Source organism: Ectobacillus funiculus (assembly GCF_004138295.1).
In the GTDB taxonomy this organism is placed as follows: Bacteria; Bacillota; Bacilli; order Bacillales; family Bacillaceae_G; genus Ectobacillus; species Ectobacillus funiculus.
In genome coordinates this window covers 519,043-576,713 of the sequence record NZ_SCFM01000004.1, presented here as the reverse complement: position 1 = coordinate 576,713, position 57,671 = coordinate 519,043, and the positions used below count along the sequence as shown (strand labels likewise).

The 57,671-nt window shown below is 41.6% G+C and carries 58 protein-coding genes and 1 pseudogene (1 of these 59 running past the window's edge); 23 read left to right on the top strand and 36 right to left on the bottom strand.

What is annotated here, in order from left to right:
• The 11 genes from EP737_RS04250 to EP737_RS04200 form a co-directional block, all read right to left on the bottom strand.
• Nucleotides 1–857: the 5' portion of an MDR family MFS transporter gene (locus EP737_RS04250; protein ID WP_129726637.1), read on the bottom strand. 697 nt of this gene lie to the left of the window's left edge; only the first 857 of its 1,554 coding nucleotides appear in the window; its start codon is at nt 855–857; the stop codon falls past the left edge of the window.
• Nucleotides 858–1,439: 582 nt separating this feature from the next.
• Nucleotides 1,440–2,456, bottom strand: coding sequence for a coiled-coil domain-containing protein (locus EP737_RS04245; RefSeq protein WP_129726636.1), 1,017 nt, complete (start codon nt 2,454–2,456; stop codon nt 1,440–1,442).
• Nucleotides 2,457–2,740: 284 nt separating this feature from the next.
• The gene (gene aceA / locus EP737_RS04240; protein ID WP_129726635.1) at nt 2,741–4,018 is read right to left on the bottom strand and encodes an isocitrate lyase; all 1,278 of its coding nucleotides are present in this window, start codon (nt 4,016–4,018) and stop codon (nt 2,741–2,743) included.
• A 56-nt stretch (nt 4,019–4,074) separates the two neighbouring features.
• The gene (aceB, locus tag EP737_RS04235; protein ID WP_129726634.1) at nt 4,075–5,664 is read right to left on the bottom strand and encodes a malate synthase A; all 1,590 of its coding nucleotides are present in this window, start codon (nt 5,662–5,664) and stop codon (nt 4,075–4,077) included.
• 421 nt (nt 5,665–6,085) lie between these two features.
• Nucleotides 6,086–7,342 carry a M48 family metallopeptidase gene (locus tag EP737_RS04230; RefSeq protein ID WP_129726633.1) on the bottom strand — a complete coding sequence of 419 codons (1,257 nt, stop codon included), beginning with the start codon at nt 7,340–7,342 and terminating at the stop codon, nt 6,086–6,088.
• Between the two features lie 466 nt (nt 7,343–7,808).
• Nucleotides 7,809–8,006 carry a hypothetical protein gene (locus EP737_RS04225; RefSeq protein WP_129726632.1) on the bottom strand — a complete coding sequence of 66 codons (198 nt, stop codon included), beginning with the start codon at nt 8,004–8,006 and terminating at the stop codon, nt 7,809–7,811.
• A 455-nt stretch (nt 8,007–8,461) separates the two neighbouring features.
• Nucleotides 8,462–9,436 (bottom strand): ABC transporter permease, encoded by a 975-nt coding sequence (locus tag EP737_RS04220; protein WP_129726631.1) that lies wholly within the window; start codon nt 9,434–9,436, stop codon nt 8,462–8,464.
• On the bottom strand, nt 9,433–10,980 hold the full coding sequence (locus EP737_RS04215) for a sugar ABC transporter ATP-binding protein (protein ID WP_342772881.1): 1,548 nt from the start codon (nt 10,978–10,980) through the stop codon (nt 9,433–9,435). Before EP737_RS04215 ends, EP737_RS04220 begins: the two co-directional genes overlap by 4 nt.
• A 63-nt stretch (nt 10,981–11,043) precedes the next feature.
• On the bottom strand, nt 11,044–12,012 hold the full coding sequence (locus tag EP737_RS04210; RefSeq protein WP_129726630.1) for an ABC transporter substrate-binding protein: 969 nt from the start codon (nt 12,010–12,012) through the stop codon (nt 11,044–11,046).
• A 427-nt stretch (nt 12,013–12,439) separates the two neighbouring features.
• Nucleotides 12,440–13,210, bottom strand: coding sequence for a DeoR/GlpR family DNA-binding transcription regulator (locus EP737_RS04205; RefSeq protein ID WP_129726629.1), 771 nt, complete (start codon nt 13,208–13,210; stop codon nt 12,440–12,442).
• Nucleotides 13,211–13,244: 34 nt separating this feature from the next.
• Nucleotides 13,245–13,979: an MBL fold metallo-hydrolase gene (locus EP737_RS04200; RefSeq protein ID WP_129726628.1), complete on the bottom strand. Its 735-nt coding sequence runs from the start codon at nt 13,977–13,979 to the stop codon at nt 13,245–13,247.
• Between the two features lie 180 nt (nt 13,980–14,159).
• Between EP737_RS04200 and yhfH (EP737_RS04195) the strand changes: the two genes are divergently transcribed.
• Complete coding sequence (gene yhfH, locus EP737_RS04195; RefSeq protein ID WP_129726627.1) at nt 14,160–14,291, top strand: protein YhfH; 132 nt, start codon at nt 14,160–14,162, stop codon at nt 14,289–14,291.
• Between the two features lie 120 nt (nt 14,292–14,411).
• On the top strand, nt 14,412–14,546 hold the full coding sequence (yhfH, locus tag EP737_RS04190) for a protein YhfH (RefSeq protein ID WP_129726626.1): 135 nt from the start codon (nt 14,412–14,414) through the stop codon (nt 14,544–14,546).
• A 20-nt stretch (nt 14,547–14,566) separates the two neighbouring features.
• Here yhfH (EP737_RS04190) and EP737_RS04185 read toward each other — a convergent pair whose 3' ends face one another.
• Nucleotides 14,567–15,583 carry a LacI family DNA-binding transcriptional regulator gene (locus EP737_RS04185; protein WP_129726625.1) on the bottom strand — a complete coding sequence of 339 codons (1,017 nt, stop codon included), beginning with the start codon at nt 15,581–15,583 and terminating at the stop codon, nt 14,567–14,569.
• 294 nt (nt 15,584–15,877) lie between these two features.
• Here EP737_RS04185 and EP737_RS04180 point away from each other — a divergent pair, with 294 nt between their 5' ends.
• The 10 genes from EP737_RS04180 (at nt 15,878) to EP737_RS04140 (ending at nt 21,741) form a co-directional block, all read left to right on the top strand.
• Nucleotides 15,878–16,582, top strand: coding sequence for a polysaccharide deacetylase family protein (locus EP737_RS04180; RefSeq protein WP_205650876.1), 705 nt, complete (start codon nt 15,878–15,880; stop codon nt 16,580–16,582).
• A gap of 145 nt (nt 16,583–16,727) precedes the next feature.
• Entirely contained in the window at nt 16,728–16,958 is a 231-nt protein-coding gene (locus tag EP737_RS25950; RefSeq protein WP_205650875.1) for a hypothetical protein, read from the top strand.
• A gap of 3 nt (nt 16,959–16,961) precedes the next feature.
• Nucleotides 16,962–17,465, top strand: a complete 504-nt coding sequence (locus EP737_RS04175; protein WP_129726624.1) for an HXXEE domain-containing protein — start codon at nt 16,962–16,964, stop codon at nt 17,463–17,465.
• A gap of 307 nt (nt 17,466–17,772) precedes the next feature.
• Nucleotides 17,773–17,976: a DUF1657 domain-containing protein gene (locus EP737_RS04170; RefSeq protein WP_129726623.1), complete on the top strand. Its 204-nt coding sequence runs from the start codon at nt 17,773–17,775 to the stop codon at nt 17,974–17,976.
• Nucleotides 17,977–18,098: 122 nt separating this feature from the next.
• Nucleotides 18,099–18,560: a YhcN/YlaJ family sporulation lipoprotein gene (locus EP737_RS04165; protein ID WP_165350693.1), complete on the top strand. Its 462-nt coding sequence runs from the start codon at nt 18,099–18,101 to the stop codon at nt 18,558–18,560.
• Between the two features lie 232 nt (nt 18,561–18,792).
• Nucleotides 18,793–19,269 (top strand): stage V sporulation protein AC, encoded by a 477-nt coding sequence (gene spoVAC / locus EP737_RS04160; RefSeq protein ID WP_129726621.1) that lies wholly within the window; start codon nt 18,793–18,795, stop codon nt 19,267–19,269.
• The gene (spoVAD, locus tag EP737_RS04155; RefSeq protein WP_129726620.1) at nt 19,270–20,283 is read left to right on the top strand and encodes a stage V sporulation protein AD; all 1,014 of its coding nucleotides are present in this window, start codon (nt 19,270–19,272) and stop codon (nt 20,281–20,283) included.
• 1 nt (nt 20,284) lies between these two features.
• Nucleotides 20,285–20,635 carry a stage V sporulation protein AE gene (spoVAE, locus tag EP737_RS04150; protein ID WP_129726619.1) on the top strand — a complete coding sequence of 117 codons (351 nt, stop codon included), beginning with the start codon at nt 20,285–20,287 and terminating at the stop codon, nt 20,633–20,635.
• An 11-nt stretch (nt 20,636–20,646) separates the two neighbouring features.
• The gene (locus tag EP737_RS04145; protein WP_129726618.1) at nt 20,647–20,853 is read left to right on the top strand and encodes a DUF1657 domain-containing protein; all 207 of its coding nucleotides are present in this window, start codon (nt 20,647–20,649) and stop codon (nt 20,851–20,853) included.
• Nucleotides 20,854–20,871: 18 nt separating this feature from the next.
• Nucleotides 20,872–21,741, top strand: coding sequence for a DUF421 domain-containing protein (locus EP737_RS04140; protein WP_129726617.1), 870 nt, complete (start codon nt 20,872–20,874; stop codon nt 21,739–21,741).
• 124 nt (nt 21,742–21,865) lie between these two features.
• Here EP737_RS04140 and EP737_RS04135 read toward each other — a convergent pair whose 3' ends face one another.
• From EP737_RS04135 to EP737_RS04085, 11 genes and pseudogenes are all read right to left on the bottom strand, one after another.
• A complete protein-coding gene (locus tag EP737_RS04135) occupies nt 21,866–24,280 on the bottom strand; it encodes a YhgE/Pip domain-containing protein (RefSeq protein WP_129726616.1) in 2,415 nt (804 codons plus the stop codon).
• A gap of 203 nt (nt 24,281–24,483) precedes the next feature.
• The gene (locus EP737_RS04130; protein ID WP_129726615.1) at nt 24,484–25,056 is read right to left on the bottom strand and encodes a TetR/AcrR family transcriptional regulator; all 573 of its coding nucleotides are present in this window, start codon (nt 25,054–25,056) and stop codon (nt 24,484–24,486) included.
• 331 nt (nt 25,057–25,387) lie between these two features.
• Nucleotides 25,388–25,792 carry a GtrA family protein gene (locus EP737_RS04125; protein WP_129726614.1) on the bottom strand — a complete coding sequence of 135 codons (405 nt, stop codon included), beginning with the start codon at nt 25,790–25,792 and terminating at the stop codon, nt 25,388–25,390.
• A pseudogene (locus EP737_RS04120) lies at nt 25,785–25,982 on the bottom strand (hypothetical protein); the annotation flags it as partial. The pseudogene EP737_RS04120 and the gene EP737_RS04125, both read right to left, overlap by 8 nt.
• Nucleotides 25,983–26,017: 35 nt before the next feature.
• Nucleotides 26,018–27,433 (bottom strand): protoporphyrinogen oxidase, encoded by a 1,416-nt coding sequence (hemY, locus tag EP737_RS04115; RefSeq protein ID WP_129726613.1) that lies wholly within the window; start codon nt 27,431–27,433, stop codon nt 26,018–26,020.
• 20 nt (nt 27,434–27,453) lie between these two features.
• Nucleotides 27,454–28,392, bottom strand: a complete 939-nt coding sequence (gene hemH, locus EP737_RS04110) for a ferrochelatase (RefSeq protein WP_129726612.1) — start codon at nt 28,390–28,392, stop codon at nt 27,454–27,456.
• A gap of 84 nt (nt 28,393–28,476) precedes the next feature.
• Nucleotides 28,477–29,520 carry a uroporphyrinogen decarboxylase gene (gene hemE, locus EP737_RS04105; protein WP_129726611.1) on the bottom strand — a complete coding sequence of 348 codons (1,044 nt, stop codon included), beginning with the start codon at nt 29,518–29,520 and terminating at the stop codon, nt 28,477–28,479.
• A 166-nt stretch (nt 29,521–29,686) separates the two neighbouring features.
• A complete protein-coding gene (locus tag EP737_RS04100) occupies nt 29,687–31,804 on the bottom strand; it encodes a transglycosylase domain-containing protein (RefSeq protein ID WP_129726610.1) in 2,118 nt (705 codons plus the stop codon).
• Between the two features lie 280 nt (nt 31,805–32,084).
• The gene (locus EP737_RS04095; RefSeq protein ID WP_129726609.1) at nt 32,085–32,801 is read right to left on the bottom strand and encodes an EcsC family protein; all 717 of its coding nucleotides are present in this window, start codon (nt 32,799–32,801) and stop codon (nt 32,085–32,087) included.
• A gap of 18 nt (nt 32,802–32,819) precedes the next feature.
• Nucleotides 32,820–34,037, bottom strand: a complete 1,218-nt coding sequence (locus EP737_RS04090) for an ABC transporter permease (RefSeq protein WP_129726608.1) — start codon at nt 34,035–34,037, stop codon at nt 32,820–32,822.
• The gene (locus EP737_RS04085) at nt 34,024–34,773 is read right to left on the bottom strand and encodes an ABC transporter ATP-binding protein (RefSeq protein ID WP_129726607.1); all 750 of its coding nucleotides are present in this window, start codon (nt 34,771–34,773) and stop codon (nt 34,024–34,026) included. Before EP737_RS04085 ends, EP737_RS04090 begins: the two co-directional genes overlap by 14 nt.
• A gap of 917 nt (nt 34,774–35,690) precedes the next feature.
• On the opposite strand from EP737_RS04085, the gene EP737_RS04080 reads away from it, so the two are divergent.
• On the top strand, nt 35,691–36,125 hold the full coding sequence (locus EP737_RS04080) for an HIT family protein (RefSeq protein WP_129726606.1): 435 nt from the start codon (nt 35,691–35,693) through the stop codon (nt 36,123–36,125).
• A gap of 5 nt (nt 36,126–36,130) precedes the next feature.
• Here EP737_RS04080 and yhzF read toward each other — a convergent pair whose 3' ends face one another.
• Nucleotides 36,131–36,274, bottom strand: a complete 144-nt coding sequence (gene yhzF, locus EP737_RS27015; RefSeq protein WP_484068187.1) for a membrane protein YhzF — start codon at nt 36,272–36,274, stop codon at nt 36,131–36,133.
• A 128-nt stretch (nt 36,275–36,402) separates the two neighbouring features.
• Here yhzF and EP737_RS04075 point away from each other — a divergent pair, with 128 nt between their 5' ends.
• Both EP737_RS04075 and EP737_RS04070 read left to right on the top strand, forming a co-directional pair.
• Nucleotides 36,403–36,765, top strand: a complete 363-nt coding sequence (locus EP737_RS04075) for a YtxH domain-containing protein (RefSeq protein WP_129726605.1) — start codon at nt 36,403–36,405, stop codon at nt 36,763–36,765.
• 180 nt (nt 36,766–36,945) lie between these two features.
• A complete protein-coding gene (locus EP737_RS04070) occupies nt 36,946–37,509 on the top strand; it encodes an HTH-type transcriptional regulator Hpr (RefSeq protein WP_129726604.1) in 564 nt (187 codons plus the stop codon).
• A gap of 55 nt (nt 37,510–37,564) precedes the next feature.
• On the opposite strand, the gene EP737_RS26820 is transcribed toward EP737_RS04070, so the two are convergent.
• The gene (locus EP737_RS26820) at nt 37,565–37,753 is read right to left on the bottom strand and encodes a DUF1878 family protein (RefSeq protein WP_129726603.1); all 189 of its coding nucleotides are present in this window, start codon (nt 37,751–37,753) and stop codon (nt 37,565–37,567) included.
• A 246-nt stretch (nt 37,754–37,999) separates the two neighbouring features.
• On the opposite strand from EP737_RS26820, the gene EP737_RS04060 reads away from it, so the two are divergent.
• The gene (locus EP737_RS04060; protein WP_129726602.1) at nt 38,000–38,212 is read left to right on the top strand and encodes a hypothetical protein; all 213 of its coding nucleotides are present in this window, start codon (nt 38,000–38,002) and stop codon (nt 38,210–38,212) included.
• Nucleotides 38,213–38,524: 312 nt separating this feature from the next.
• Here the strand turns inward: EP737_RS04060 and EP737_RS04055 are convergent, their stop codons facing one another.
• Both EP737_RS04055 and EP737_RS04050 read right to left on the bottom strand, forming a co-directional pair.
• On the bottom strand, nt 38,525–38,623 hold the full coding sequence (locus tag EP737_RS04055; RefSeq protein ID WP_129726601.1) for a YjcZ family sporulation protein: 99 nt from the start codon (nt 38,621–38,623) through the stop codon (nt 38,525–38,527).
• 95 nt (nt 38,624–38,718) lie between these two features.
• Nucleotides 38,719–38,805, bottom strand: coding sequence for a YjcZ family sporulation protein (locus EP737_RS04050; RefSeq protein WP_129726711.1), 87 nt, complete (start codon nt 38,803–38,805; stop codon nt 38,719–38,721).
• A 207-nt stretch (nt 38,806–39,012) separates the two neighbouring features.
• Here EP737_RS04050 and prsA point away from each other — a divergent pair, with 207 nt between their 5' ends.
• On the top strand, nt 39,013–39,858 hold the full coding sequence (gene prsA / locus EP737_RS04045; protein WP_129726600.1) for a peptidylprolyl isomerase PrsA: 846 nt from the start codon (nt 39,013–39,015) through the stop codon (nt 39,856–39,858).
• A 250-nt stretch (nt 39,859–40,108) separates the two neighbouring features.
• On the opposite strand, the gene EP737_RS04040 is transcribed toward prsA, so the two are convergent.
• The 4 genes from EP737_RS04040 to EP737_RS04025 all read right to left on the bottom strand — a co-directional run bounded on the left by EP737_RS04040 (nt 40,109) and on the right by EP737_RS04025 (nt 45,788).
• Nucleotides 40,109–40,309: a sporulation YhaL family protein gene (locus tag EP737_RS04040; protein WP_129726710.1), complete on the bottom strand. Its 201-nt coding sequence runs from the start codon at nt 40,307–40,309 to the stop codon at nt 40,109–40,111.
• Between the two features lie 70 nt (nt 40,310–40,379).
• Nucleotides 40,380–41,324, bottom strand: coding sequence for a 3'-5' exoribonuclease YhaM (gene yhaM, locus EP737_RS04035; protein WP_129726599.1), 945 nt, complete (start codon nt 41,322–41,324; stop codon nt 40,380–40,382).
• Between the two features lie 304 nt (nt 41,325–41,628).
• The gene (locus EP737_RS04030; protein WP_129726598.1) at nt 41,629–44,568 is read right to left on the bottom strand and encodes an ATP-binding protein; all 2,940 of its coding nucleotides are present in this window, start codon (nt 44,566–44,568) and stop codon (nt 41,629–41,631) included.
• Nucleotides 44,565–45,788 carry a metallophosphoesterase family protein gene (locus tag EP737_RS04025; RefSeq protein WP_129726597.1) on the bottom strand — a complete coding sequence of 408 codons (1,224 nt, stop codon included), beginning with the start codon at nt 45,786–45,788 and terminating at the stop codon, nt 44,565–44,567. Before EP737_RS04025 ends, EP737_RS04030 begins: the two co-directional genes overlap by 4 nt.
• A gap of 216 nt (nt 45,789–46,004) precedes the next feature.
• On the opposite strand from EP737_RS04025, the gene EP737_RS04020 reads away from it, so the two are divergent.
• Nucleotides 46,005–46,187, top strand: coding sequence for a YhzD family protein (locus EP737_RS04020; protein ID WP_129726596.1), 183 nt, complete (start codon nt 46,005–46,007; stop codon nt 46,185–46,187).
• Nucleotides 46,188–46,314: 127 nt separating this feature from the next.
• Here the strand turns inward: EP737_RS04020 and EP737_RS04015 are convergent, their stop codons facing one another.
• From EP737_RS04015 to EP737_RS04000, 4 genes are all read right to left on the bottom strand, one after another.
• Nucleotides 46,315–46,866: a GNAT family N-acetyltransferase gene (locus EP737_RS04015; protein ID WP_129726595.1), complete on the bottom strand. Its 552-nt coding sequence runs from the start codon at nt 46,864–46,866 to the stop codon at nt 46,315–46,317.
• A gap of 109 nt (nt 46,867–46,975) precedes the next feature.
• Nucleotides 46,976–47,764: an enoyl-CoA hydratase gene (locus EP737_RS04010; RefSeq protein ID WP_129726594.1), complete on the bottom strand. Its 789-nt coding sequence runs from the start codon at nt 47,762–47,764 to the stop codon at nt 46,976–46,978.
• Between the two features lie 350 nt (nt 47,765–48,114).
• A complete protein-coding gene (locus tag EP737_RS04005) occupies nt 48,115–49,623 on the bottom strand; it encodes a coproporphyrinogen III oxidase (protein WP_129726593.1) in 1,509 nt (502 codons plus the stop codon).
• Nucleotides 49,624–49,986: 363 nt separating this feature from the next.
• Entirely contained in the window at nt 49,987–50,859 is an 873-nt protein-coding gene (locus EP737_RS04000) for a Cof-type HAD-IIB family hydrolase (protein WP_129726592.1), read from the bottom strand.
• A gap of 290 nt (nt 50,860–51,149) precedes the next feature.
• Between EP737_RS04000 and EP737_RS03995 the strand changes: the two genes are divergently transcribed.
• A complete protein-coding gene (locus EP737_RS03995; RefSeq protein WP_129726591.1) occupies nt 51,150–51,764 on the top strand; it encodes a DNA-3-methyladenine glycosylase in 615 nt (204 codons plus the stop codon).
• Nucleotides 51,765–51,852: 88 nt separating this feature from the next.
• Here the strand turns inward: EP737_RS03995 and EP737_RS03990 are convergent, their stop codons facing one another.
• Nucleotides 51,853–52,203: a YlbF/YmcA family competence regulator gene (locus EP737_RS03990; RefSeq protein ID WP_129726590.1), complete on the bottom strand. Its 351-nt coding sequence runs from the start codon at nt 52,201–52,203 to the stop codon at nt 51,853–51,855.
• A 352-nt stretch (nt 52,204–52,555) separates the two neighbouring features.
• On the opposite strand from EP737_RS03990, the gene EP737_RS03985 reads away from it, so the two are divergent.
• From EP737_RS03985 to EP737_RS03970, 4 genes are read left to right on the top strand one after another with little or no spacing between them, the layout of a single operon-like run.
• A complete protein-coding gene (locus EP737_RS03985; RefSeq protein WP_129726589.1) occupies nt 52,556–53,929 on the top strand; it encodes a YheC/YheD family endospore coat-associated protein in 1,374 nt (457 codons plus the stop codon).
• Nucleotides 53,929–55,008 (top strand): YheC/YheD family endospore coat-associated protein, encoded by a 1,080-nt coding sequence (locus EP737_RS03980; RefSeq protein ID WP_129726588.1) that lies wholly within the window; start codon nt 53,929–53,931, stop codon nt 55,006–55,008. Before EP737_RS03985 ends, EP737_RS03980 begins: the two co-directional genes overlap by 1 nt.
• Nucleotides 55,005–56,369: a YheC/YheD family endospore coat-associated protein gene (locus EP737_RS03975; protein WP_129726587.1), complete on the top strand. Its 1,365-nt coding sequence runs from the start codon at nt 55,005–55,007 to the stop codon at nt 56,367–56,369. The genes EP737_RS03980 and EP737_RS03975 overlap by 4 nt, the downstream gene beginning before the upstream one ends.
• Nucleotides 56,366–57,529 carry a YheC/YheD family endospore coat-associated protein gene (locus tag EP737_RS03970; RefSeq protein ID WP_129726586.1) on the top strand — a complete coding sequence of 388 codons (1,164 nt, stop codon included), beginning with the start codon at nt 56,366–56,368 and terminating at the stop codon, nt 57,527–57,529. Before EP737_RS03975 ends, EP737_RS03970 begins: the two co-directional genes overlap by 4 nt.
• The last annotated feature ends 142 nt before the right edge of the window (nt 57,530–57,671 follow it).

The window sequence follows — 57,671 nt, the reverse complement described above, 5'->3', positions numbered from 1 at the left end:
GGGATATACACAGAAGCCGTAATGAAAGCCATACCGCTCAACAATCCTAAAAGATTGCTTGTAGCAAATAAGCGAACCTTAAACATTGGAAATGAGATAATCGGATCTGTTACTTTTCGTTCAATGAAAATGAAGGCAACAAACAACACGGTAAAAACAGCGAACAAGCCTAGAATGAAAGCTGAATCCCAATCATACTCATTGCCGCCCAATTCTAATGCAAACATCAAGCTGATTACGGCTCCAACTAGTGTGAAGGCACCCCACCAGTCAATTTTTTGTTTGGTGTGAACAGGTGATTCCTTATAGAAGAAAACGATAAATACTAAAGCCAATAAACCTAAAGGAATGTTCACATAAAACACCCAGCGCCAGTCCAGATAGTCTGTGATATAGGCACCTAATAGCGGACCAAAGATACTGGATAAACCAAATACAGCTCCAAATAATCCTCCTAGCTTTCCGCGTTGTTCAACTGGTACAGTATCAAACATAATTGTAAAGGCGATTGGGATAAGTGCTCCGCCGCCGATTCCCTGGATTGCACGATAGATACTAAGCTGGACAATGCTGTCCGCCATTCCGCACAAAATAGATCCTGACAAAAAGACAATTAATCCAAAAATAAAAAACCTTTTACGTCCGAACATATCCGACAGTTTGCCGAATATCGGCATCCCCGCCATTTCAGCAACCATATACGCAGAGGTAACCCATACGAACTTATCGAGCCCGCCAAGTTCACCTACAATTGTTCCCATTGCGGTAGCGACAATGGTATTATCCATAGACGCCATTAAAATTGCTAACAAGAGACCCGCCAGCACAGCTTTTAAATTGCTTTGTTTTATCCTCATATTTATGAATTCCTTTCTTAATTTAGAGAAAATCAGTAGCAATGCAAAAAATATAAACCTTTATTCATTTGGATATTTCGAACTTAAAGCCCCCCCTTGTAAGCAAAAAAGCATACTTGCCTTCACACTTTATGTATTGCGTACAAAAAAAGAACAAAAGAGTTCCTGATTGAGATTATGAGGTACAGTATGTTTATAGACTCGCTTGGGAAAACCGCACGTCTTCACTCTCCTCCTTTGGTTCATTCTGGTAATCTCATTCTACTAAAAGAACATATGTTTGTCCACTGATAATTCTCTACTCATAAAGCAAACTCGCCGATTGGTGAGCCCTGCTCTTAGGCGAAGCCAGAGGCATCGTTTCCCTTATACTGTATTCCTAAAGTTTCTCGCTACGTCGAATTGTCTTCCAGCTAGAAATTTCTTAAAGTGTAAAAAAGCTAGGTGACATTCATCATAGAAAAATGACCATCCTGATTCAGATGTGAAATAAATCAGGATGGTCATTTTTTGTCTGCTTATATCATTTTCTTAATTTGGCGGTCATGAGGCACTCTCTTCAAATGCACTTTTTACTTTCCTCTACTGCTTTAAAGAGGTAATTTCCTTTTTTAACTTTGCAAATTGCGCTTCATATCCATTTTGGGCTTCAAGCGCTTTTTTGTTTAGTTTCTCAATTTCTTTCTCATGCTTGTTTTTTACTTTAGCTGCATCTACTGTTTGTTTCTCGATGATACGGTTTAACTCTAAAACCGTATCATTCATTTCTTCTCTTTTCTTAACTTCTTTGGATAGCTCCTCTTGATGTTCAGTTAACAGCTTTTGTTGCAGCTCTAATATTTCACTTTGTTTTTCTAAATCTTTTTGTTCAGAAATTTGTATTATTTCATTTGTGTGGGTTTCAACAGCAAGGGATAACTGCTGTTCTAAATCTCCTATTTTTTGCAATTCTTGCTGTGCAGCATGTAATTGATTCTGCAAATCTGCTATCTTTTGTAGGGATTCCTGATTTTCTTTCGTTGCTGCCTCTACTTTAAGGTGCAGCTCCTCTTTATCAGCTGCTAGCTTTTCCTTATCAGAATGAAGTGTCTCAATTGTTGCATTTAATTTTTCGATAGAAGTTTTTTGCGTTTGTGTTAATTTTTCTAAACGTGCTTCAGCCTTTTTTAATTCAAGAATTTGCTTTACTTGGGATTTTGTAAGCTCTTCTTCAGAATTTAGCTTAGCTGACAGCTCCTCTATCTTTCCTTGTAATTCCTTTTTATTCTGTTCAAAACCAAATGGATTTTGTTCTAGCCTTTCTCTCGATGTTGTAATAACGGAAGTGAAAATATCATGCAGTCGAAAAGCCAATTTGTTTGCTCTTTGGATTTGAGTTCCAAAAGTTTCAACGCTTTCTAATGAAGTAGCAAAATAGCGGGCTGTTAATGTTTTCATCGCTTCATTAAAGTGAGCAACACTCTCTAATTCTACCATTCTATTACCCTTCGCTTTTTCTTCATCAGCTATGCGTGTCGATTTGTTATGTAGTTCCTCTTTCTTTTTCAGTCCCTTTTCTCCTGCTGCTTCAACTGGGAACACTTTTGTTTTATCAGTCATGATTTTTCCCCCTTGAAATTACCAATTCATATCTATCTTTATTGTATTCCTTTTTTGCTAAGAAAACAAACCCATCGTACAACAAATCACTTAAATTACCATATGCAATTTAAGATTCTAGCGCAGAAAATCTAGTAAACTTGGGCATATTGATATTATTAAGCTAGAAAATGAAAAGGCTTTAATAGGAATTGAGGCAGATTAAATATATTCTTCCAGATTCCCTCTCCTTTCACTCACAAAAAGGGTGCCCTCATTTCGGGACACCCCTCCTCACCAGTTTCTTATTTCGTAAACTGCTCTTCCTCTGTAGATCCCTTCAACGCTGTTGTTGAAGATGTTCCTCCAGTAATAACCTGAGCTACTTGATCAAAGTAGCCTGTTCCGACCTCGCGCTGGTGACGGGTTGCGCTGTAGCCATGCTCTTCAGCAGCAAATTCAGCCTGCTGTAGCTCGGAATATGCTGCCATGCCGCGCTCTTTGTAGCCGCGCGCCAGCTCAAACATACCGTAGTTTAGAGAATGGAAACCAGCTAATGTTACGAATTGGAACTTATATCCATATGTCGCAATTTCACGCTGGAAATTTGCAATTGTTTTGTCATCTAATTTCTTCTTCCAGTTGAAGGAAGGCGAACAGTTATATGCTAAGAGCTTACCTGGGAATTTCGCATGGATGGCATCTGCAAAGCGCTTTGCGTCCTCTAAATTCGGCTCAGACGTTTCGCACCAAATTAAATCTGCGTATGGTGCATAGGCAAGACCGCGGGCAATCGCTTGGTCGAGACCCGCACGCGTACGGAAGAAGCCTTCTGCTGTTCTTTCACCTGTAATGAACGGCTTGTCGTTGTCATCGATATCACTTGTGATCAGATCCGCAGCGTCAGCATCCGTGCGGGCAACAATAATTGTTGGAACCCCCATCACATCAGCTGCAAGGCGTGCAGAGATTAAGTTGCGTACCGCTGTTTGCGTCGGAAGCAGCACCTTTCCGCCTAAATGACCGCATTTTTTCTCCGAAGATAATTGGTCTTCAAAATGAACACCGGCAGCCCCCGCTTCGATCATGCCCTTCATCAGCTCAAAAACATTCAATTGACCGCCAAATCCAGCTTCTGCGTCAGCTACAATTGGAACAAAATAGTCAATTTCTCCATTTTCCTCCATATGCTGAATTTGGTCAGCACGCTGAAGCGTCTGGTTAATGCGTTTTACAACAGCTGGCACACTGTTTGCCGGATACAGGCTTTGATCTGGGTACATGTGACCGGCAAGATTGGCATCTGCCGCCACCTGCCAACCGCTCAAGTAAATAGCTTTCAAACCAGCCTTTACTTGCTGCATCGCCTGGTTTCCAGTTAATGCGCCAAGTGCATTGATGTAATCCTCTGTATGAAGACCCTTCCAGAGCTTTTCTGCACCGCGGCGGGCAAGCGTATATTCAATATCAATAGAACCGCGCAGACGAATTACATCCTCAGCAGTATACGGACGCGTAATTCCTTTCCAACGAGAGTCCATTTCCCAGCTTTCTTGTAATTGTTGAATTCTTGTATTTGTCATTATCATGTCATCCCCTTTACATAGTATAAAAGATACATTGCTTATAACTTACTTTCTTATAGAATGTCGTAGGCTGGCAGTGTTAAAAAGTCTACGAATTCATCATCCCGTACGAGTTTCGTGAATAACTCTGCCGCTTCTTCAAAGCGCCCGTTCGCAAAATTCTTGTCTCCGACCTCTTGCCGAATTCTCCGCATTTCCTCCTCTTGCAGCTGCTCAACAAGTCTGAACGTAATTTTTGTACCATCTTCAAGCTTGCCATCGTCATGACGCACCCATTGCCATACCTGGGCCCGAGAAATTTCCGCTGTTGCAGCATCTTCCATCAAGTTATAAATAGGTGCGGCTCCCCTCCCGCATAGCCATGATGCAATATATTGAATTCCAACATTAATATTGGTGCGCAATCCTTGTTCTGTGATCGTTCCAACAGGCACCTCGATGAGCTGTTCCTCTGTCACATGAACATCATCGCGCTTTACATGAATTTGATTTGGCGTTGCCATCGCCTGATTAAATACCTCGATTGCCACCGGCACAAGTCCCGGATGGGCAACCCATGTCCCGTCATGACCCTCCGTAGCCTCACGCTCTTTATCGGCACGCACCTTTTGGAATGCTTGCTCATTCGCCACCGGATCATTTTTGATCGGAATTTGTGCAGCCATGCCTCCCATTGCTGGTGCATTGCGGCGATGGCATGTTTGAATGACCTTAAGGCAATATGCCTTCATAAATGGAACCGTCATCGTTACCTGAGCACGGTCTGGAATTAAGAACTGCGGCAGCTTGCGAAAGGTTTTCAAAAAGCTGAAAATATAATCCCATCGACCGCAATTGAGACCCGCAGAATGATCGCGCAGCTCATACAAAATTTCATCCATTTCAAATGCAGCATGAATGGTCTCTATAAGTACAGTTGCTTTAATGGAACCGTTTGGAATGCCGATATACTCCTGCGAGTAGACAAACACATCATTCCAAAGTCTCGCTTCTAAATGACTCTGTAGCTTTGGAAGGTAAAAGTATGGACCGCTCCCTTTTTCCAGCAAGTTCTTCGCATTGTGAAAGAAATATAATCCAAAATCAAATAAGCTTCCGGAGATTTCTTCACCGTCTATGAGAATATGTTTCTCGTTTAAATGCCATCCTCTCGGTCTTACAAGAAGAACAGCAGTTGTTTCGTTAAGTTTGTATTGTTTTCCATTTGAGTGTCTAAGTGAGATTGTTCGATTGACAGCATCGCGTAAGTTGATTTGACCTTCGAGGTTGTTGTGCCATGTAGGAGAGTTAGCGTCTTCAAAATCCGCCATAAACATTTTTGCACCGGAGTTTAAAGCATTGATGACCATTTTACGATCAACCGGACCGGTAATTTCCACGCGGCGGTCTTGCAGGTCTGCCGGCAGCGGAGCAATTGTCCAATCACCGTTTCGTATATGCTCTGTTTCTTTCAAAAACCTAGGAAGCGCTCCAGCGTTGATTCGCTCCTGCTTTTCCTTGCGAAGCGCAAGCAATTCTTTTCTTCGCCCATTAAATTTCCGATGCAGAGACTTAATAAACGCCAGTGCTTCCGGTGTTAAAATTTCAGAGGTGGCAGCTGTTGCTTCTTCAGTAATTGTTACTCCAGCCGTTTGTGTTGGCATATGACCAACTCCTTTCTACATCTTCTGTATTATAACATGATTCCTTTACCTGTTTTATATTATATAACAGATTCACAAAAATGGAAGATGTTTTTTGAATTTTATGGTAAATTTTTATGTAAAATTTGAACACTAAGGAAAAATAAGCCTAAGATAAGGAAAACCCGTCGATTGGCGATCCCTGCCCTTGGGTAAAGACAGCGGCGTAGTTGCCCTTATACTGTACTCCTAAAATTTCCAACTGCATCGAATTCGTACCTAGCTGGAAATTTATACTTTCTTACAGTACAAGGAGAGAAATTAAAATCTCCCTGCTAATTTACTGCGTTCTTATCCTATTTTTTCACAAACGAAATTGACCTAAAAAGGAATATGCATCCCTTTTTAGGTCAACCTGTTAATTATAAATAGACGGTTCCCTTCACTTCTTTCCATACTCTTCTAAGTAAGTAATTCTCTCCAGCATCGTTGGGTGTGTATACAGGAAAAATTTTACAAGTCCTGGTGGGTTTACTTGACTTAAGCTTGTTTTGGAAAGATCTTGAAAGGTCTCTACAGCCGCTTTCTTGTCTTCCGTCATTTCCATGGCGTATTGATCAGACACCCGCTCCTCCATACGAGATACATAGTTTTCTGCCGGACTAACTGCAAAGGAAAGCACGGAGGAAACAAGAAAAAATAACGGGAGCACCGACAAACTGGCAAGAGTGCGTATGTTCAGCACGCCTCCCCATTTTGCAATGATAAACTGTAAAATGCGATGTATGAGATATAAGCCGACGAATGATATGGCGATCGAACTGGCTACAGCCCAATAAATATGCTTTTTCACGTAATGCGCCATTTCATGAGCCATAATAAATAAGATCTCGTTTTCACTCAACTGCTTCAGAGTTGTATCCCATAGTACGATACGAGAGTTCGATCCGATACCTGTTACATATGCATTTAAAGACTTCGTTTTTTCGGACATATTTACTTCATATACATTGTCAGCAGGAATATCTGCTTCGCTGGCAAGAGATAGAATTTTTTGTTTCAATTCCTGGTTCTGCAATGGCTGAAAGTCATTATACAGCGGGTCTAGGACAACCGGCTGGATAAACGTTAGAAAAATGGTAAACGGTACAGACAAGGCCCAAGCATGGAACCACCATCGTTTTTCACTTTTTCGGATCAGCCACATCAAAGTAGCAACAACGAGCAGCATGATGCCAAAGTTGACCCAAAAATCAATCACAATATCCTTGAACCAGCTTGCTAATGTTTGTGTTGAAATCCCATATGATTTTGACACTTGATAGCCCATCCATTTAAAGGGAAGCGCTAAAACTGTCGTTACCAGCGATAAGTAAAAGAAGTAAATAGCAACTTGCCCAACACGCAGCCTCGTAATCAGTTTAGCCGAATCCTCAAATCGTTTGGAGATACCAAGAACAAGGATCAGGAATAAAACAAGCCACTCAAATGGTGTCGCCAAAAAGAACAGCAAATACTTTGTGCGAGAAAATTCCTGACTCAGCATAAGCTCGCGGGCATTCATAAACGTTGCCGGATCTGCGCTTGTTCCCTTATACGCCTCTGGAATGTTCGCGCTTGTTCCATAAAATAAATACCAATATATAAACAGCCCGAAACATACATACATGAAAAGAGACCAACTCACTGCTTTGCGCATTTGTTCCCCTCCCCTTTGATGTACAAACTACTGCACGTACTATTATTGTAGTGCACAGCAGAAAAATTAGAACAAGCAATGCCGGATATCTTTCAGTTCTTCCCTTCAATTGCTTCCTTATAGTTATTTTTCTCACATTGTGGTTCATAAACAGAAGGGCAAAGGTGTGACTTCATTTATTTGATTAAAGCACGAAAGCGTACTTCCCTTGCGATCGTCATGCTGTTCTCTTTCCGTTTATTGACGGATGTGCGTTTAAAGATAATACACAGCTTTTTGTCTTGGTAGTTTCTAAGAATAGTCAAAAATTACAAGTAAGAAAATATAAAGAAATATTTGTGTTCGATCAAAAATGAATGATAAAGGGCTCTCTTCCAAATTTAGAGAGCTTTTTGGGGGAATTGGAAAAATTTAAGCAGGGTGAAAAATGTGGTGATTTTTTTATGAATTTAAACTCTTTAAGTTGTTACATTTCTTTTGAAGTATGTTCTATCACCTGTTCTTTATCATCAGCAAGGGATATCAATGTGCCTATGACTTCATCAAGTTCCGGTGACCCAACAAATATTCCCTCATTTGCGTTTCTTTCTTTCTCAATGAGAGCGACAACAGCTTTTACTAGGGCCTCATCCTTTTTCATGGCTTTTAGCCTCCTTTCTCCCATACCCCCAACCCCCCTGCCTCTAAAACCTCTTAGAGCACAATTTAAAGGCTTTGGTAGATAGTGTATACCACCTACTCCCGAAAAATACTCTAGTCCTTTAAAATGCCTATTCAAGCTCTGTTTGCTGAAGGGGATCAAGTAGCAGCTTATTTGGAATTTGAAGATATGCCTACAGGAGATGTAAAAGGTTCTTCACCACAGAAGGCGCTTTTTTTCTTTTACGGTGAAGGTTATTTTGCGGAAGGAAGTAGGCCGTGGGAGCTAGACATCGCCCCCAACAGTTATACTTTCATTATAAAAAAATGGACTGTCAGGAAAAACCTATCAAAATCAAAGGTTCCTATGACAATCCATTTTATATTTTCTCTTGCAGTTATTGTTTTCGCTAGCCTTTTCTATGTTTCAAACTATCGACATTGTACTTCCAGTTGTCTTTTTCAACAACAAATAATACATTATTTCGTACGCAAACGATCCAACAAAACAGCTAAAATAATAACCGCCCCTTTAATAACAAGCTGCCAATAATAGCTCACGTTTAACAAAGTAAGACCGTTACTAAGAACCCCCATAATAAGTGCTCCAATAATCGTTCCGCGAATGGTTCCGACTCCGCCGGTAAAGCTTGTTCCGCCGAGAATAACAGCGGCAATCGCATCTAGTTCAAAGCCAACACCGGCTGTTGGTTGTCCAGAATACAATCTACCTGCAAGCACTACGCCCGCAAGTCCTGATAAAAGACCGCTGATTACATACACTTTAATGAGGGTAGCTCCTACCTTAATTCCAGTAAGGCTGGCAGCTTCTTCATTTCCGCCGATTGCATAGACATGGCGGCCAAACATCGTATATTTTAAAATGAAGAAAGTAATGACATAAATGAAGGCCATAATGAAAATCGGTGTAGGAATGCCTACAATATCACCCGCGCCAAAAAATTTAAATACCGGATCTGCCAATACGATTGGATATCCTGCACTAATTACGTAAGCAAGTCCTCTGATGTATGTAAAGCTCCCTAATGTTACAATAAATGCCGGCAGCTTTACTTTAGCTGTTAAATAGCCATTTACAAATCCAGTTGCTACACCAATTGCCACACCGGCCGCCATCGCAATCATCGCATTAACTCCCTGCTGCGAAAGCATAACCGATATCACACCAGACAATGCAACTGTAGAGCCGACGGACAAGTCGATTCCGCCAGTCAAAATAACAAATGTCATTCCAGCTGCTAAAATAGCGATAATAGAAATTTGCTTTAATACATTAAGAAGATTATTCACCTCTAAAAAATTAGAAGTAAGCATTGACAGAACGACACACATTAACACAAGAATCACGATCGTGCTGTACTGATTCCATAGCTCTTTAATATTCCATTTTCCCTTTGCACGATTAGCCCGTAAAACTGACATGTCTGTTTTCATGCTATCTCTCCCGTCGCATAATACATAATTTTTTCTTGAGTCGCTTCAGCTCTTGGCAAGTTAGCCCTAATTTTTCCTTCATGCATAACTAAAACTCTATCACTTACACTTAATATCTCCGGAAGCTCGGAAGAAATCATGAGAATAGCCATTCCCGACTTTGCCAGCTCATCAATAATTTTATAGATCTCAGCTTTGGCCCCTATATCAACACCTCGAGTCGGTTCATCCAGAAGCAGCACTTTTGGCTGGATGAGAAGCCATTTCGCCAAAACAACCTTTTGTTGATTGCCGCCGCTTAAATTGACTACCTTTTGTTCAGGAGATGAAACTTTAATATGTAGCTTCTTAATGTAGTCTGCCGCCTCTTGGTGAATTTCTCTCCAATTTAAAACTCCTCCACTGCTATACTTTTGCAGCATTGTCATTGCTATATTCTCTTTAACAGACAAATCGAGAAACAAGCCTTGTTCTTTTCTGCTTTCGGGTACAAGGGCAATACCATTTTCAATTGCATCCCGGTGAGAAGCAATGTCTACCCGTTGCCCATTAATCCAAATCTCACCTGATTTATTAGCAACAGACCCAAAGATGGTTCGAACGAGCTCTGTTCGTCCTGCCCCGACTAGCCCTGCAAGTCCTACCACTTCCCCAGGATATACCTGTAGGTTGATCTTATCTATTACTTTATTATCAGATAATCCCTTAACCTCAAGAACAGGAACCTGCTCTGTCACCTGTACGCCGCTGCCAAGCTGTCGTTGGAATATATCCTTCGGTTCACGCCCCACCATTAATTTCACTAAATGATCTGGGTTCGTCTCCTCAATAGGCATACTGCTAACCCACTGACCATCCCGGAATACAGTACAGCGATCGGAAATTTTGAAAATCTCATCCATTCTGTGCGAAATATACACAATCGCTACACCTTTGGCTTTTAACTGATCAATAATAACAAATAGCTTATCAATTTCTTTATCTGTAAGAGTTGCTGTTGGTTCATCCATGATTAATACTTCCGCTTGAAACGAAAGCGCACGCGCAATTTCAACCATCTGCTGCTCTGCAATGCTCAAGGATGACACGAGTGTTTTGGAATCTAACGTTGAACCGATAGATTCCAAAACAACTGCCGCTTTCTCATATACTTCTGTCCATTTCACCATACCAAATTTATTTTTTGGTAAAACGGTTCCCATAAAAATGTTTTCAGCAATGGATAAGTTAGGAGATAACTTCAATTCCTGATGGACCACACTAATTCCATTCAATTTCGCTTCTAAAGTATCTTTCCACGTCACATTTCTATTCTTATACTCTATCATTCCGGAATCCGGCTGATACACGCCACATAAAATTTTCATCAAGGTAGATTTTCCTGCACCGTTTTCCCCCATAAGCGCATGCACTTCCCCTTTATACAGCTCCAACTGCACGTTATCAAGCGCCTTCACTCCAGGGAATGCTTTGCTTATACCCGACATTTTAAGAATAGAATTACCTTTTGTCAGAGGACGAGCTGTCATTTCAGCCTGTTTCACAATATCCCTCCTTCTATATATCATTGCAGTGCGAATGCTCAGTAACCACTAATTGTCTGGATTTTACCAGCCTTTGTAGCTATTAATTGTATCTTGTGTCACTAGTTCTACCGGTACCTTAATCTCAGATTCTACTTTTTCTCCTTTAATAATTTTCATGCCAATATCAACAGCTTGTTTTACAATTTCGTCAGGATGTTGTGCAGATGTAGCAACAAAGCTCTTATTTTCTTTAAGAGCATCTACAGCTTCCGGAGCACCGTCAACCCCAACAATAAAGAACTCCTTATCGCGTTTTGCCTGCTCAGCAGCAATCTTTACTCCCAGTGCTTCAGGATCGTTGATCGCAAATACAGCATCGATTTTCCCTGATGAATTCGCTTGCAAAATATTTTCCATTACGGTTAACGCTTTTTCTCTGTTACCTTCCCCGTTCTGCTTCGCTACAACCTTCACATCAGTTCCTTTAATTGCATCTTCAAATCCTTTAATACGATCTTTCACAGCAGTTACTGGAGGACCATCAATAATTGCGATATTCCCTTTATTTTGTAAACGCTTTAGAAGATATTCGCCAGCAAGCTTCCCTGCTAAGTAATTATCAGAAGCTACAGTTGCGCTTACTCCGCCGTCTGCGCCAACATCAACTGCGATAACCGGAATGCCTGCTGCCTTCGCTTGTTGTACAGCTGCTGCAATTCCTTTTGAATCTACTGCATTTAAAAGAATCATATCTACTTTTTTCGTTATAAAATCTTCCACCTGTGCCATTTGCTTGGACAAATCATAGTCAGCGCTTACAACAATCGCCTCGCCGCCTAGTTCCTTAGCAGCCTCTTTAGCACCTTTTGACATAGAAACAAAGAAAGGATTACTTAACGTACCCACCGTTAGACCAATTTTAATCTTTTTATCCCCTGAACCTGAAGCGGATGTGCTTGCCGAGTTACTGTTTCCATTACTGCAAGCTGCCATTATAAGCAACAATAAAACCATGAAAGGTGCCAACACTTTGTAGATAGCTTTTTTCATTCTTCTTGTTCCCCTTTTCTCTTTTAATAGTTCCCCTTACCTCTTCTTGCTCATTTTTGGACATTTGATGGTAACGCTTTCACCTCTTTGCTCATTTTTAATCAATTTTCACCATATGCCTTGGAATATAATGACCATATGTGATTATTTATGATTATAATTTATGCTTTTTTAAATTACAATGATATTTATGAATTTTTTTACCATTAAATATATTTAATACCATTAATGTTTTATTTAGTTAAAAAAGATTACTGATTGGCGATCTGTTAGGCAATAATAAAAGCCTAGTTGCGCTTAAAGCTTATTCCTAAAATTTCCTGCTGCGTCGAATACGCTTCTAGCTGAAATTTTATACTTTAAAATGTAAAATAACCCCCATACAGCCATTTTGGCTGCATGGGGGTTAGAAATAAGGTCGCATATACTACGGGCGAACAACATGCACATCAACTCCAGTTTCTCTGAGCTTCTCTACAAATGACTCAGGAACACCGGCATCAATAATACATTTATCGACATCATGAATATCAGCAAATTTTGCAAAAGTCGATTTCCCAGCTTTACTATGATCTGCCAATAAGATTACTTGTTTTGCGATTCCAATCATTTTCCTCTTTGTTGCCGCCTCAATAAGATTAGGAGTTGTTAACCCATCTTCCACTTCGATCCCGTTTGTCGCAATAAATGTCTTATCTACTCTGAGCATGGATAATCCGGCTTCGGCAAGTGGACCTACTAGCGCACACGTCTCTTTTCGGAAATTCCCCCCTACCATCACAACATCAATTCCTGAAACATCCTGCAATTCCTGCGCAAAAACAAGGGAATTGGTTACTACTGTCAGTTTTGAAAAAACCTGTAGTTCTTTAACAAGTTGGAAGGTCGTTGTTCCAGCATCAAGCAAAATTGTATCTCCCTCTTCAATAAACTCCAGTGCTTTTCTGGCGATTGCTTTCTTCTCATCCTGAAACTTATCTTCCTTCTCATCAAAGGTTGGTTCAAAATTGACATTTTGGAGAGCAATAGCCCCTCCATGCGTTCTTCTCAATAAATTCTCTTCCTCCAACTCCTTTAAATCCCTGCGAACTGTGGATTCAGATACCTCAAAAAATTGACTTAGCTCTTGAACAGATGCTCTTGAATGTTCTTGTACATATTGAAAAATTTTCATTTTCCGCTCTTCGACAAATAACATAGAAATATCCCCTCCCTATCGAATCTCTCTCTTTTTATTCCCCCCACATATAGCCGCTGCTCGCCAATTCAATGGGTCCGTCAAATACAGCCTTTGCCTGATCAACTAAATCAGCTATATTTCCGTAGTGCGGAAGATGGGTTAATAAAAGCCGTCCTACACCTGCTTCTCTCGCGATCATTCCTGCCTCTGTACTATTCATATGCCCCGGCTTCGTTCCATCCTGATCCGCATACATATTACACTCACACATAAATAAGTCTGCTTCCTTTGCAAACTCCATAAATTCCGATTTATAGCTGGAATCCGCTGTATATACAATTGTTTTGCCGCCAGCAGTGATTCTCATGGCAAAGCATGGAACCGGATGCTTTGTTTCTAGAAAGGAAACCGTAAACGGACCAATTTCAATTGTTTTTGTTGGATCATATGCGACTCCCTTTGTATAAGGATTATGTGTTAACGAAGTAAAACCTTTCTCATCCAGTGCATGACCGTAAATAGGCAGCTCCGGCACATTTCCGACTGTCAAACTTTTAATAAGACGTCCATATTGAAGTACCCCGATATCAGCTACATGATCATGATGATAATGAGATAGAATAACTGCATCGAGCTCCTCAACCTTTATGTACTTTTGCAGCTGTGATAGTACAGCACTCCCGCAATCAACAAGAAGCTGAAAGCCATTGTGCTCAAGCAAATAGCCAGATGTTGCCTCTCCCCCCTCTGGATAGCCCCCCCAAAACCCAATTACCGTCATTTTCATACCATTCACCCTCTCTTATTCTTTCCACTTGTTAGTTTTAGCACTACTTTACACTATAATCGGTAAATTGAACGTTTTCATTATTTTTTATTTTGTTATAAAACAGATGTTGACTTTTTATCGTTGTGTTAATACAATGATAATAACAAAAAGAACATTAACGATTAGGGAGGAATAAACATGTTACAGAAACCATTAGAATTCTTCAGAAATTTACCTTCAAAAAAATGCTGTGAGTGCGGACGAGAAATCGAGGAATTGCACGAGGTGTATCAAAATAAATGTGACGACTGTACTCATACAGCAGAATAAACAAAACTCGCCGACTGGCAAGCTGCCAGGCTAATACAGTCATATTTTTTACGGTAGAACCCTGGACCATTAGCTCCAATTCAAATTCATATACTTCTCATTTTCTAAGGAGGAACACACATGATACAAAAACCATTGGAATTCTTCAGAAATTTACCGTCAAAAAAGTGCTGTGAGTGCGGACGAGAAATCGAGGAGCTGCACGAAGTGTATCAAAATAAATGTGACGACTGTACGCATACAACAGCAGAATAAAAAAAAGCCCAGCATATTCGCTAGGCTAATACAGTCGTATGTTTCACGGTAGAACCTTTAATCATTAACTCCAATTCGAACTCATATACTTCTTGTTTTTTATAAGTTTTTGTTCGAATTTTTTCCATCATTAATTCAATTACTTTCTTTGCCATCTGATCAACGGGCTGACATACTGTTGTAATTGTCGGCTCCATAATTTCCGATAACAGCTGATTATCAAATCCGATAACGGCAAGCTGCTCCGGAATGCTCCACTGATGGCGCTTGGCTTCCAATATGATTCCTGCTGCTACTTCGTCTCCACCGGCAAAGATAGCAGTAGGATTTTCTTTTGTATCAAGAAGATCTCGAAATACCCTGCAGCCATCCTCCATATCGTAGGCATCCTCCACAAATTCAACAGAATCTACTTGCTCTTTATGCTCTGACACAGCATGCAAAAACCCTTTTTTTCGATGCTGCACGATCATACTGCTTTTATCGCTGCCGCTGCAAAACAACAGACGGCGATGCCCCTGCTCTAATAAATGCTTTGTTGCCACATATGCACCTTCCGCTTGATTAAATTTCACCATCGGAATATGCGCCTCATCTGTATACTCATTGCACATTACAATCGGTCCATGCTGTAAATATGGCTCTACAATCGACCACTTATTTTGCAGCGAGCATAAAATAATACCATCAACCTGCTTTGTTGACAATAGCTCCAAATATTCTAATTCCTTTTCAGGTAAATATCTTGTTTGGCAAATGATTAATTTATACTTATAGTCTGAAGCGAAAATTTCCAATGATTCTATTAATCTGCTGAAAAAGGGATTTGTGACACGAGGCACGAGCACAGCAACAGTCTCCGTTCTTTGCTTTCGCAATCTCCGTGCAGCGGAATTTGGCACAAATCCGAGCGTATTCATCGCAAACTTCACTCGTTTTTTCTTGTCCTCCGATACATATGGATGATTGTTAATCACTCTCGATACAGTTGTCCGTGACAAACCAGCCAGCCTCGCAACGTCTTCAATTGTTGACACCACATTCTCCCCCCTTTAACTGAAAGCGTTTTCTGTTTTTACATTATATAAGATACGATAAGAACTTTCAATGGAAAGAGCGGTTTTTTGTTATATTGAAAATATGACATTTTTTTGAACTCCTATCAATTAAGAAGATCTAATAGAAATATCGCTGACATTCCTCTATAGCTGCTGTACAAATTAGAAAACGAGAAACTTCTGTCTTTAAAGAAATGTTACAATGAGGAGAAAAGATTAGAGTAGATATCAGTGAAAATTTGTTGATAGATTGAACTGGAGGTCGCCTTACTTATGAGAAAAATTGCAGCAATACTTCTTATATCTGTATCCGTATTGCTATTATCAGCCTATGGATTATACAAGCTGATGAATGCTCGTACCTTTCAGCTATTCGGCGAGGTTGTCTCTAGCCTGGACACAAATCAAAAAACTGTAGCGCTCACCTTCGACGATGGTCCGAATGATAAGGCAGATCACGTTCTGCACATACTAAAACAAGCAAATATAAAAGCAACCTTCTTCCTGATTGGAGAAAGTATAGAAAAGTATCCAGAGGAAGCTGAAAAATTGGTACAAGCTAGTCATGAAATCGGAAACCATACTTATTCTCATCAACGCATGATCTTTAAATCTCCATCCTTCATCGAGAATGAAATTGAAAAAACTGACCAACTCATTCGAGAAGCAGGTTATGAGGGGGAAATCTTGTTTCGTCCTCCATATGGAAAGAAGATTCTAGGATTACCTTATTATTTGAGCAAGCATGATCGAAAAACAATTATGTGGGATGTTGAGCCAGAAAGCTACCCAGAGATAGCGAAAAGCCCAGAGACGATTGTTCAATACGTACTTCAACATACAAAGCCCGGCTCTATTATCCTGCTTCATATTTGGCATTACTCTAAGGACGAGCAAAGCTACATTATCGAGAACGTAACAAAGGGGTTAAAAGAAAAGGGATATACATTCCAAACTGTTTCACAGCTGTTACAATAGACTGCTTTTTAAAATTTGAAATAAGTAAAGAGGGGTGCACCGTTTCCCCCTCTTTACTTATTTTTTCATCTCATGACTTCCCTAGCACCCATTACTTTTACGAAACATCATAAAGGCAAAGAAAAAGCCAATCACCATCAGCCCAATGGAGGTCGCAAATAGTACACTACCTCTGCCGAAAGAAAGCGTTGATTATTTATTTCAGCGCTTTGACATAAGTACAAAAGGAGGAGCCCACGAAGGTCTTGGCACATATATAATCGCAAAAACAACAAAGCAGTACGACGGAATGCTACGATATACATACGAAGAGCCTATGCTTTCCATTAAAATCAAGGTGCCTATTGTTGTGGAAAAGAAACAGATAGAAGGATGAAACATGCCTTCAAATCATACTGTAAAGCTTAAGCCTCTCATTTTAGCATTTCCAATTCTATATCTCATTCACGATATAGAAGAAATTTTTACTATTGAACCGTTTCTGCAGCAGCACACAGTGATACCATTTCACGTCACAACGCTTCAATTCACTATTGCTTTTCTGCTTTTATGGGCTTTGACGTTCGTTGGGTGTGTACAAGCGCTCAGGAATAGACTATTTCTGGGCATGAATCCCCTTACATTCTTTTCATTTTTAGTGCCTGGCATCTTCTTCGCAAATGGCGTTGGTCACTTGCTTCAGTTTCTTTTCTTTCACGGCTATGTTCCTGGTCTTATTACAGCTATTTTGATTATTTATCCGTATTCTCTGTTTGCTTTGAGCCTGCTGCTAAGGGAAGGTATATTAACAACAAAGAAATTTTTGTTGTTTTTTTGCTTGGGGTTTCTTTTACAAGGTCCTTTCGCAGCAGCTGCGTTGTTTCTTGCGGGATTATTACTATAGCTGTGATTTCAGCCCTTTCTCCTATGCAAGAATACAAAGTAGTAGGCGCTCGCAAAAAAGACTAAGTAAATGGGCAATATACATACGCAAATGCTATAAAAGTTTGAATCATGATTTCGAAAACTTCAATCATTTAGCCGCTTCTTTAATAATTTACCCACTCTCCTTTCTTAGACACTAAAGATATAAAATACACTTAAAACAATATACAATAAACCCTTCATTAACCATAATAAGGAAAAATATTTAAATAATAAAATAGGAATTCTATATTTCGAAGTACATTTTATTTAGGAGGAATTCATGTATGACAGTCATCAATAATCTTAAGCAAACTCTTGCTGGATTAAAAAGTGCTCAAGCAAGCTTAGAAGGATTTGCGCTTGCCACTGACAACCAACAAGCAAAACAATTGTATCAAAATACTGCTCAGCAAACACAAACAATTATTGATTCTTTAAACCCTCGCATTCAGGAGATTCAGCAAGAAGAACCTCAATACAACCAATAATTACAATTCCCGCAGCCTAAGAGGACTGTAGTTGGACTATATAATTGAAAAGGATGATTTTATATCGTCCTTTTCTTCTTTGCTCAAAGTATAACAATAAAAGGAAATGGGATGATGGAATAATGAGCGGAGTAATTATAACAAAGTTTTTTTTCTCTATTCTCTTGTTCGCTGTCATTGTCGGCTGTGGTAATGAACAAAAGAAGGAAACAGCTAAGAATGAACCTCGATTAACAACAGTTAGCTCAGATTCTTTCAATCAGCTTCCCTCTCAAAATGCTGAAAAGCAAATTGTTTCTCTAGAAGAAGTAACAGCTGCAAAAGCTGTCAATTCGGATAAAGAGCTTTACGTTGCTGCAACACCACAGCATCACGAACGATTTCAACTAGATCGCTTAAAAAAGAAAATGAAACAAAAAATGAATGACGTTTATCCAAATTTAAAAAGCTATATAAGTGTTGATAAAAAAATCTTCATGGAGATGGAGCAGTTAAAAAATGACATTAAACGAGGGAAAGCAGATAAGAAAACCATAGAGAAAAAATTAAAAAAAATAAAATTAGACATGAATTCCGATACTTGATGTTTCGATAAAGAAAACTCGCTGATTGGCGAGCCCTGCCCTTGGAGAAGACAGAGGCGTAGTTGCCCTTACACTTTGTTCCTAAAATTTCTCGCTACGTCGGATGGTCCTCCAGCTAGAAATTTATACGGTCTTAAAGTGTAAAGAAAACTCGCCGATTGGTCTCCTAACTGGAGAAATTCAAGCATAGCATTTTACACTTTTTTTACCCTTATAAAAAGGAAGGTTTCATATGTCCAAGAAAAAGAAAAATATAACACCTGTCCAACAAGAATACCAGAATTTTGCGAGTGAGCGTGAAATCAAACGTCCAGTTTTGAAAAATTGCATCAAAGCATTCTTTGTTGGCGGATTGATTTGTTTAATTGGTCAGCTCATCTCCACTATGTATATTACTTATTTTGACTTTACGGAAAGGTCAGCAGGAAATCCTACTGTAGCTACAATGATTTTTATCTCGATGCTTCTTACAGGATTTGGGTTTTATGATCGATTGGCTCAATTTGGAGGTGCCGGCACAGCTGTCCCGGTTACCGGTTTTGGAAATTCGGTTATCTCCGCCTGTATTGAGCACCGCACAGAAGGATTCGTTCTGGGAGTAGGCGGCAACATGTTCAAACTAGCTGGTTCGGTTATTTTATTCGGTGTTTTCTCCGCCTTTGTCATTGCTATCATCAAGACTATTTGGATACAATGGGGAGGTTTTTAAATGTTACAAGGACACCGAACATGGGTATTCGAGAACAAACCCGTCATTTTATCAACTGGTGTAGTTGGAGGCCCTTTTGAAGCAAATGGAAACGTTCCAGAGGATTTTGATCTTCTTCATGAGGATTTATGGATGGGGCAAGACTCCTATGAAAAGGCTCATCGTGTCCTTTTGGAAGAAGCCTGCAAAAGAGCGACAGAGAAAGCAAAGCTGCGTACAAGCGATGTTCAATTCATATTAGCAGGGGATTTAATCAACCAAATTACTCCCTCAAGCTTTGCTTCCCGTACACTGGGAGTTCCTTATTTTGGATTATTTGGAGCATGTTCCACATCAATGGAGGGACTTGCTTTGGGTGCATTTATCGTGAACGGAAAAGGGGCCAAATACTTGCTAACAGGGGCATCCAGTCATAATACCGCTGTAGAGAAGCAATTCCGATATCCTACGGAATATGGAGGCCAGAAGCCTCCTACCGCACAGTGGACGGTGACAGGTGCAGGAGTTGCTTTGTTAAGTGATCAAGGAGAAGGGCCTTATGTCACCTCCGCAACAATAGGAAGAGTCGTAGACATGGGGTTAACCGATCCATTTAATATGGGAGGCGCTATGGCTCCCGCTGCGGTCGACACAATAGAAGCACATTTTAGAGAGCGCCAAATTGACCCTTCCTACTATGACTTAATTGTAACAGGGGATCTCGGGCGAATTGGTCGGGAAATTTCCCTTGATTTACTGCATAAACACGGATTGTCTATACGCAGCGAGCAATTTCAAGATTGTGGATTAATCATTTACAAGGAGGATCAGCCGGTTTTAGCTGGTGCGAGTGGTGCAGGCTGTTCTGCAACCATTGTTTACGGCCATTTGCTAAATCGAATGAAGAAAGGAGAATTTAGCAAAATTCTTGTAATAGCAACAGGCGCTTTGCTATCTCCTATATCCTTTCAGCAGAAAGATACCATTCCTTGTATTGCTCACGCCGTATCCATTGAATTTGGAGGTGTACAATAAAGTGATCTTTTTTTGGGCTTTTGTAATCGGCGGAATCATATGCGTAATCGGTCAAATCATGTTCGATGTAGCTAAGCTTACCCCTGCTCATACGATGTCTACCCTTGTTGTGATTGGGGCTATATTGGATGGGGTAAATCTTTATGAGCCTCTCATCGACTTTGCCGGAGCGGGTGCAACCGTTCCTATTACAAGCTTCGGAAACGCTCTGGTTCATGGGGCAATGGAAGAAGCGGAAAAACACGGATTGGTCGGGGTTATAACAGGCATGTTCAAAGTAACAAGCGCGGGGATATCTGCGGCTATCATCTTTGGTTTTATTGGAGCTTTATTATTTAAACCAAAAGGATAAGAGGTGTTTACATGACTATCGTTTCAAGTGTGAAATCTTGTCTTGCGAGCTTGAAAGGTGCACAAGCAAGCTTAAGCACATTCGCTCAAAATGCCGCTGATGAAGAGGCAAAACGGGTTTTTCATGAGTGCATGCTGGAAATGGATGATGTGATCCTAGATCTTCAAAAAAGAGTCGGTGTTTTGGAACGTGAAGAACCTCAATATAAAGGATTTTAGCCGAAAGGAGGAAAATGAATGCCTGAATTGCCGCATTGGCTCATGATTACTGTACGTTCGATTAGCTTTTTAATTATTTTATTTTTATTAACAAAATGGCTTGGAAAAAGGCAAATATCCCAGTTATCATTCTTTGAATACATAACAGGTATTACAATTGGGAATATTGCAGCTGAAGTATCAATGGGAATCGAACAAAGCTTCTCAGATGCTCTTATTGGTATACTCGTTTGGTCTGCAGTGCCTTTTCTGGTCGGGTTTATTTCTTTAAAAAGCAAAAGAATACGGAATTTTGTGGAGGGAGAAGCCACTATTTTTATTAAAGATGGAAAAGTTCTAGAGGACAATTTAAAGAAAGAAAAATATACAATTGATGAATTAATGGAATTACTGCGTAAAAAAAATGTGTTCAAGGTTTCTGATGTCGAGTTTGCTTTACTGGAGCCGAACGGAACTTTAAACATTTTATTAAAGAAAGAGAATCAGCCCCTTACTCCAAAGGTTCTTGGGCTGAAAGTGGCACAGGAGAAAGAAACACAAACAGTTATTATGGATGGGAAAATATTGAACCAGCCTCTGTCAGCAAGCGGTCATAATCAAGGATGGCTTAGAACGGAGTTGGAAAAGCTAGGCGTTACTTTGGATAACGTATTTATTGGTCAAGTGGACTCCTATGGACAGCTTACTGTTGATTTATATGATGACAAAATTCAAATTTCTTCTCCTCAGGAAAGGCCACTCTTATTAGCCACTTTGAAAAAATGTCAAGCTGATCTTGAACTATTTGCTCTAGAAACAGGCTCAGTTACAGCTCAAAATATGTACACAAAGAATGCCTCACGTATGCAGGGAATTTTAGATAAGGTAACTTACCTTCTGAAAGAATAAGAAATTCCTTTTATTTGTTTCTCCTTAAAGCAAAAAGGGGCTAATCCAAAAGACACATTAGATGAGTTTTGGTTAGTCCCTTTTTAAACCTTTATTTCGTTTTTACTCTAGCTGTTAATCATTCTTATTCCTGAACTAACTCAGCTTGCCCTATTTGTTTAAACTGTCTTCTATAAGCCACTGTAAAGTAAGTGATTGTTCCAACTACAGAAACAATCGCCCATCCTGCTAACACAAAGGCGTTATCCCACATAAGAGGAATATTGTCAGCTGAGATAATGGCACGGAATCCGCTAACCGAATATGTCATCGGCACATATGGCGCCAATACTTGCAGTGCATCCGCTACAAGCTCGACTGGATACGTACCTGCGCTTGCAACGAGCTGAATAATTAATAGCAGAATCGCCGCAAAACGTCCAACATCTCCAAACGCTGTAACAAGAAATTGAATTAGTGATAAAAATGTAATACTTGTTAAGAATGTAAATAGCATAAAATGCGGTACGCTTGTTACATGGATATCAAGACCAAGCAGCACAACACCATCAACGATTAAAGACTGCATCGTTCCCATAATGAGAATGACTGCATATTTACTTATAAACCAGGAGAAGCCGGATTTTGGAACCCCAGCTGCCTCGCGTAACGGATAAATGACTGTTAGCATAATAGAACCAACATATAAGCCAAGAGACATAAAGTATGGCGCTACACCTGTTGCGTAGTTGATGGCTTCGCCGAAGTCTTTTGTCACGAGATTCACAGGCTTAGCAAACATTTCGTATGTTTCTTTACTTCCGCTTGCTTCACTCGTTTCTTTTGCTGCATCGCTTAATTTAGTGGACAACTCGCCTGCACCATCCGTAATTTGGCTTAAACCATCGGTCAGCTTTCCGGAACCGTCAGCCAACTGCTCTGTACCATCAGCTAATTTATCAGAACCATCCTTTAATTGAGCAACACCGCCTGTAAGCTGAGTTGCACCGTTAGCTAGTGCTTGGACACCTGTTCCCATTTGCGCAGAAGCAGATGTTAATTGTCCCATACCGTTGTCTAAATCAGCTGCTCCCGTTGCTAAAAGCAAGGAGCCCTTCGTTACTTCTGACAATTTTCTTCCGAATAGCTCAAAGCCCTCCATATATTCTGTTTGACCGTTAACTAATGCTGTTGCTCCAGTTACTAGCTGCTTTTGTGCATCAGTTACTGCTTGCACCCCAGCTTGCAGCTGCCCGATTCCACCCTGCAGTTCGTTCGCCCCCGACGCTAGTCCGTTTGCCCCTCCAGCGATTTCTCCAGCTTTCACTGCCAGCGTTTTTGTTCCTTCGGCTACCTGTGCTGTTCCGCCCTTTACACCTTGGCTTTGAGCAAGCAGCTTTTCAATTGTCGGCTGCAATTGGCTTTTATACGGCTCCGGCATTGCTTCTACCTGGATTTGCAGCTGCGCTAAACCATCCGTTACCTTGTCTGCTCCTGCTGCAGCCTCGGTTGCTCCAATCCCCACACTCTCGGCGCTATTCTTCCAGGCTAAGCTTCCCTTTGATAAAGAAGCCGCTCCTGCTGCCAATTTGGCTGCTCCTTCCTTTGCTGCCGGAAGTTTGCCATTGATTTCATTTAATCCGGCGAGAGACTGTCCCAAACCGTTAGAAACATCAGTTGTTCCCTTTTGCAGTTTCAATGCATTTTCAGATAATGTCTTCTGACCGTCTTGCAGCTGTCCTAAACCGTTAGACAATTCACCAAGTTTGCTGCTTAACGTATTTAAACCGGCTGCTTCTTGTTTCATTCCTTGCTGAAACTGACTGGATTTGTCTGTTAGCAGATTTAAGTTGGCTGCAATCTCCTGAGACCCATTCTTTGCATCGGATAACCCGTTTTGAAATGAGATTGATTTTTCCGCAAGCTCCTGCAAATGAGTATGAAGCTCCTCTGCTCCATCCTTGGCATCAGTGCCGCCATCATGAAGCTTGCCTGCACCGTCTCCAGCCTCTTGCAATCCGTCAGATACCTTCGCGATAGAATCAAACATATCCTCAGTATATGTTTCAGTAATCGTCGCGGAAATCTCTTCCTTCATTTTCTCAACTGCGCTGTTTCCGATTTGCGCTGCCAAAAAGTTATATGCCTTATTTGGAATATATGCCAATTCCAAATGCTTTGGATGTTCATCCATGAGTGTTGTTGCATTCTCTGAAAAATCATTTGGAATGCGAATGACCATGTAGTATTTGTTATCCTTCAGCCCTTGCTCAGCCTTCTCTTCACTCACAAAGTGCCACTGAAAGCTATCCTTTTCCTTTAATTTCTCAACAAAGTCCTCTCCAACCGTCAATGCTTTTCCCTCATATGTTGTTCCTTTATCAAGGTTCACAACAGCCACTGGCAAATGGTCAAGCTTGCCATACGGATCTTTAAATGCATATAAATATGTTCCCGCATATAAAACAGGAATAAACATAATCGCAATAAGGGCTATCACTGTCATCCTTTTTTGGAAAAGTGCAGAGAATTCCGCCCGTAATGTTGTAAGTCTTTTCATACTTCCCCCTCTTTCTATGAATGACTGATTTGTTCATTTGGTCATATTGCTCTAAAGAAAACTCGCCGATTGGCGAGCCATGCCCTTGGACGAAGACAAAGGCGTAGTTGCACTTATACTTTGTTCCTAAAATTTCCAACTACGTCGAACTGTCTTCCTGCTAGAAATTTATACTTTCTTAAAGTGTAAAAAAGAAGGATTATCTATTTGGACAATCCCTTCAATAAATATAATTCAAACAGCTCAGCAATTTGCTTTTCTCCAAGCGGTTCATGATGCTGTTCCCAATCAGAAATGAGCGCAATGTACAAACGTCGCATCACAAATGCTGTAATCTCTGGATCACACTCACGGATTTCTCCCTTTTGAATAGCCAACTCAAGATGGTACCTGATAAACGAAAGGATAGCTCTGTCCATTTTCAGTAAGACTTCCTGCACAGCTGGTGTTCCGATATCCCGATCCTCTTGAAATAGCTTCCAAGCAAGTTTATGATCCTTTCGAAATGTTAAAATACTGGAAAGAGCTCGTAGTACGTTCTCAATAAACGTATCATCTTCTCGAATTGCCGCCTCTGCCGCCTCCTTCATCTCTGAAATTAAACATGTCACAATCTCATCAAGCAGCTCTTCTTTGTTTTTAAAAAACGTATAAATCGTTCCTTTGCCAACGTTGGCCATTTTGGCGACCTGATCAATTGTTGTTGCTTTATAACCAAACGATGCAAAGGATGCAGTTGCCGCCTCGATAATGGCCCGCTTTCGATCTATTGCCATCTTGCTTCACTCCTGAAATGACCAAATGAACAATTTAGTCAGTTAGTATAGTGGTATCTTATCATATGAATGTAGAATGAGCAAGAGCTCTGCAGTGTAAGATCTTTTCCTCTCTATTCATTTCCTACTATAAAACTCCCTCACTGCTACTTTTATGATTCCTACAATCGTTAATATTTAGTATTACCAGCGCAGTGAATAGTCTCTTAGTTGAAATTTACATTTTTTTACAACACTAACGAAAACTCGCTGGAAATTTATACTTTCCTACAGTGAAAAAAAGCGCGAAAAGGCAGCAGCCATCTCACGCTTTTACAATGGAGCAGCAGTCTTACCCATGACTGACTTGCTTTTTAAAAATTACATACTTGCTTATAAAGTAATTCACAAGAATTACTACTACGTTTGCCACGCATTTTGCAATAAAATCATTCATGTGCATTTGCGCGACTAATAACAGCATCGTTCCAATATCAAGGCCATAAGAGAACAAGCGCGCAATAAAGAAAAGAAACATTTCCTTTAGTACGAACCGCATGCTGGATTCCTTACTCCGAAATACATACAGCTTATTCGTGACAAAAGCGAATAAAACAGATACAATCCAAGCAATCGTGGTTGCCAGCTTATATTCTATCTGTAGCAGCTTTGTACAAAACAAATACGTAACAATATTAATGGCCGTTGTCAGCACACCAAACACGACATACAAAATAACTTCCCGTTTGCTATCCATCTGTCCTGCGTACCCCTACGCCCATTCTTCTACTAGGCTGACCTTCCTCATTGGTAATCTTCTGATTATTATACTCATCTACAAAGTATAGTGGCCTTTTTTTCGTCTCGTTGAAGACTCTCCCTAAGTATTCGCCTATAATGCCTAATGAAAGAAGCTGAATTCCTCCCAAGAATAAAATAACGGCCAATTGCAGGAAAGTATACATTTCCAGCTAGAAGCAAATTATACCGAAACCGCAAACTCCTTTTGTATACCATTAAGAACTTTCTCAACGACCGCCTCTGCCTGGTCAATACAATCTGGAATTCCCGCGCCAGCATATGAGCTGCCTGCCAAATATACCCCTGGTAATTCCCGCTCCATAAACTCATACAGCTTTGCCATTCGCTCCTTATGACCGACCGTATATTGCGGCATTGCTTCCTGCCAGCGGCTAACCACAGTAAATTCCGGCTCCGCATCAATGTCCATCGTTTTCTTTAAGTCTGTTAGGACAGTCCTAATCAGATCCTCGTCCGGTCGAACGACAATCTCTTCATCCCCTGGACGACCGACATAGCATCGCAGCAGCACCTTTCCTTTTGGGGTTGTATGCGGCCACTTCTTATGAGTCCATGTACAAGCTGTGATCGTGAAATTGCTATTCCGGGACACGACAAACCCTGTTCCATCAATATCCTTTTGAATCGCATCCTCAGAAAAGGCAAGAGCAACATTTGCAACAGATGTAGAGGGAATGTTGCGAAAGAACTGAAATTCTCGATATTTCGAAAACAGTGCCGGCAGCATCTTATGAGGTGTTGCTATAATCACTGCAGCTGCTTCTATGTCCTTTCCATTGCTTAGCATCAGATGATAGCCCTGCTCTGTTTTGTTGATTTTCTCAACGCGCGTAGATTTCATAACCGTTCCTGCTTCAAGGCGATTCTCCATTGCTTCTACGAGCGATCCTAGTCCTGCTTCCAATGTTAAGAAAATCCCTTTCTTCTTCCCCGCCCCCGGTGGCGTTTTCGGTGCCAGCGTCCGCATCCCGCGGACAATGCTGCCGTGCTTTTGCTCCACCTGATAAAACTGCGGAAATGTCGCCATTAAACTCATTTGATCAATATCACCTGCATAAATACCGGATAATAATGGTTCAATTAAATTTTCAACAACTTCATTTCCGAGGCGTCTACGGAAAAACTGTCCAAGTGATTGATCCGAAACCTCCTTGGAACGCGGCAAAATAAAATCAAAGCCGGCGCGCAGCTTGCCAAGAGGAGAAAACAATCCAGATGTAACAAAAGGGGTAACCTGCGTCGGGATCCCCATCATGGAACCGCTCGGAATACCGTGAAGCTTGTCATTCACAAGAACGTATGATTTTCCGGTTGCATTGTTTACCAGTGCGTCTTCCAAACCAACTTCCTTCGCCAAACGGGATGCACTTGTTTTTCGCTCTAAAAACGAATCGGGACCGCGTTCAATGACAAATCCGTCACGGCGCACGGTTTGAATTTTCCCACCCAGTCTGCCGGAAGCTTCAATTAACAATGTTTCCATTGGGAGCTGCTGCTCCCGTATATGCTTTTGCAAGTAATATGCAGCGGTTAATCCAGCGATGCCGCCGCCGATAATCACTACCTTTTGTCCCATGTTGGTGCCCTCCCTTGCTGCTAACGCAAAACGCTGCTTAATTGTTTCAGTACAACATCTGCTAAACTTTCTATAAACTCGTCCTGCGCATTCGGCATGGCTGGACGATAATAGCTAGCACTGATTCGATCAGTTACTGCTTTACATTCAATATCGTTATCGTATAAAACTTCTAAGTGATCTGATATAAACCCAGCAGGAACATAAACAAATGCCTTGTATCCCTGCTTATCATGTAAGTCCTGCGTCAAATCCTGAACATCTGGTCCAATCCACGGCTCCGGTGTATTACCAGCACTTTGCCAGCCAATCTCATACCGTGTAACCCCGGATTCCTTTGCGATAAGATCTGCCGTCTCCTGCAGCTGTTGAGGGTACGGGTCCCCTGCTGCGATAATTTTTTCCGGCAAACTGTGTGCAGATACGATTAAAACAGCATGATCCCGTTCTTCTTCTGTCATGCTAGCATATGTTTCTCTTACTTTGTTTGCCCAGTAGGAAATAAATTTTGGCTCTGCATACCAGCTCTCAATCTCATAAATAACAGGACCACCAAGCTTTGCAGCCTCTTCCTTCGCGCGTCCATTATAGGATTTCACGCTAAAAGTAGAATAGTGCGGAGCAAGAACAATGCTAACAGCCTCTTCAATACCATCAGCATGCATTCGCTGCACTGCATCCTCTACAAATGGCTCGATATGCTTTAATCCAAGATACATTTTAAATTGAACTTCGTCTTGCACTGTATTTAACTTTTCCTCCAGCTTTTCTGCCTGCTCAAGCGTGATTTTCGCAAGAGGGGAAATGCCTCCGATCGCGCGGTAGCGCTCGGTCAACTCTGCAAGAGCTTCTTCACTCGGTCTGCGTCCCCTGCGAATATGTGTATAGTACCGCTCAATATCCTCCTCTTTGTAAGGAGTGCCGTATGCCATTACCAGTAAACCAATCACCTTTTTCATCCGTATGATTTCGTCTCCTCTTTGTCTATAGTACTTAAAATAAAAAGTTATAGGCTTCTAGCCGCTGCAATCGGCGAGTTTTCTTTAAGACAACTGCAGTCTAGAATATTCGTGTATAAATTTGGTCAGGCGCTGCAATGTTTCGGGTTTTACTTCCGGGAATACGCCGTGGCCTAGGTTAAAGACATAACCTGGTTGCTTCATACCTTGGTCCAAAATAGCTTTTACGCGCTCTTCAATAACATTCCATGGGCAAAGAAGAATTGCGGGCTCTAAATTTCCTTGTACTGCTTTTTGAATGCCGCGCGCACGTGCTTCTTCAATCGACAAGCGCCAGTCTAACCCCACAACATCAAGCGGCAGGTCATTCCATTCATTAGCTAAGTGGCTTGCCCCTACACCGAACATGATGAGCGGCACATTCGTAGCGCGAAGCTCTGCAAAAATACGCTCCATCGTCGGCTTAATATATACGCGGTAATCCGCCACATTTAATGCTCCTACCCATGAATCAAAAATTTGGACAGCCTTCGCACCAGCTTGTACCTGTGATTTGACGTATGTAATAGTCATATCTGCAAGCTTCTCCATTAGTGCAAACCAAGCTTTTGGCTCTGCATACATAAACGCCTTTGTTTTGTTATAATTGCGTGACGGACCACCTTCAACCATATAGCTGGCTAGTGTGAAAGGAGCCCCGGCAAAACCGATGAGCGGCACATCCAGCATCTCTGTTGTCAATAAACGAATCGTTTCTAATACATATGGCACATCCTGCTCTGGATGGATCTCACCAAGTTTCTCAACGTCCTGCAAGGAGCGCACAGGGTTAGAAATAACCGGTCCAATACCCGATTTAATATCAACATCAACACCAATAGCCGGAAGCGGTGACATAATGTCTTTATATAAAATGGCTGCATCTACATTGTATTGATCAACAGGAAGCTTTGTCACGTAGGCACACAACTCAGGTTGATGCGTAATTTCAAACAGTGAATATTTCTCCTTTAGCTTACGGTATTCTGGCTGTGAGCGACCAGCTTGTCTCATGTACCATACCGGAACATAGTCTGTTTTTTCTCCCCTGCAAGCCTTTATAAATGTATCATTAATATTTCGTACCAAAACCCCTGTCTCCCTTCCTCGACAATCAGCATATTATTATCTTTTCTTACTATACCTTTTTATTAAGAAAAATGCATAAAAAACGGTCATCTGTTCAATAAATTGACATTTTTCAATGAATTACATCGTTTTCATTATAGCATACGGGCTATGGTCGAGGCTTTTGTTACGGGTGCACGCTTTCTGTTTTTTCCCCCTCCTGTTTTGTTTGCGGATTGAACGGCACTACATAAAATTCTGGAACAGAAAAGATGTTAATATATTTCGCATTAAATTCGCCCTTCCCTGTGACTGTACCGATTAGAATAGAGGAACTTCCTTCTTTTTTATAAACACGGTACTGGACCCGTTTATCTGGAAGGGGCGTCCATGTAACCTTAGCTGTAAACAATCCAAATGGTGTAAACACAAGCTTTACACGTACATTCTCCAGTTTATCAAGCCGGATTGGCTCTTCTACATTTTCTACATCCTTTGGCTGAGGAAACTTTGCAAATACTTCCGCGTGGGCATCTGTTAAGACTTTCTTGAACAATTTTGTCGGGTAATTGCTTCCGCCTACTAAGTAATGCTCCGAATCCGTACGGTCATATCCCATCCACACGGCGCCGACAAGCGATGGTGTATATCCTGCAAACCATACGTCTCTTGCGCCCTTGTTATTACCTGGGAGCGATGTTGTACCCGTTTTGCCAGCCAGCGCTCCTCCATACTGACCAGCTTGTGCGGTTCCTTCCTTTACTGCTCCTTCAAGCATGCGCGTCATGTACCAGGCTGTTTGCTTTGAGAAAATTTGTGTTTCTTTTGGCGCTGCTGTCGCAATTGTATCACCATTTCGGTTGACAATCTGCCTTATGACATGCGGTTCAATCACTTTGCCCCCTGCAGAAAAGGAACGGTACAGCTTCACTATTTCTAACGGAGATGTACCTTCCTTTAAACCGCCAAGAGCCGCGCTAAGCCCTTGCTCTTCAATGAAAATACCCGCTTTCTCTAGTGGCTGCTTCGCTGTTTCCAGACCGAGATGATCCAGCAGCCATACAGCAGGAATATTGGCGGACTCCTTGATGGCATCGTACATCGTAATTTCCTTTGAATAGTGGTCATCATAGTTTCGCGGCATGTAACCGTGGAACGATTGGCGTTCATTTGTCAGAAGAGAGTACGGCTTATACTCCTTCGTTTCAAGCGCAGGAGCATAAACAAGCAGCGGCTTCAAAACGGAGCCGGGCTGCCGCTTCACAAATACACGGTTCCAGCCCCTTGGTACATAGTTTCGTCCGCCTATTGCGGCGCGGATACCTCCTGTTTTGCTGTCCATCAATACGAAAGCACCTTCTGCATCCCCATCCGTCCCAGGAAAACTGCTCTCATTCTGAAATAGCTTATAGGCTGTTTTTTGTATATCCGGATCCATGGAAACGACAAAAGTATATCCTCCGCGCAGTACTTCTTCATATGATAGTCCATATAGATCCTCTGCTTCTTGAAATACCATATCAATGTATGAAAGATACGCTTGCTCTCTCTCGGTTTTGGTCACATGAAGAGACAAAGTTTTCCCTTGGTAGCGTACAGCATCTTCAGCTGATATATAGCCTTCTTCATGCATAAGGGACAAAACAGTATCACGGCGCTCCTTGCTTTTTTCTGGATGCAGCACAGGAGAGTATGTATTCGGGCCTTTTGGAAGAGCGGCAAGCAAAGCACCTTCTTCAACTGTGAGTGCCTGTACATTTTTGCTGAAATAAAATTTCGCTGCCGCTTCAATCCCGTACACACCATGCCCGAAATAAATCTGATTTAAATACATTTCTAGCAGCTGCTGCTTCGTGTAACGGCGTTCCAGATTTAATGCTATGATTAGCTCTTTTGTTTTTCGCAGCAATGTTTTTTCATTGGTTAAAAAAACATTTTTCGCCAGCTGCTGCGTAATCGTGCTCCCGCCTTCTACTTTTCCCCGCACCAATATATCCTTATAGAGCGCGCGAAACACAGATGGGAAATCTACACCGTGATGCTCATAAAAACGAGCATCCTCAGTCGCCACAAATGCTTGTTGCACGTAACTCGGCACTTTTGAAATGGACACAAGTTCCCGGTTTTCCGTATAGAGTTTAGAAATTTCATTTCCTTGTTCATCTACAATACGGGAGGCAGAGTTCAGCACAAGCTTTTTGTCATCTATAACATAATCCCCAAGAGAGATAATGAGAATATAACCCAAAATGGCTGTGAGCAGAACAACCGCCGTTCCGAGAAGCCATAATCTTATTTGTTTCAACGGAGTGTAACACCCCTTCCAAATAGTGGTTATTTTTATTATTTGAGAAATTTAGTCCTTTATGTATTATTTTCTTGCTTTTGGTTTATTTCTTATTAATTCATTCTGGAAAACTTACGCTTTCAATAAAGAAAACTCGCCGATTGGCGAGCCGTGCCCTTCGGCGAAGACAGAGGCGTAGTTGCACTTATACTGTATCCCTAAAAATTCCGATTACGTCGAATTGACTTCCAGCTGGAAATTTATACTTTCCTACAGTGGTACAAAAAAGCAGGAGCGCCTATAGGCGCTCCTGCCTCTCCTTAAGCCATCGCATCCGATAACAATTCATTGTAATTTCTCCAAGACGATTCATAAGCTGATAATTGGCATACGCTCCAACCGGTGCTCCGATAACGGGCACAAGCTGCAGCATCTTTGCCAAATCAATATAATCCCGATACTCCTGCTGCAGCTTTCTCCAATCCACTTGCTTATGGACACTATCCCAGTTCTCAATAGTCTCAAAAATTTCGCGGCGATGATCATCGCTGGAAAACGCCAGCTGAAATACGTGCAGGATAAAAAGCCGCTCCTCCTCTTTGCTTGTGTCATAACCATAAAGCGTTGCAGCATCAAACAAAAACTTAATCTTGATTGTTATAAGCAGCGGAAAGTCAGCTAATCCAAGTAAAATGCCTCCTGCTCCTGTACCCGCTCCCTCTACTGCCGCAATTTTTTTATAGTCTTCAATCTTTTTCGCAGTGCGTTCATCCCGTTCCTGCAGCGTTAAGCTTGTATCCTTTAGCTTGGGCTGAATAAAGTCAGATCCTACCACGATCGCCTGCAGCATCTTTTTAATCGTTTCTGTCAGCACAGCATGCGCTTTTTCAGGAATCAATTCCTGTACCTTTGTTTGCACCTGCTTGGACATGCGTGCCATAAAAGATGATGGCTTTATCATATCCTTTTTCCAATTATCAAGTTGCTGTTCAATCATTTGTTCATACTGTATCATTCATCTCTTCCCTTCACTCTATGTGAGAGCTTCTAGCTTTTTTGAACAATATGCATACGTAAATCCGTAGCTGAACACTATGTTTAGCATAAGTGTAAGCAGAAAAACAGACCACTCTGCTGCTGCAGCGCCAACAATTGCCGCCAAGATAAAGCTGCTCGCTCCAAGCAATATCAGAATAAGTGACAGAAATGCCTTTTTCTTATGCAGTTCCGGGATAGGGTATAAACTAAGCCAAATCTTTGAGCGATGATGTTTCCATAGGCTAAGCAACTGATAGCCAATTAAATAAAGGGAAAACACACTCACTAAAAATCGGCCGTATACAAAGGGTAATACGTAGACAACAATTCCGCCAATGATGAGAAGACGTAATACGAGACCGAAGTAATCCCCTGAACGCAGCAATGTTCTTATGTATAAATAGAAATAAGCATCCTGCCGTTCGCGAGGAAGCAGGGCAGTTATCCAGTCAAGCCATCTTCTTCGCTGAACCCGTCCTTTTAATGCCGGAACATCCGTAAACAAGTTGGCGATTCGATAAAATAGCATAAGCTTTTTTCCTTCCTCTGCAATGAGACGCTCCCAGTGCAGACTTTGCCCCTTCGCCTTTCCGTGCAGCAAAAGCAAATACAGGGCCATTATCCCAACAACACTTCCCGTATAAAAGAAGGAAAACTTCGCAAGTAAGAAATACGCGAATAAAAAATTGACCCCAAGACGAAGGGTACGATCATATATGATGACGGCATCATCCCTCATATATAAAGCTTCCCAAGAAGCAAATAAATTCCAAAGCTTTGCAAGCGCAAATAAAAGTAAAATGAGTAAATAAGATGAAATTGCTGGCTTCATTTGCTGAAAATACAAAGGGGCAGCGGCAGCTCCAGCAATCGCTATCGTATATAATGAAATAATATAGGTAAAACGCAAGCCTTTTGCAAAATAAGGCTTCATCTTCGTTTCAACCGGGAGCAAAAACACAAGGTCTGCCGGCTTTAAGAGCGTTTGAACCGATCCCACCGTTAAAATGACTGCAAACAACGCAGCAAGCAGGGCAGCTGTCGGAAACGATGCTGTTAACGTCGCAAGCCATTGCTGATAATAATATGCTCCCGCACCAATCGCAAAGATGAGCACAAACTTTAAATGATCATTAAATATATATTTTCCGTATGTACGGACTTCCTTCCAAAACAGTTGAAACCGCTGCCTCCATAGTTCATTTATATTCATTTTCTTCTTCCTTCGTCAGCTCAATATAAATGTCATCAAGCGTTGCATCTGGCATAGAAAATTGCTGCTGCAGCTCCTGAAGCGTACCGCTTGCACGCACCTGTCCATGGTGCAAAATAACAAACGAATCACAATAACGTTCTGCTGTTGCCAAAATATGTGTGCTCATTAAAATTCCGGCTCCGTTATGCTTCATATTCTCCATCAGCTGCAGTAAAGACTGAATGCCAAGCGGATCTAAACCAACAAATGGTTCGTCAACGATATAAAGGGATGGCTGTACTAAAAAGGCACACATAATCATTACCTTTTGCTTCATTCCTTTTGAAAAGTGAGAAGGAAACCACTTCAGTCTGTTCCCCATTCGAAATTCCTTCAGCAGCTTTGCTGCTCTTTCTTCATATATATGCTTTTCTACACCATAGGCCATAGCTGTCAGTTTTAAATGCTCCTCAAGTGTCAGTTCTTCATATAAAACAGGTGTTTCCGGTATAAAAGTGAAGCTTGCTCGATATACTTCCGGATTCTCACGAAACAGCTTGCCATTAATGGTAACCGTTCCTTGCTTTGGCTCCATTAATCCAATAATATGCTTAATGGTCGTACTTTTCCCCGCCCCATTTAAACCGATTAAGCCGACAAGCTCCCCAGATCGCACTGAAAATGAAACATTCTGAAGAACAGGGCGTTTCGTATAGCCCCCTGTCAGGCTTTGGACTTGTAATAATTCTTTCATATGTTATTCCTTTCTCACGCATTTGTTTATATTACCATCTTACCAAAAAATGTAGAAACTACATAGCACAACGAAAGTTATGTCAAGAAAACTTTTTTAAGATTCTGTTGTATAAGTCTTCGAAAACGGGACATCATAATTAGTGAGGAAGGGAGATGTTGAAAAGCGATAGCCGAGGAAATGATGAGTAGCTGTTGTAGTGATTCTTCATCATCGAAACGGGGTGTCGATCAAAGACGTAGTGACCATAAAATACGCAGATAATCAAGTCCACGAAACGGGGTGTCGGTAGGAGAGCAGATATTCGATTAGAGACCATATGTACTCTTGTTGAAATAAGCTATCTTCCAAAAGCTTCGGAGTAAAAAGGACACAGTATGAGGAAATAGCGCCAACTTTAACTGTAAATGAGGTGTCTCGACCAGAGCAGAGAGTAGATATACGTATAATTTCCAAATAAATGAGGTGTCTGTTAAAGATACGACTGTCTGAATAAATAAGACGCATGAATGAGGAAATATAAATCAACTTTAACTGCAAATGAGGTGTCTCGAGCAGAGCAGAGAGTGGATATACGCATAATTCCAAATAAATGAGGTGTCTGCATTGGGTACAATAGTCCAGTAAACTTTTCAACACACCTTTCTCAACCGGCAGGAAGCTGAATTCAGCTTCCTGCTTTTTTTATACTGTAGGAAAGTATAATTCGACGTAGTCGAAAATTTTAGAAATACAATATAAGTAAGGCTACACCTACACCTCTATCTTTGTCCGGGGAGCAGGGCTCGCCAGTTGGTGAGTTTTCTTTATACTTTAGAAAAGTATATCTTTTTAGCCAAGGAGCTTTTCTTCCACTGTTTTTTTCCTGTATGCAAATATGATAAAATACGACTAATAATAAGGAAAGGATGAAAAAAATGACTCACAACCCAGAGAATTGTATTTTCTGTAAAATTATAGAAGGAACTATACCATGCGCTAAAGTATACGAGGATGAGCAGGTACTTGCCTTTTTGGATATTAGCCAGTCAACAAAAGGGCATACGCTCGTCATTCCAAAGGTACATAAACAGGATGTATTTGCACTTACGCCAGACATCGCTGCTCACTTATTTTCCGTTGTGCCTGGTATTGCTAAAGCGATTCAAATGGAATACGGAGCAACAGGCTTTAATTTGTTAAATAATAGCGGCGAGCAAGCAGGTCAAACCGTGTTTCACTTTCATTTGCACCTTCTTCCGCGCTACAGTAAAAATGATGGCTTTAAGAGTACATTGGTATCATTCCAAAATGAATATACAGCAAACGTTTTACAAGAAATGGCAGGCGCCATTGCCCGTCGCATAGAATAATATAATTAGACAAACAGACAAATCAGAAGCATACATAGGAGTATTAAAGCACCGAGACAACTAGAGAACAAAGCGCGTTGCTTGAGTAGAAGCGCAGGCGGGTATGCACGTTTTTGTCTCAACGAGAGCAGCAGCAGAGCCGCTCGCATAATGCAAAATATACCGATTAAGAAAAGCACGAGCGTAACCAGGTTCATCGTTCATCCCTCCTCTTCCTATGGATATGCCTGTTATGTCCTATTCATGAACAGAGCAAAAATGAACAAGGAGGATTCCTATGACAAAAGCAAAAGCATTTATTACCGGAATACTTTGCGGAAGCGCTGTTGCCGGTATCGCAGCTTTACTTACAGCTCCCTCTTCGGGAACGGAGCTGCGCCGTAAATTAAAGGAAAAAAGTGAGGATTTCAAAAGATCATTAACAGATCTAAAAGATGATACAAAGCTGCTTACAGAGCAGATTGCGGGAACAGCTGCTGAAGGAAAGGATGTATTTATTGAGCTGAAAGGAGATGTCCAAAAAGTATTCTCTTCCTGGAAAAATGAAACAGCCCCTCATCGTGAAAGTATCCAACGAGAAATTGAGGAATTGCAGCAATCCATTGATTATTTACAACAATCCGTACCTAATAAGAATTAAAAGCATTACACATTGGAGTTGTAATCCAGTTGCAATGTATAATTTGTCAAGATTAAGCATATATATGCTTAATCTTGACAAAAAATTTTCACAATTCTAACAAAAGTACTTTATTAATTTTTATTTTACTGGCATAATAGGTACTAATTAATTCAGATTGCGAGGAGAGTAGGTGAGTCGATGAAAAGTGGGGAAAAGCATTATTCGGTCAAAGAGGCTATGATTTTCAGTCAAAGAATTGCTCAATTATCAAAAGCATTATGGAAATGTGTTGAAAAAGATTGGCAACAATGGATTAAACCGTACGATTTGAATATTAACGAACATCATATTTTGTGGATTGCGTACCATTTAAAGGGTGCTTCTATTTCCGAAATTGCAAAGTTTGGTGTTATGCACGTATCCACAGCTTTTAACTTTTCAAAAAAGCTGGAAGAACGCGGTCTTCTTTTATTTTCTAAAAAAGAGGATGACAAGCGGAATACCTACATCGAAATTACAGACCAGGGCGAAGAATTGCTGCTTAATCTTATGGAAGAGTATGAACCAGAGAAAAACTCCATATTTACAGGCGCGCTTCCGCTTCGTGATTTTTACGGAAAATTCCCTGAGAATATGGAATTAATGGCGATTCTAAGAAATGTTTACGGACAAGATTTCATTGATATCTTTGAGAAATCCCTAGAGAATATCGAAGAAAATTTCACAGAAAAAGGTAAAAAGGTTGTAAAGCTAGAAAGCTAAAAGCCCCTTTTTTCTTGTAAGAGTTCGGTAAATTGCAGCATAAGCGGCAGACTCGTTAGAAACATTTTTTAAATTCCGTAAGAAGCGGATGATAAGGTAGAAGTCCTTCCGCTTTTTGCAATTTGTACTTTTTGTTCAATGATTCACAGAATGCTAAAAATAGTTGCTTTTTTACTCCATTGTGAATAAGCAGTCTACTCGTCGACTGACAAGCTGTTAGACGAAGACAGAGACGTAGTTGCACTTATACTGGATTCCTAAAATTTTCGACTATGTCGAATGACTTCTAGCTAGGAATGTATCCTTTCCTACAGTGTAAAAAAGGATAACCATTCGTACTTGCTGGGTCTAGGAGAAGCACAAGCTAATATGCTATTTGTTCCAATCATTTGCTACAGTTCACTCTGTTTCCTCACTTTCTGTCGATAGTTTATAGGGAAACCTTTATAACACAACCTAGACAACCTATGATATAATACACAGCATACGGATGATTTTTTTATGCAAAAGGAGGACTCTCCTAGTGAATTTTGTTTTTGCTGCCTTTGCACTTATTGTTCTATTCTATACAAATTTTATGACTCATACGCTCTGCCACCAAAAACAACTGTCTGACTCTCATAAAACACGTGTGTTTCGGACAATCAACGTCTGCATAACGATTTTACTGATTTCCAGTTATGTAGAGGTTATGTATAAATAAAGAAAACTCGCCGACTGGTGAGTTCTGCTCTTAGACGAAGACCGAGGCGTAGTTGCACTTATACTATATTCCTAAAATTTTCTGACTACGTCGAATCACTTCTAGCTAGAAATTTATGCTTTCCTACAGTGTAAAAAAGACAAGCTCCGCTTATTTTTTTTGCAACGTTGACTGGGCAGGCTGTCTCTTCAGCATCATAAGGGGTCTCTGGGATGGTAGAAAGAACGCTCAGACAATGAATGGATACATTCAAAAATAAAAAGTTCGGCCGTGCGCGGCCGAACTTTTATAGTTTATTCCGTTTACAAAATCTTAGCAGCACACCCAAGCTGCTCCTACAATGATTAACAAGATAAACAATACAACGATTAGCGCAAAGCCTCCGAAGTGTCCACCATATCCGCCGCTCATGCCCTACACCTCCTTTATGTTATGGAGTAACATATACTATGCATTTTAATACTGAAAAGAGTAGGCTGTTATCCCGCTTTAGATAAGAAAGTCGATTAATATACGTAAGCGCATCCTACAATAATTAATAGAATAAACAATACAACAATTAACGCGAAGCCGTTACAAAAACCAGCACTCATCCTATTGACCCCCTTTTCAAACTTCCCTATATTGTATGGACGATAACAAAAATTGCCTATGCGAATGCCCCAGTGCAACATGCTGCTGTAGAGAATTGGGCATTTTTTTCCTTCCGAATAGGAAAAAGAAAGAAAATATGATATATTAATTGTTGTGTTATTTGACCATACTGGAAAGTAAAAAATGCATAGTAGGAGTGTTATAAGATGAAGAAAGCAATTATTGCGCTTGCTGCAACGAGTGTACTCGTTCTTTCAGCATGCGGCAATTCTTCCGAAACGATTGTATCAACAAAAGCAGGAGACGTGACAAAGGAAGAATTTTATGATGCAATGAAACAACAAGCTGGACAAAATGTCATTAAAAATCTTGTCATTCAAAAGGTATTCACAAAAAACTATAAAGTGGCAGATAAAGATGTTGAGGCTGAATACAAAAAAACAAAAGAACAGTACGGCGACCAATTTGACTCGCTTTTAAAACAAAGCGGCATGACTGAGAACTCACTAAAAGAGCAAATCCGCGCAAGCCTTGCGGTAAAGAAAGCAATTGGGGCTACGATTACGGAGAAAGAGCTAAAAGCACAGTATAAGCCGGAAATTCGCGCAAGCCATATTCTTGTGAAGGATGAGGAAACTGCGAAGAAGGTAGAAGCTGAGTTGGCGGCTGGAAAATCCTTTGAGGATCTTGCAAAACAATATTCTGAGGACACAGCTTCAAAAGAAAATGGCGGTGACCTTGATTATTTCGGGCCAGGTAAAATGGAGGCTGCTTTTGAAGAGGCTGCTTATAAGCTGAAAAAAGGCGAAATCAGCCAACCAGTTAAAACAAGCTATGGCTACCATATTATTAAAGTAACAGATATCAAAGAGCTAAAGCCATATGATGAAGTGAAAGACGACTTGAAAACACAGATTATTGAAACAAAAATGGCAGATACTACATTTATGAATGATTTTATTGATAAAGAACTGAAAAAAGCTGACGTAAATGTGAAGGATAAAGATTTAAAACCAGCTTTTGAAACGCAAGCTGCTACAGGAAGCCAGTAACATAAATATAAAAAACCGGACAAGCCTTGGCTTGTCCGGTTTTTTATATGTTCATGGCTCACCCACGCTCTTCTCCTATATTCCATGTAAAGGCATGTGCCATATAACTGGCGAGCCCTGCCCTTTAGCAAAGACGGAGGCGTAGTTGCCTTTATCCTTTATTCCTAAAACTTCTCGCTACGTCGAATGATCTCCCAGCTAGAAATTTATACTTTCTGGTGTAAAAATCCGGCAAGAATGCGCTGTCGGATTATAGCAAAACAGACTGATCATCCTGCTCCTGTGCACGACGCTCACGCTCTTCCTTAATGCGCTGCATATACATATTACCTTCGCGCTCGATGAATTCCTGATCGATGTCCTGTTCTTTTTTTGAAGTGTACAATACCATATAGCCGCTCACGATAATACCAACAATTACAACATATACCCACCAAGGCAATGTTTCCATCCCCATCTTAATCCCTTCCTTCCTAGACAAGCTTTACTTTCACTGTATGAAGGAAGGGTAAAAAGTATGACTATCGATGAAACGACGGTTTATAAAAAGCGCGTTGATCAAGCGCAAAAATTCGGTCCGTATACTCTCCAGGCTTGACACGACTTAACGCACGATCCATCATATTCATTTTCGCATCAAGATTATCAATATAATGAAGCACCTCTGCCTCACGCACAAGCGGCGGCTTTGGGCTTCCCCATTCTGCTTTACCGTGGTGACTGAGAACAAGATGCTGTAAAATCACAATCTCTTCTCCTTGAATATTAAGCTCCTCCGCCGCCTTTGCGATTTCGCTCACCATAATTGAAATATGCCCGAGCAAATTCCCTTCAACCGTATAAGAAGTAGAAATCGGACCAGACAGTTCAATCACCTTCCCTAAGTCGTGTAAAATAACGCCAGCATACAGTAAATCCTTATCAAGAGACGGATATAGGGAAGCAATAGCTTTAGCCAAATCCAACATGGAAACAACATGATATGCAAGTCCAGAAATAAATTCATGATGATTCTTTGTTGCAGCCGGATAATCAAAAAAGGCATCTTGATATTTTTTCAGTAAATGCCGCGTAATGCGTTGGATATTTGGATTACTCATTTCAAATATGTATTGTGTAACTTTTTCCTGCATTGCATCCTTTGTCAACGGTGCTTTCTCTACAAAATCAGAGATATCCGGTGCTTCATGCGGCTGTGCCAGCCGAATTTGCTTTAGCTTCAGCTGGATGCGCCCCTTATAATTTTGAGTATCACCAACAACCTTTACAACCTTTTCCGCTGTGTAATGCCCTTCATCCTCCTTTGAAACATCCCAAAGCTTTGCTTCAATCTCACCGCTTTGATCCTGCAGCATAAGAGTCAAGAATGGTTTTCCATTACTTGCAATTCCTCTTGCTGCCGACTTAATAAGTAAATACATATCAACTTGCTCGCCAATCTCATGCTGTATGAGCTTCTTTTTCATATATTTTCCTCCAAAATGACTAATTATCTTTAGTATACCACGGAAAAAACTTCCACATGAATAAAGAAAACTCGCCGATTGGCGAGCCCTGCTCTTGGGCGAAGACAGAGGCGTAGTTGCACTTATACTGGATTCCTAAAATTTCCGACTACGTCGAATGGTCTCTCGGTTAAACATTTATGATTTTTTAAAGCGTAAGGAAAGCTGGAGCACGGTTCGGACAAGGCTGATTCATGGAAGCCTTCCATATATTCACCTTTTGCAGGAATATTATTTAACTGTGAGGGCAAGAGCAAGACAAGCATCAAGCTGGCTCTGCGCCATTTTTCAAGACAATGACCGTATCCCCTGAAAAATGAGACAGCAGATGAGGATGACATGTAAATACAATCACCTGCCGCTCCCTGACAATCTCCTTAATCAGCTCAATCGTTTGCTTCGTACGTACTGCATCAAAATGCACAAAGCTATCGTCTATAATAAGAGGATAGGATTCCTGCATATCATAGGCACAGGCGAGTGCAAGCCGAAGTGATAAATACACCTGTTCAGTTGTCGCTTGACTAAGCTCATGACAAAAAAAACGCTGGCCATCCTTTCGTTCTACCTGCAATGCTTGCTCCGCAGACGGCGTAAGCAACCGAGTATATTGTCCGTTTGTAACATATGTAAAATACCGTTCCGCTTTTTTTAGAATTAGAGGCAAGCGCTCCTTATAATACCGCGCTGTTGTATTTTGTAAAGCAGCCTTTGCAACTGCATAAGCAGACCATTTCTTAACCAGTTCACGAAGCTGCGACCGTTTTGCTTCCCACTCATGGACGATATCCCTATAAGTACTTCCATTTTCAAGAGCAGTCATTTCTGCTGTACATGTAGCTGCTTCATGCTGCAGCTGTTGCTGCATTTCATGCAAGCGCTGTTGCTTTTTCACTGCTTCCTGCAGCAATGCTGCGCAGTCTTCTCCGATATCCGCTATGGAGGGATTAACAAGCCGTGTACGCAGCACCTCTATTTGTACTTCCAAAAATGAAAGCTGCTTTTGTGCTTCATGTGCCTCCTCAGCTTTTTGTCCGCGCATCAAAAACTGCTCCTCAGTCTGTGCGTCCGCAGAGCTCCAAAGTGTATCGCGCTCTTGCTCCAGCTTCGAATCTATAAGCTGCAATTCCTGTATTTCTATCTCCCACTGCACTATCTGTTGCTTTAGCTGCTGATGCTGCTGCACTTTCTGCTTTTCTTCCTTCAGTATCTCGCTCATCCCATACAGTAATGCAGCACTGTTTTCATCTCGCACGGCAAATATATCCTGAAGCCCCCTCATCTTTTCTTCAAAGGTCTTCGTTTCTCCCTCCAGCAGCCCTATGCGTTCCTTTCTTTTTATTGTTTCACGCTCCCCTTGCTGCAGCTTTTCAAGTCGCTCAAATGCAGGAATAAGCTGCGCAGCAGGGAGTGCAGATGGCAAACCCGTTTTCTCCTTCCATGCTTGTACTTCCTTCTGCAGCACATACATATTTTTCTCCCATTCCTCATATTGGGACACAATCCGTTCGTAGGCTCGCTCTGCCTGCTGTAGCTTAAATTGTTCACGCTCTAGCTGCTGCTTCCTTTCATCATCCATGTGCAGCCTATGCTTTGCCTGTATGGTTTCCTCAGAACGTCCCATTCCTTGCAGAGCAGCCAAGTCCTTCTCCAACTCCAAGGCAAGAGACTGCTGCTTATTGCTCCCGACCGTAAAGAAAAGAACTATACAGACAAATGCAAATAAACAAGCAAATAACACTAGCTTTACATTTAAAAATAAACTGGCCGCTAACACTATGGAATTTACTGATAGAAGGCTATAAAATAAAACATTACGCTTTTTTCGTCTTATTAGCTCTTCTTCTGCCTGTCTTCCCTGTTTTTCCTTCAGCAAATGGAGCATATGAGTTGAAGCTGCTGCCTCTGTGAATGCCTCATTCTCCAGCAGCTTTTCACATTGCATTCGTTCAGTAGCTGAGAGAAGCGAGCCTGCCACGTACCTTACCTGTTCCTCCAGCTGCTCCAACAATTCCTTGGCGGCAGCAAACTGCTCGTCAAGCTGCTGCTTTTGTTCCGTTAGCCGTTTAAACGCTTGTGCTGCTTCCATGACACCTTCCTTTGCTGAAAGACTGGCATGAAAAAGCAGAGCATCCCCTGAAAAGCCAATACTCGTTCGCAGCTCCTGCTTCTCCTCCTCAAGTCTTGCAAGCTCTGTCTGTAAGGAAAGGACATCCCGCTTAGCCGTTTCATATGACATATAACCAAGTCGGCACGCCTCCACAACTGCTTCCTGCTCCAATATGTGTTGACGGGTGGAAAAAGATTCAATCGTTTGCTCCGTATCCTCTATTTTCTTCCTTAATGTTTGCAGCCGGAGACGGATTGCCTTCCATTCCTCCATCAGCCTCTCATAACGGTTTATACCATTAACCGGAAATGAAGAAGCAGCAACCGAAGATAAAAAACTTTCATATTTCTTTTTCTCCAGCTGCAGCGGCTGCAATGTTGTCATTGTTTCGTAGTCCCTGATAGCGAGGCGAAGCTGTTCCTGCTCAAGCTGTAGCTCTGTCAATTGTTCCTCGCTGCTTCGTTTTTTCGAAGCCCAGTCCTTATATGTATCAAGCTTGTGCTGCCACCTCTCTAGCTCTTCCTTCAGTTTGCTTGCCTCTTGCAGTGCAGCGTTCACTAACGGCTTGCGGCCATTCGGTTTGAACAGCGCCTCCATGCCGCTATCCAGCTTTTTCTCCAGCTGCAAAATTGCATCCGTACCAATTGCACCTGCAGAGAATAAATAAGATCCAAGCTCTTCACGGCTGACTGTATGAATATTTTGTAAACCATGCACATCAAAAGAAAAAATAGAATCAAATAACGTGCTATCCATTCCTTGGAGGATTGCTTCCAATAATTCCTCTCCGCCGCGTGTACCGTCCTCTAAGTATATAGTTACTTCTCCAACAGCTGTTTTGGGAAGGCGCTCGATTTTAATTCGGCCGTACTGATTGGTTTGCAGTGTAAGCGCACCTCCATATCTTCCGCCTGTTCGCGGCTCATAGCGATATTGGCCGCGCGTTGGAAATCCAAATAGTACACTCTTAATGAATGAACGAATTGTCGACTTACCGGCCTCGTTTTCTCCATACAATACAGATAATTGCGATAGCGTATATTCTCGATTTTCCAGCCTTCCATAGCCGTAAATATGCAACATCTCAATTTTCAATATGCTCTCCCTCCCTTCATCATCTCTCCTATAAGCAAGCGCTTTGCTTCTTCTAATATGTCCTGCTTTTCCTCCTCTGAGAAGGGCTCTATCACCTTCCTAACAGCCGAAGTGCTCCAAAACGGCCGCAGCACTATATCTATCTCTGAAAAGGAGTCGGCCTCTTGAAGCAAATCCAATAGAAACGGGCTCTCCTTTAATGCTTCTTCTGAATACGTCCGGTTCAAACATGAGATAGGATAAACAAAATCGTTCCGTTCCTCTCCCTGAGCCAAAATCGCCACAAGTTCATCGACATGCTGACTGTCTTGTAAATATAATGCAAGCGGCCCGCTTCCGCTGATCGTCAAAACGAGCAATACTCCTTCTGTCTCACGGCGCAGGTCATTCATTACCTCTTCACAGCGCTTCAATAATTCATCTATCCTTTGCATTCCCTCAATGGAAATCTCTGCTTCCTTCCAAATAATGCTGGCAGTTGGAATGAATGTATAGGAGGCACGCCCCTCCATCAGTGTTACAAGATAACAGCCCTTCTCCCCCATTTCCTTCCGATGTCTTCCTTGTATATTTCCCGGATAAATAATGGGCGGCTGCTCGTTTAGCACAACCCGTTTATGAATATGGCCGAGCGCCCAATAATCGAATTGCTTTTCCATAAGCTCCGATAACAAAAATGGTGCATAACTGCTATGCTCATGATTTCCTTCAAGGCTGCCATGCAGCAAACCGATATGAAATGGAGCCTCTTCTTCTTTTTCATATTGAGCTGCCATCCGTTTCGTTACTGCCCTTTGCCCATAGCTAAAGCCGTACACATATGCAAGCAGTTGCCCTTGCTTATGAAAAGGCTGCTTCGTCACAAATGGCTGCTGAAACACATGAACGTTGTTTGGAAGCTCTATACCCGCTCCGTTTCCTCCAAGATGATCATGATTTCCATGACTTATATAAACTTGAATGTCATAATCATGCAGACGACGCATTTGCTCCCGTAAAAACAGCTGCGCGCGAAGACTTCTTACCTCCCTGTCATATACATCACCGGGAATGACAACGAAATCAACCTGCTCCTGAATCGCTGTATCTACAATACGCTGAAATGATTGAAATGTACTTTCCTTCATCGCTTCAAAGATAAACGACGGCATTGCTGTTTCCATCCCTTTAAATGGGCTATCCAAATGCAAGTCTGCCGCGTGAATGAACGTAAGCTTCATAGAATATACCCATCCTTCCTTCTATCATATACTTGTAGTCATTGTATCATGTTTCTTAGACGTGATTAGATCGTATTGAGGAGGTCAAAGAATAAAACAGATACGTTCATCATACATAGTTTGATTATCACTCTACGATTTTTCTTATGGAAACGAGCCATTTTATAAAAAAATAGGAATATAAATTAAATATCTCAAAGGGAAGGAGATGACAAAATGAAAGTGTATGTCTTAACTGCATTTGCCAAAGACGGTGCAAAGCTGTTGGAGGAATCCTTTGAGGCGATGACAGAAGCGGAAGCAAAGCAGCGAGGCGAAGAAATCCTGCAGCAAAACGATATTACCCAGACGTACCGCTGCACATCCTCAAGCGGCAAACTCATTTTATTTCATGCATAGATTTATAATAAAGAAAACTCGCCAATGATTGGCGAGCCCTGCCCTTGGGCGAAGACAGAGGCGTAGTTGCCCCTATACTGTATTCCTAAAACTCCCGACTACGTCGAATTGTCTTCCAGCAAGAAATTTACACTTTCTTACAGTGAAACATATTCAGATTATAAAACTCCTCTTCGCTGTACATATAGCCGCTTAGTATCCCTTCTTTTTGGAAGCCAGCATTCAGAAGCACACGTTCAGAAGCCCTGTTATCAGGATGTACGAGTGCACCGATGCGATAAACATCTAAGTAAGAGAACGCGAAGGAAACAATCGCACGAATTGCTTCTGTTGCATAGCCATTTCCCCAATGCCCTCTATCAATCTCGTATCCAATCTCACAGCTGTGATTGTGTAGATCCCAAGAATGAAAGCCACATGTTCCTAGAAAGACACCATCTTTCCTCCGAATAATTCCCCAGCGGATATGGCGGCCTTCCGCAAACCCCCGCCGAAAGTTTTCACACATAGCAGCAGCTTGCTCTAACGATTGCAGTGCAGGCATTCCCCAAAAGCGCATCACCTCTTCGTCAGACAAGCAACGAAACAATGCATATTCATCCGCAGGTGAGATATCCCGAAGCAGCAGTCTGCCCGTTCTTAGCACTGGAAATGAGGAAAGTCGAAAACTTTGTATCATAATGACCGCCTCCCACAACAGAAACGTAAAAGAGATTCTACCAGAAAAAAGAGCAGCTGTACAAATTTAGGAAAAATGAGATTCCTATTGAATGATTAGCAGCTTTTACTTACTCTCCCCCATATACAGGCGAGCGCTTTTGCAGAAATGCTGCTATGCCCTCCTGGTGATCCTTGGTTGCACGCATTTTGCTTTGGCCTTCCTTTTCAAGCTGCAAAGCTTGAAGCAATGCAGGCTTGTTGCGCTCACAAAGAATATTCTTTGTTTCAATCATAGCACGAACCGGCTTCTGCAGCCATTCTCCCGCCTTTTGCTTCACTGCTTGCTGAAAATCTGATTCCACAGCCTCATCAATAATGCCAAGCCCTAATGCTTCATGAGCATTCATCCTTTGACCTTCCCAAATAATTTGCTTCGCAAGGCTTTCGCCGACTCGATTTTGCAGGAAGAAATGACCGCCTCCGTCTGGAATAAGAGCGACGTTAATAAAATTCATCGCTATAATGGAGGATGCATCCGCTATCACATAATCACCAGCTAGCGCAAGACTTAAGCCAAGACCTGCCGTTGGCCCGTGAATGGCACTCATGACAAGCTTGGGCATTGTATACAATGTGATGATAAGCTCCGATATCATATCCATAATAGGTGAAAATTTACTTTCATCCCTATCGGAGAGCATTGACTTAATATCTCCGCCCGCAGAAAAGCCTCGCCCGTTCCCGCATAAAACCACAACATCAACTTTACTGTCCGCTACTTCCTTCAGCTTATCAACCAATTCCCGCAACATACTCTCGTCGAGAGCATTTAATACTTGCGGTCGATTCAGCATCACGGTTGCCATGCGTCCTTCATACTTGACAATTACAGACTCTGTTTGGCTTGAGACATTCATTGAGTCATCTCTCCTTCTCTGATTTTCCTTATCTATAAACAATTTGAGTTGGTGAAAAGGAAATCCTGCTTTTGTAAGGAAAAAACAACCATCCGCTCTCTGGCTCAAAAACTTACCAAAAGCTATCGTTACGCACAAAACTAGAAGTTTTTTATCTCCTTTCGAAGACGTGTGCCCACAGGATTACACACTAGGGGACCGTTTCACGATGTTCAGGAATTGCCCGTCTTCCTATGACTAAAGCAGCAGCCGAATGAACCTTGACCCGGAAACGAGTTTGATATTTTAATCTTCCAATGGGATAAGAAAAGAATCCTGAGATATACCCCAAGATTCTTTTTGACAAGTTATTATTTAATTATGCTGCGCTCCGTGAATAGTTCTTCTAATATTCTTAGCTTATCCTCTGTATATTTAACATAACCATCATTATACGATTTCGGGTCCTTCGGATTAGCGAAATGCGTAATCGCCCCTGTTTGCGGGTTCACGAATTTACTGGAAGCTCCGCAGCCCAGTCCGATAATAGACTGCACTTCCTCCATAATCACAATATTATAAATGCTCTCCTGCTCAGGAATTGCATACCCGACATTTTCAAGGTTTCCAAGAATATTTTTCTGACGGTATAGATAATATGGAACATAGCCATGACACAGCGTCCAATCCTCAGCCATGTGCATCATTTCCGTAATTTCCTCACGCCCTGCAACCTTGTACTTTCGTTTATTTTGCGTCATTTCTGATGCGCGCTTAAAGGAAAGGGTATGGACCGTCAAGGATTCAGGCATTAATTTCTCTGTTTCTTCCAGTGTATGCTCGAAAATGTCCAGCCCTTCTCCTGGCAGTCCGATAATTAAATCCATATTAATGTTATTCATCCCCATAGAGCGCGCGAGATGATATTTCTCAATCGTTTCCTCTACTGTATGATGGCGACCGATTGCTTTTAATGTTTCCTCATGGTATGACTGCGGGTTAATACTAATTCGGTCAATATTCCACTTTTTCAACACTTCTAGCTTTTCTGGAGTAATGGTATCCGGTCGTCCGGCCTCAACGGTTACTTCCCGAATGCTTGCTACCCCTGGAAACGACTCATACATTTCCTCATACAGCATATCCATCTCTTCTGCTGTAATACTTGTTGGCGTCCCCCCGCCGTAGTAGACAGTTGTAATAGTGATACCTTTTTCCTTTAAAAATTTCCCGATTTCCCGAATTTCATAATGCAGCCCGCCGAGGAAGGAATCAACAGAACCTTGTCTTCCGTTAATGGCATATGCCGGGAATGTACAATAGGCACATTTCGTCGGACAAAACGGAATCCCGATATAAATACTCACCTCATCCTTTAACTTATACAGATCAGGTACAGCAGCAAGCTGGCGGTCAACAATGCGCTGCATTAAGTCGATTTTCTCATCATGAATCAAGTAATCCTCGCGCAGCTCCTTATGTGCTTCTTCCTTCGTCATGCCGCTTTGAAGCTTTTTATGAAGCAGCTTTGTTGGACGAACACCGGTTAAAACTCCCCATTTTTGTTCAATTCCTGTCAATTGCTGCAGAACGGATAGGTACACATAGGAAACGGTATGCTTCACTTGCTTGAAGCGTTCCTTTTCATTCTCAAAAGCGGAAACATCCTTAGCGAACGTTTCTCTGTATACATTCCCTGTCGACATCTCAGTTAAAGCTGCCGATGCTGTAACAATATCCTCTCCTGTAATCGAGATATCGACCACAAGATCGCCTTTCTCCGCAAAACACACTTCACTCTCTTCATAAAACAATCCGCTGATTAACCGAAGCGGACGTAAAAATCTATCATCTTGTAAGCTTTGAATTGCAATTCGCAACGTTTATCACCTTTTCACATAAATTAAAACGCCCATCCTTGGATGGCCTAATTAGATGAACAGGACATATACAAGCCAAGTTCTTTCCTGCCCATTCATGTAAGATAAAACTCCCTTTAGTTTACTTGAACGGCTGGGAGAGGTCAATATGTGCAAACTTCTCATTTTTGATAAAGAAAACTCGCCGATTGGCGAGCCATGCCCTTGGGCGAAGACAGAGGCGTAGTTGCACTTATACTTTGTTCCTAAAACTTCTAACTACGTCGAACTGTCTTCCTACTAGAAATTTATACTTTCTTAAAGTATAAGAAAAGCGGATTCAGCCAACAAAAACTCCCCAGACATTTGTCTGAGGAGGTATATTTACCATTTTTTAATTTTAATATGAGCCTTAAGAAAATTAAGCGGAAATTGCTTACGGAAGTGCTCTTTAATCATATATGTGACGCCATGCTCGTTGTTAGAGCGTGTAACCCAATCCGCAGCCTTTTTGAGTGCAACAGGGGCATTGCCCATCGCTACGCCAAGACCGACGTTTTCAATGACTTCCAAGTCATCCATACTGTCTCCAATTGCAACCATTTCCCTCGGTTCAATCCCAAGATGGCTGCCAAGCTGCTGTAAGCCTCGCAGCTTGGAAACATTCGCTGGAAGAATTTCGATTTGCTCTCCTTCATACTCAATGATATGGATATCTTCAAACGCCTCAGCTAAAGTAGCAAGGGCTTGCTCTTTATCCTGTCTGCTTGAGAAAAACACATCAATTTTCGGTGCGGCTACTGGCTGATCACGAAGCGTGTCACCAAGTGATTCTACAAACTGGACGGGATAAAACACAGGATCGGCACTCGAAAGCACTGTTTTCGCAATTAAATTGGAAGCAAGGCTGCGGCGATTGCCAAGGGAAAATCGTTCATGGCAAATGCGGATATTGCAATCAAAATGCTCCAGCACCTGCACAAGATTGAATGTTTTTTCCTCAGAAATACGCTTTTGGATAAGTGGTTCATCTAATGAAGAAGAAATAAAAGCACCGCTATGCGTTATAAGGATGGAGCCTAGCTTTAACGCCCTGGCAATCTTTTGTGCAGATTGAAAGTTGCGGTTCGTAAATAACGTAACGTATACACCCTTCTCCCTTACAAAATCAATTGCTTCCTTCGTTCCCTTTTGCAGTCTTCCATTTGGACGAAGCAATGTTCCATCTATATTAATAGCTAATAAACGATAAATCATGCTGAGGAACCTCCCTTTCTTAGCTGTGGCACTCTACAATTAACGTATGAGGCATGGATGACAATTAGAACGAACGGCAGTAACAACCAATCTAAGTGGGTAAACTGTAACAGATAGCAAGACTTTCTAGCTGTATTCCTAAAATTTCTCGCTACGTCGAATGGTCTTCCAGTTAGAAACTTATACTTTCTTAAGGTGCAAGCAGAGAATTCTTCCAACACGCAAAATAGCTAACGCCTGATTCCTTAAAGCAACTGCAACATTCTACTTTCTGAAAAGGAGAACCTACTATGAAATGGCCTATAAACTGGTATGAAGGTGATACACTTGATGTAGCCAAACGTCTTCTTGGACATCGGCTTGTCCATGTGGTAGATGGAAAACGAAGAAGCGGCTTAATTGTCGAGACAGAGGCATATAAGGGCCCTGATGATAAAGCTGCCCACAGCTACGGAGGCCGCAGAACCGAGCGGACGGAGATTATGTTCGGTCCGCCTGGACACGCGTACATCTATTTAATCTACGGGATGTACCATTGCTTCAATATTATTACAGCGCCAGAGGGTACTCCACAAGGCGTACTCATCCGCGCTCTCGAACCCGATGAAGGAATAGAGGACATGGCATCGGCACGTTTTGGAAAAACTGATATTACGAAGCAGCAATATAAAAATCTAACGAGCGGTCCGGGGAAGCTCTGCCGGGCGCTTGCTATTACAATGGAGCAAAAGGGATTGTCTATGCAAAGCGACGAGTTGTTTATGGAAATTGTCTCCGACGAGACGCATCTATCACAGCGTTATGAAATCACAGCCGGCCCGCGGATTGGGATCGATTATGCAGAGGAAGCCGTTCATTATCCGTGGCGATTTTATTTTCAAGGTCATCCGTTTGTTTCGAAATAAGGAAAACTCGCGGACTGGAAATTTACATCTTATTACAGTAGCAAAAAACAACGCCTGCTTTTTATATGCAGGCGCTGTCTTTGTGCATTTACGCTAACGAACCGTATAAATCCTCAAGTGGTTTTAGGACAATTTTATTTAAGTCTCCAATGAAAACATTAACACGCTGCTCCGCCTGCATAAGCTGTGCAATCTTTTGGTTTTGCTGCACCTGCATGACAATTTGCTGCGCCTTCGCATTATCCTCTTCCGTAATCTGTTGGCCCTGCATCATTTTTTGCTGCAATTCAAGCTGTACATTGCGGAATTGCTCAAACAGTACCTTTGCATGCGGGTCTGCTTGTACAGTTGCGTAGCTTGCCTTTAAAGCTTGAAAATCCGGGTTCTCCGTAATTGCTTTTTGCAGCGCATAAGCTGCATCATACATATTAGTTGCCATGCTTTTTCCTCCTTTAGCCATTTCCGGCACGCTCTTAACTATATCAGACTATGTATCCTATGTGGAAATCTTTTTCATTATGACATGAAGAAATAAAGAAACCCTTGCACTTATATGGTATTCTTAAAATTTCCGACTACGGAGAATGGTTTCGAAACAGCATTTGAATAGGCACGTGATTCGTATATCCCCAATAATCGCACCAAGACTTACCATTTCAATTATATTTAACCACAAATTCAAGATAGTCCAACCTTCCATTTCACCTGTTGTATCATTTACTCATAAACTACATTATTATCTATATTTCATTATAGAGCTTGGACAAAATGCAAGCAAATGAGGGACTTCTATGTTTTCTACAACAACAGTAAGAATAACCGAAGGCAGCTTGATTGAAAATAATCAGACAATTGCCCTATCGAAACGACTCGCCAAGCTATGGATGATTGAACAGAATGATACAATTACACTTTTTTTTGGTCTAACAAGTGTAACTGTGAATATTACTTCAATAGGTGAAAAAGAAAATGCTATTCTCTGCAGCAAAGAGCTTCTTGCGATCCTGAAAATCCCTGGGGAATATGAGCTCCACTGCAGCTATCTCCCATCTCAAAAGGCACTGCATCTTGGACCTGTTATTGCGATTATTACAGAAATCAAGGAGCAAAGCTATCCTGTTTCCTTTGGTTCTCTTTCCTCCTTTTGCGAAGAGTTTGCCCTTTTAAGCGAACAAAGCGCTTGCTTTTGCTATATTACCTCTTTGTCTCTTTGGAAGGGTGAGGAAGTGTGGGGATACCGCTATGAGGATGGCCACTGGAAAAAGGAACAGATGCCATTTCCAAATGTTGTTCATAATCGCATTCACTCTCGAAAAACAGAGCAAAGCACTGTATTCTCCAGCTGGCTCCAAACCTTAAAAACCTACCATATTCCCCACTTTAACGACCGCTTTTTGAACAAATGGGAGGTATATGAGGCACTCGAGCAATTTGCTTATTTACAGCCATATATTCCCTGCACCTTCTTATTTGATAACAAACAAGTATTAGAGAAAGCGCTCGCTCTTTATGACTGCGTGTTTATCAAACCAGCTTATGGAAGCCAAGGGCGAAAAATTTTTAAAGTAACTCGTACTGAACATGAATATACATTAAACTATACGACCTTTTCAGGGGACATTCATACCTCATATACATCGGTCGATAGCTTATTTGCAGCGCTTAAGCCTTATATTGGGCACCGGCCTTACATCGTTCAGCAAGGTGTAACATTGTATACGTATGAAGAACGTCCTGTTGATTTTCGTATTCTTTGCCACAAAACGGAACAAAACCAGTGGAAGCTTACCTCTGCTGTTGCACGCGTTTCTTCCCCAAATGAATTTGTCTCTAATATCGCAATGGGTGGAGAAATTTACAAATTCGATGAGGTACTGCAGTTTGCCTTCTCCCAGAAACAAGTTCGACATTTAAAAAAGCTGCTATCCGAGCTGGCACTAGAAACCGCCCGGTGCCTTGGACAAAGCTATGACGGTTTATACGGAGAACTCGGGATTGATCTAGGATTGGACAAAGACGGAAATCCTTGGCTTATTGAAGTGAATTCAAAGCCATCCAAAAATATGCTTCCAACCGCGATACCAACGCCTATTCGTCCATCCGTCCGGTCCGTCTTGCAATATTGCTGCTTAATTGCTCAGCAGCCATATAAGGAGGAATCATAATGACGCTCGGCTTATTATCTCTTCGATCTGATCAAGAAACAGAATATTTTACAGAAATCGCGAAACGGGCTTTTCTGCATGGCATGCAGGTTGTTCGGTTTACGCCTTTTCAAATCATCCCCGCCACAGAGCAAGTTCATGGTTTATTGTTTGATTCCGTGCAAGAGCAGTGGGTTCAACATACTTTCCCCATTCCTCCTTTTATCTATGATCGCTGCTTTTATAATCGCACCGAAAGCTCAAGGCAAGGAAAGCCCATTGTAGAATGGCTGAAAAAGCGGCCACAAACCCAATTTTTAGGTCATGGCCTGCCCGATAAGCTACAAACCTATTCCATTCTCTCACATCATCCAGCCACGGCTCCTTATGTTCCCTATACCGTAGAAGCGACGATAGAGAACGTTTGGAAATATATATGGAGGCATAAACAAGCTGCTTTAAAGCCAGTGAATGGCTCTCAAGGAAACGGATTTTGCTTTCTATCCTATGGGCGCCGTTCTATTCAAGCGACCTTACAACAGGCTAAACAGACAATAACAGAAAGCTTTCTTTCCAAAGAAGATTTTTTAGCTTGGCTCGCCTCTCTCCTGCAATCGCAAACTTACCTGCTGCAGCCATTTTTATCCGTGCAAGATGCGTACGGACGTCCATTTGATATCCGTGTTTTACTGCAAAAAAATGAAAAGGGTGTTTGGGGAGAGGTTGGACGGGGGGTGCGCTGCGGCAATGAACGGGCTGTTGTTTCCAATTTGCATGCAGGAAGCCAGAGCATCACATATGAGGAATGGAAACAATCGTATCCGAAGCAGGAGCGGCTGCTGCTGGAGGACAATATTACAACTCTCCTCAAGGCTGTACCTATAGCTTTAGAACAAACACTGCCGCCGCTGTTTGAAATCGGTCTTGATATTTCTGTCGACCAAAATCAGGCTGTTTGGCTTCTCGATGTTAACTCAAAGCCTGGGCGAAGAGTAATGCTGGAGTGCAAACCAGAAAACGTTGATCACTTATATCACGCACCGCTTGCCTACTGCAAATACTTAACACTCGAGGCGCAAAAAGGAGCGGATTCCCAATGAAACTGCGTTCTTACATGCTGCAGAAAAGCGGTCGTGAGCCAAATACGGTATACCTCCCCTACACATTCGATAATATCCAATCCCTGAAATACATTTCATTTGGCACAAAAATTATTGAATGTGACGTACGAGCAGATTCTTTATCAGACAATACCATTTCCATAGGGCAGGAGATTATCGCAGATTTAAAGCTGCCATTTCTTACACCAATTCATGTATTTGTCTACGAAGAAACCATTGTAATAGGTCCGCTAATTGGAATTTTCACGGCCGGCTTTACAGAATCTTCTTTGCGGCCAATTGGGGAACGCTCACTGTTTTTTGCCAACCTGCTCACAGCTAAAGACGATACGAAGGCATACTTATTTGCATTTGGATCACATCAAATTAACTGGAAGGAAGGAACCATTACCGCTTACTTTTATAATGAACAACGCTGGGTACAACATGAGGTTCCATTTCCGCACGTTATATACGACCGGCTCCCAAATCGGAAAACGGAAAACCACCGAGCCATTGCCCGGGTAAAAGAACGGCTCCAGCATGAATACTTAATTCCTTGGTTCAATCCTGGATTTTTTAATAAATGGGATATTTACCGCTGCTTACAGAAAGATGAAGCGGCAGTTTCCTACCTACCGGAAACACATCGTTTTACAAGCTTTGAGCAAATTGAATTTCTTTTATCCAAGTACGGGCATGTGTATATTAAGCCGATTAATGGCAGCTTAGGAAGCAGCATTTATCAGGTTCGGTATGACTTTGAGGAAAATGAATATTACTGTCGCTATCGTGATGCCGATGGGAATAAGCTGCGTAAATACCATTCTCTTGAATACCTTATCAATCACCTCTTAAGCCGTTATAATTTAGAAACGTTTATCGTACAGCAGGGCATTTCGTTGCTGCGTATAAATGGGCAGCCTGTCGATTTTCGCATTCATACAAATAAGGATAGACACGGCTATTGGCGAATGAGCGCAATTGCTGCCAAAATCGCCGGTCAGGGCAGTATGACCACACATATGAATAATGGCGGTGATGTAAAAAGCTTGGACGAAATCTTTCCTGATCCTGTTGAAAGAGAAAGTGTGCTGCAAAAGCTAACAACAGCTGTCCTTCTGCTCAGCGAGAGCATCGACACACATCTAGACGGATGCATCGGGGAAATTGGCTTTGATCTCGGCTTAGATAAAACGGGCAAAGTGTGGCTGTTTGAGGCAAACTCCAAGCCAGGCCGCTCTATTTTTCATCATCCGAAGCTAAAGAAAAGCGACCGATTAACGAAGGAGCTCTTTTTGGAGTACGCACTGCATTTAACTGAAAAATCATTATTCTCCCCTGAGGAGCTGTTTCAATGAACCAAATTTTCTATGACTCGAAAACAGAGTGCTGGCATCATTATGAAACAGGGCGAATGTTTGGCCAATCCCAGCTTAAAGCTGGAACAGAGCATTCCTTCTCCTTTTCCATCCAGCAGCAAGACGAGCGGCTTGGACCGCTCGTTGGTATTTTGACAAGCGGTACACCAAAAGGAAAGCTTTACGGTGATTTCACACGGTTTGCCGCCATCCAAGCAGCCCTTCAAAGGCAAGGCGGCATTAGTTTTGTCTTTTCGCCGTATGGATTACAGGAGGAACATATTGAAGGCTATGTATGGCTCTCGGAGAAACGATGGTATAAATGCCGTTTTCCGTATCCTGATGTTGTATATAATCGCGTGCCCTATCGAAAGCACGAACAACGACCAGAAACGAAACAGGCCATTGAGCAGCTCACAAATCGTGATATCCCGTTATTTAATCCTTGCTTCTTCCCCAAGTGGGAGAGTTATCAAGCATTTTCTGCAAATGAAGCATTACGGCCGTATTTGCTCGAAACAAAACTGCTGCAAACGGAAGAAGACTTATGGCATATGCTCCACAGCCACAAAGAGATATATGTAAAACAATCTGAAGCCGCAAAAGGAAAGCATATTTTTTCTTTACGATTTACTGACGATAATCTAGTGCTTCAAAAAGACTTGCAGGGAGAGTACATACAATCTGTTTCTTATATCTGGGACTTCCTCTCAAAGCAGCAAAAACCGTATATCGCACAACGCGCCATTGCACCGGATATGCAAAACGGAAGAAAATACGATTTGCGTGTTGCTGTACATGCTGCAAGCAGAACATTTCACATTAGCGGCATCGGTGTGCGCCTTGCAAAAAAGGGGCATATTGTCACGCATGTCCCGCATGGCGGGGAGATTATAGTACAAGAGAAGCTGCATCGCCCAGTCCGCTATGATATTATCGAGATGCTTGCTGAGCAATGCGGCCAAAGCCTATGCAGCCGCTTTGGCCGCGTTCGGGAATTTTCATTAGATATTGGCGTGGATGAATCGGGTCACTATTATATATTCGAAGCGAACAGCAAGCCGATGATTTTCGACGAACCGCATATCTATACAGAAACGCTCCACAACCTGCTGGCCGTGTTTACTGCAGAAGCGGGATTTTCTAAACTAATGCCATAGTATCTTTTACTATTTGACAGCAACACAGTACAAAAGCATGTGGAGCAATTTATCAAGACCTAAATTATAAAAACCCTTAAAAATAAAGAAGAGCACATATTAGTCATGTATAATATGTGCTCTTCTTTTATTCCATTAAAGC

Bases quoted from the DNA above. Each gene is read 5' to 3' on its own strand.
- EP737_RS04245 (WP_129726636.1), bottom strand. From the start codon at position 2,456: ATGACTGATAAAACAAAAGTGTTCCCAGTTGAAGCAGCAGGAGAAAAG.
- aceA (WP_129726635.1), bottom strand. From the start codon at position 4,018: ATGACAAATACAAGAATTCAACAATTACAAGAAAGCTGGGAAATGGAC.
- aceB (WP_129726634.1), bottom strand. From the start codon at position 5,664: ATGCCAACACAAACGGCTGGAGTAACAATTACTGAAGAAGCAACAGCT.
- EP737_RS04230 (WP_129726633.1), bottom strand. From the start codon at position 7,342: ATGCGCAAAGCAGTGAGTTGGTCTCTTTTCATGTATGTATGTTTCGGG.
- EP737_RS04225 (WP_129726632.1), bottom strand. From the start codon at position 8,006: ATGGGAGAAAGGAGGCTAAAAGCCATGAAAAAGGATGAGGCCCTAGTA.
- EP737_RS04220 (WP_129726631.1), bottom strand. From the start codon at position 9,436: ATGAAAACAGACATGTCAGTTTTACGGGCTAATCGTGCAAAGGGAAAA.
- EP737_RS04210 (WP_129726630.1), bottom strand. From the start codon at position 12,012: ATGAAAAAAGCTATCTACAAAGTGTTGGCACCTTTCATGGTTTTATTG.
- EP737_RS04205 (WP_129726629.1), bottom strand. From the start codon at position 13,210: ATGTTATTTGTCGAAGAGCGGAAAATGAAAATTTTTCAATATGTACAA.
- EP737_RS04200 (WP_129726628.1), bottom strand. From the start codon at position 13,979: ATGAAAATGACGGTAATTGGGTTTTGGGGGGGCTATCCAGAGGGGGGA.
- yhfH (WP_129726627.1), top strand. From the start codon at position 14,160: ATGTTACAGAAACCATTAGAATTCTTCAGAAATTTACCTTCAAAAAAA.
- yhfH (WP_129726626.1), top strand. From the start codon at position 14,412: ATGATACAAAAACCATTGGAATTCTTCAGAAATTTACCGTCAAAAAAG.
- EP737_RS04180 (WP_205650876.1), top strand. From the start codon at position 15,878: ATGAGAAAAATTGCAGCAATACTTCTTATATCTGTATCCGTATTGCTA.
- EP737_RS25950 (WP_205650875.1), top strand. From the start codon at position 16,728: ATGGAGGTCGCAAATAGTACACTACCTCTGCCGAAAGAAAGCGTTGAT.
- EP737_RS04175 (WP_129726624.1), top strand. From the start codon at position 16,962: ATGCCTTCAAATCATACTGTAAAGCTTAAGCCTCTCATTTTAGCATTT.
- EP737_RS04170 (WP_129726623.1), top strand. From the start codon at position 17,773: ATGACAGTCATCAATAATCTTAAGCAAACTCTTGCTGGATTAAAAAGT.
- EP737_RS04165 (WP_165350693.1), top strand. From the start codon at position 18,099: ATGAGCGGAGTAATTATAACAAAGTTTTTTTTCTCTATTCTCTTGTTC.
- spoVAC (WP_129726621.1), top strand. From the start codon at position 18,793: ATGTCCAAGAAAAAGAAAAATATAACACCTGTCCAACAAGAATACCAG.
- spoVAD (WP_129726620.1), top strand. From the start codon at position 19,270: ATGTTACAAGGACACCGAACATGGGTATTCGAGAACAAACCCGTCATT.
- EP737_RS04145 (WP_129726618.1), top strand. From the start codon at position 20,647: ATGACTATCGTTTCAAGTGTGAAATCTTGTCTTGCGAGCTTGAAAGGT.
- EP737_RS04140 (WP_129726617.1), top strand. From the start codon at position 20,872: ATGCCTGAATTGCCGCATTGGCTCATGATTACTGTACGTTCGATTAGC.
- EP737_RS04135 (WP_129726616.1), bottom strand. From the start codon at position 24,280: ATGAAAAGACTTACAACATTACGGGCGGAATTCTCTGCACTTTTCCAA.
- EP737_RS04130 (WP_129726615.1), bottom strand. From the start codon at position 25,056: ATGGCAATAGATCGAAAGCGGGCCATTATCGAGGCGGCAACTGCATCC.
- EP737_RS04125 (WP_129726614.1), bottom strand. From the start codon at position 25,792: ATGGATAGCAAACGGGAAGTTATTTTGTATGTCGTGTTTGGTGTGCTG.
- hemY (WP_129726613.1), bottom strand. From the start codon at position 27,433: ATGGGACAAAAGGTAGTGATTATCGGCGGCGGCATCGCTGGATTAACC.
- hemH (WP_129726612.1), bottom strand. From the start codon at position 28,392: ATGAAAAAGGTGATTGGTTTACTGGTAATGGCATACGGCACTCCTTAC.
- EP737_RS04095 (WP_129726609.1), bottom strand. From the start codon at position 32,801: ATGATACAGTATGAACAAATGATTGAACAGCAACTTGATAATTGGAAA.
- EP737_RS04090 (WP_129726608.1), bottom strand. From the start codon at position 34,037: ATGAATATAAATGAACTATGGAGGCAGCGGTTTCAACTGTTTTGGAAG.
- EP737_RS04085 (WP_129726607.1), bottom strand. From the start codon at position 34,773: ATGAAAGAATTATTACAAGTCCAAAGCCTGACAGGGGGCTATACGAAA.
- EP737_RS04080 (WP_129726606.1), top strand. From the start codon at position 35,691: ATGACTCACAACCCAGAGAATTGTATTTTCTGTAAAATTATAGAAGGA.
- yhzF (WP_484068187.1), bottom strand. From the start codon at position 36,274: ATGCGAGCGGCTCTGCTGCTGCTCTCGTTGAGACAAAAACGTGCATAC.
- EP737_RS04075 (WP_129726605.1), top strand. From the start codon at position 36,403: ATGACAAAAGCAAAAGCATTTATTACCGGAATACTTTGCGGAAGCGCT.
- EP737_RS04070 (WP_129726604.1), top strand. From the start codon at position 36,946: ATGAAAAGTGGGGAAAAGCATTATTCGGTCAAAGAGGCTATGATTTTC.
- EP737_RS04060 (WP_129726602.1), top strand. From the start codon at position 38,000: ATGATTTTTTTATGCAAAAGGAGGACTCTCCTAGTGAATTTTGTTTTT.
- EP737_RS04055 (WP_129726601.1), bottom strand. From the start codon at position 38,623: ATGAGCGGCGGATATGGTGGACACTTCGGAGGCTTTGCGCTAATCGTT.
- EP737_RS04050 (WP_129726711.1), bottom strand. From the start codon at position 38,805: ATGAGTGCTGGTTTTTGTAACGGCTTCGCGTTAATTGTTGTATTGTTT.
- prsA (WP_129726600.1), top strand. From the start codon at position 39,013: ATGAAGAAAGCAATTATTGCGCTTGCTGCAACGAGTGTACTCGTTCTT.
- EP737_RS04040 (WP_129726710.1), bottom strand. From the start codon at position 40,309: ATGGAAACATTGCCTTGGTGGGTATATGTTGTAATTGTTGGTATTATC.
- yhaM (WP_129726599.1), bottom strand. From the start codon at position 41,324: ATGAAAAAGAAGCTCATACAGCATGAGATTGGCGAGCAAGTTGATATG.
- EP737_RS04025 (WP_129726597.1), bottom strand. From the start codon at position 45,788: ATGAAGCTTACGTTCATTCACGCGGCAGACTTGCATTTGGATAGCCCA.
- EP737_RS04020 (WP_129726596.1), top strand. From the start codon at position 46,005: ATGAAAGTGTATGTCTTAACTGCATTTGCCAAAGACGGTGCAAAGCTG.
- EP737_RS04015 (WP_129726595.1), bottom strand. From the start codon at position 46,866: ATGATACAAAGTTTTCGACTTTCCTCATTTCCAGTGCTAAGAACGGGC.
- EP737_RS04010 (WP_129726594.1), bottom strand. From the start codon at position 47,764: ATGAATGTCTCAAGCCAAACAGAGTCTGTAATTGTCAAGTATGAAGGA.
- EP737_RS04000 (WP_129726592.1), bottom strand. From the start codon at position 50,859: ATGATTTATCGTTTATTAGCTATTAATATAGATGGAACATTGCTTCGT.
- EP737_RS03995 (WP_129726591.1), top strand. From the start codon at position 51,150: ATGAAATGGCCTATAAACTGGTATGAAGGTGATACACTTGATGTAGCC.
- EP737_RS03990 (WP_129726590.1), bottom strand. From the start codon at position 52,203: ATGGCAACTAATATGTATGATGCAGCTTATGCGCTGCAAAAAGCAATT.
- EP737_RS03985 (WP_129726589.1), top strand. From the start codon at position 52,556: ATGTTTTCTACAACAACAGTAAGAATAACCGAAGGCAGCTTGATTGAA.
- EP737_RS03980 (WP_129726588.1), top strand. From the start codon at position 53,929: ATGACGCTCGGCTTATTATCTCTTCGATCTGATCAAGAAACAGAATAT.
- EP737_RS03975 (WP_129726587.1), top strand. From the start codon at position 55,005: ATGAAACTGCGTTCTTACATGCTGCAGAAAAGCGGTCGTGAGCCAAAT.
- EP737_RS03970 (WP_129726586.1), top strand. From the start codon at position 56,366: ATGAACCAAATTTTCTATGACTCGAAAACAGAGTGCTGGCATCATTAT.